The 52147-nt window shown below is 70.4% G+C and carries 54 protein-coding genes and 1 pseudogene; 14 read left to right on the top strand and 41 right to left on the bottom strand.

All coding sequences use genetic code 11. The features are described 5' to 3' along the window. A pseudogene (locus ACZ6QO_RS11010) lies at window positions 1-503 on the top strand (hypothetical protein); the annotation flags it as partial. Beyond that, a complete protein-coding gene (locus ACZ6QO_RS11005; RefSeq protein WP_465849682.1) occupies window positions 443-655 on the top strand; it encodes a hypothetical protein in 213 nt (70 codons plus the stop codon). The pseudogene ACZ6QO_RS11010 and the gene ACZ6QO_RS11005, both read left to right, overlap by 61 nt. Before the next feature lie 91 nt (window positions 656-746). Here ACZ6QO_RS11005 and ACZ6QO_RS11000 read toward each other — a convergent pair whose 3' ends face one another. Further along, the gene (locus ACZ6QO_RS11000; RefSeq protein WP_465849680.1) at window positions 747-1238 is read right to left on the bottom strand and encodes a winged helix-turn-helix transcriptional regulator; all 492 of its coding nucleotides are present in this window, start codon (window positions 1236-1238) and stop codon (window positions 747-749) included. A gap of 114 nt (window positions 1239-1352) precedes the next feature. Here ACZ6QO_RS11000 and ACZ6QO_RS10995 point away from each other — a divergent pair, with 114 nt between their 5' ends. Further along, window positions 1353-2051 carry an SDR family oxidoreductase gene (locus ACZ6QO_RS10995; RefSeq protein ID WP_465849679.1) on the top strand — a complete coding sequence of 233 codons (699 nt, stop codon included), beginning with the start codon at window positions 1353-1355 and terminating at the stop codon, window positions 2049-2051. Between the two features lie 96 nt (window positions 2052-2147). Here ACZ6QO_RS10995 and ACZ6QO_RS10990 read toward each other — a convergent pair whose 3' ends face one another. Together ACZ6QO_RS10990 and ACZ6QO_RS10985 are read right to left on the bottom strand one after the other, a co-directional pair. After that, window positions 2148-2405 (bottom strand): helix-turn-helix domain-containing protein, encoded by a 258-nt coding sequence (locus ACZ6QO_RS10990; RefSeq protein ID WP_465849678.1) that lies wholly within the window; start codon window positions 2403-2405, stop codon window positions 2148-2150. A gap of 182 nt (window positions 2406-2587) precedes the next feature. Beyond that, complete coding sequence (locus ACZ6QO_RS10985) at window positions 2588-2731, bottom strand: hypothetical protein (RefSeq protein ID WP_465849677.1); 144 nt, start codon at window positions 2729-2731, stop codon at window positions 2588-2590. Between the two features lie 646 nt (window positions 2732-3377). Between ACZ6QO_RS10985 and ACZ6QO_RS10980 the strand changes: the two genes are divergently transcribed. Beyond that, complete coding sequence (locus tag ACZ6QO_RS10980) at window positions 3378-3794, top strand: reverse transcriptase N-terminal domain-containing protein (protein WP_465849675.1); 417 nt, start codon at window positions 3378-3380, stop codon at window positions 3792-3794. A 378-nt stretch (window positions 3795-4172) separates the two neighbouring features. Here ACZ6QO_RS10980 and msrA read toward each other — a convergent pair whose 3' ends face one another. Beyond that, a complete protein-coding gene (msrA, locus tag ACZ6QO_RS10975) occupies window positions 4173-4859 on the bottom strand; it encodes a peptide-methionine (S)-S-oxide reductase MsrA (RefSeq protein WP_465849673.1) in 687 nt (228 codons plus the stop codon). Window positions 4860-4998: 139 nt separating this feature from the next. Between msrA and rarD the strand changes: the two genes are divergently transcribed. Together rarD and ACZ6QO_RS10965 are read left to right on the top strand one after the other, a co-directional pair. Continuing rightward, window positions 4999-5916, top strand: a complete 918-nt coding sequence (gene rarD / locus ACZ6QO_RS10970; protein WP_465849672.1) for an EamA family transporter RarD — start codon at window positions 4999-5001, stop codon at window positions 5914-5916. A 159-nt stretch (window positions 5917-6075) separates the two neighbouring features. Continuing rightward, window positions 6076-6924: an LLM class flavin-dependent oxidoreductase gene (locus tag ACZ6QO_RS10965; protein ID WP_465849670.1), complete on the top strand. Its 849-nt coding sequence runs from the start codon at window positions 6076-6078 to the stop codon at window positions 6922-6924. A gap of 98 nt (window positions 6925-7022) precedes the next feature. Here ACZ6QO_RS10965 and ACZ6QO_RS10960 read toward each other — a convergent pair whose 3' ends face one another. The 17 genes from ACZ6QO_RS10960 to ACZ6QO_RS10880 form a co-directional block, all read right to left on the bottom strand. Next, on the bottom strand, window positions 7023-8018 hold the full coding sequence (locus tag ACZ6QO_RS10960; protein ID WP_465849669.1) for a polyprenyl synthetase family protein: 996 nt from the start codon (window positions 8016-8018) through the stop codon (window positions 7023-7025). Window positions 8019-8030: 12 nt separating this feature from the next. Continuing rightward, the gene (nuoN, locus tag ACZ6QO_RS10955) at window positions 8031-9596 is read right to left on the bottom strand and encodes an NADH-quinone oxidoreductase subunit NuoN (RefSeq protein ID WP_465849667.1); all 1566 of its coding nucleotides are present in this window, start codon (window positions 9594-9596) and stop codon (window positions 8031-8033) included. Next, complete coding sequence (locus ACZ6QO_RS10950) at window positions 9593-11122, bottom strand: NADH-quinone oxidoreductase subunit M (protein WP_465849666.1); 1530 nt, start codon at window positions 11120-11122, stop codon at window positions 9593-9595. The genes nuoN and ACZ6QO_RS10950 overlap by 4 nt, the downstream gene beginning before the upstream one ends. Further along, the gene (nuoL, locus tag ACZ6QO_RS10945; RefSeq protein WP_465849664.1) at window positions 11122-13032 is read right to left on the bottom strand and encodes an NADH-quinone oxidoreductase subunit L; all 1911 of its coding nucleotides are present in this window, start codon (window positions 13030-13032) and stop codon (window positions 11122-11124) included. The genes ACZ6QO_RS10950 and nuoL overlap by 1 nt, the downstream gene beginning before the upstream one ends. 9 nt (window positions 13033-13041) lie before the next feature. After that, window positions 13042-13338: an NADH-quinone oxidoreductase subunit NuoK gene (nuoK, locus tag ACZ6QO_RS10940; protein WP_354837848.1), complete on the bottom strand. Its 297-nt coding sequence runs from the start codon at window positions 13336-13338 to the stop codon at window positions 13042-13044. After that, complete coding sequence (locus tag ACZ6QO_RS10935) at window positions 13335-14225, bottom strand: NADH-quinone oxidoreductase subunit J (protein WP_465849662.1); 891 nt, start codon at window positions 14223-14225, stop codon at window positions 13335-13337. The genes nuoK and ACZ6QO_RS10935 overlap by 4 nt, the downstream gene beginning before the upstream one ends. Continuing rightward, window positions 14218-14733, bottom strand: a complete 516-nt coding sequence (gene nuoI / locus ACZ6QO_RS10930) for an NADH-quinone oxidoreductase subunit NuoI (protein ID WP_465849661.1) — start codon at window positions 14731-14733, stop codon at window positions 14218-14220. Before nuoI ends, ACZ6QO_RS10935 begins: the two co-directional genes overlap by 8 nt. After that, the gene (gene nuoH, locus ACZ6QO_RS10925; protein ID WP_465849660.1) at window positions 14720-16078 is read right to left on the bottom strand and encodes an NADH-quinone oxidoreductase subunit NuoH; all 1359 of its coding nucleotides are present in this window, start codon (window positions 16076-16078) and stop codon (window positions 14720-14722) included. The genes nuoI and nuoH overlap by 14 nt, the downstream gene beginning before the upstream one ends. 82 nt (window positions 16079-16160) lie before the next feature. Further along, entirely contained in the window at window positions 16161-18590 is a 2430-nt protein-coding gene (locus tag ACZ6QO_RS10920; RefSeq protein ID WP_465849658.1) for an NADH-quinone oxidoreductase subunit G, read from the bottom strand. Beyond that, the gene (gene nuoF, locus ACZ6QO_RS10915; RefSeq protein ID WP_465849657.1) at window positions 18587-19876 is read right to left on the bottom strand and encodes an NADH-quinone oxidoreductase subunit NuoF; all 1290 of its coding nucleotides are present in this window, start codon (window positions 19874-19876) and stop codon (window positions 18587-18589) included. Before nuoF ends, ACZ6QO_RS10920 begins: the two co-directional genes overlap by 4 nt. Then, window positions 19873-20541: an NADH-quinone oxidoreductase subunit NuoE gene (nuoE, locus tag ACZ6QO_RS10910; protein ID WP_465849656.1), complete on the bottom strand. Its 669-nt coding sequence runs from the start codon at window positions 20539-20541 to the stop codon at window positions 19873-19875. The genes nuoF and nuoE overlap by 4 nt, the downstream gene beginning before the upstream one ends. Continuing rightward, entirely contained in the window at window positions 20538-21890 is a 1353-nt protein-coding gene (locus ACZ6QO_RS10905; protein ID WP_465849655.1) for an NADH-quinone oxidoreductase subunit D, read from the bottom strand. Before ACZ6QO_RS10905 ends, nuoE begins: the two co-directional genes overlap by 4 nt. After that, window positions 21887-22564 (bottom strand): NADH-quinone oxidoreductase subunit C, encoded by a 678-nt coding sequence (locus tag ACZ6QO_RS10900; RefSeq protein ID WP_465849653.1) that lies wholly within the window; start codon window positions 22562-22564, stop codon window positions 21887-21889. The genes ACZ6QO_RS10905 and ACZ6QO_RS10900 overlap by 4 nt, the downstream gene beginning before the upstream one ends. Next, window positions 22561-23112: a NuoB/complex I 20 kDa subunit family protein gene (locus tag ACZ6QO_RS10895; RefSeq protein ID WP_248962236.1), complete on the bottom strand. Its 552-nt coding sequence runs from the start codon at window positions 23110-23112 to the stop codon at window positions 22561-22563. Before ACZ6QO_RS10895 ends, ACZ6QO_RS10900 begins: the two co-directional genes overlap by 4 nt. Window positions 23113-23151: 39 nt before the next feature. Beyond that, on the bottom strand, window positions 23152-23511 hold the full coding sequence (locus ACZ6QO_RS10890; protein WP_036325316.1) for an NADH-quinone oxidoreductase subunit A: 360 nt from the start codon (window positions 23509-23511) through the stop codon (window positions 23152-23154). Window positions 23512-23603: 92 nt separating this feature from the next. Then, on the bottom strand, window positions 23604-24878 hold the full coding sequence (locus tag ACZ6QO_RS10885; RefSeq protein WP_465849651.1) for a geranylgeranyl reductase family protein: 1275 nt from the start codon (window positions 24876-24878) through the stop codon (window positions 23604-23606). Between the two features lie 128 nt (window positions 24879-25006). Further along, window positions 25007-25741 carry a demethylmenaquinone methyltransferase gene (locus tag ACZ6QO_RS10880; protein ID WP_465849650.1) on the bottom strand — a complete coding sequence of 245 codons (735 nt, stop codon included), beginning with the start codon at window positions 25739-25741 and terminating at the stop codon, window positions 25007-25009. Between the two features lie 78 nt (window positions 25742-25819). Here ACZ6QO_RS10880 and ACZ6QO_RS10875 point away from each other — a divergent pair, with 78 nt between their 5' ends. Next, the gene (locus tag ACZ6QO_RS10875) at window positions 25820-27100 is read left to right on the top strand and encodes a delta-60 repeat domain-containing protein (protein WP_465849649.1); all 1281 of its coding nucleotides are present in this window, start codon (window positions 25820-25822) and stop codon (window positions 27098-27100) included. Here ACZ6QO_RS10875 and ACZ6QO_RS10870 read toward each other — a convergent pair. After that, complete coding sequence (locus ACZ6QO_RS10870; RefSeq protein WP_465849648.1) at window positions 27097-27297, bottom strand: DUF4229 domain-containing protein; 201 nt, start codon at window positions 27295-27297, stop codon at window positions 27097-27099. The two genes, ACZ6QO_RS10875 and ACZ6QO_RS10870, sit on opposite strands and share 4 nt — an antisense overlap. 296 nt (window positions 27298-27593) lie before the next feature. Here ACZ6QO_RS10870 and ACZ6QO_RS10865 point away from each other — a divergent pair, with 296 nt between their 5' ends. Further along, the gene (locus ACZ6QO_RS10865) at window positions 27594-27833 is read left to right on the top strand and encodes a BldC family transcriptional regulator (RefSeq protein WP_189165217.1); all 240 of its coding nucleotides are present in this window, start codon (window positions 27594-27596) and stop codon (window positions 27831-27833) included. 246 nt (window positions 27834-28079) lie between these two features. Here the strand turns inward: ACZ6QO_RS10865 and ACZ6QO_RS10860 are convergent, their stop codons facing one another. Together ACZ6QO_RS10860 and ACZ6QO_RS10855 are read right to left on the bottom strand one after the other, a co-directional pair. Further along, window positions 28080-28328 carry a hypothetical protein gene (locus tag ACZ6QO_RS10860; protein ID WP_465849645.1) on the bottom strand — a complete coding sequence of 83 codons (249 nt, stop codon included), beginning with the start codon at window positions 28326-28328 and terminating at the stop codon, window positions 28080-28082. Window positions 28329-28338: 10 nt separating this feature from the next. Then, window positions 28339-29346 carry a hypothetical protein gene (locus ACZ6QO_RS10855; protein ID WP_465849644.1) on the bottom strand — a complete coding sequence of 336 codons (1008 nt, stop codon included), beginning with the start codon at window positions 29344-29346 and terminating at the stop codon, window positions 28339-28341. A gap of 187 nt (window positions 29347-29533) precedes the next feature. Between ACZ6QO_RS10855 and ACZ6QO_RS10850 the strand changes: the two genes are divergently transcribed. Continuing rightward, entirely contained in the window at window positions 29534-29839 is a 306-nt protein-coding gene (locus ACZ6QO_RS10850; RefSeq protein ID WP_465849642.1) for a PLDc N-terminal domain-containing protein, read from the top strand. Window positions 29840-29952: 113 nt separating this feature from the next. Here the strand turns inward: ACZ6QO_RS10850 and ccsB are convergent, their stop codons facing one another. The 13 genes from ccsB to ACZ6QO_RS10785 form a co-directional block, all read right to left on the bottom strand. After that, a complete protein-coding gene (gene ccsB, locus ACZ6QO_RS10845; protein ID WP_465849641.1) occupies window positions 29953-30987 on the bottom strand; it encodes a c-type cytochrome biogenesis protein CcsB in 1035 nt (344 codons plus the stop codon). Then, complete coding sequence (gene resB, locus ACZ6QO_RS10840; RefSeq protein ID WP_465849639.1) at window positions 30977-32695, bottom strand: cytochrome c biogenesis protein ResB; 1719 nt, start codon at window positions 32693-32695, stop codon at window positions 30977-30979. Before resB ends, ccsB begins: the two co-directional genes overlap by 11 nt. After that, entirely contained in the window at window positions 32695-33405 is a 711-nt protein-coding gene (locus tag ACZ6QO_RS10835) for a cytochrome c biogenesis CcdA family protein (protein ID WP_465849702.1), read from the bottom strand. The genes resB and ACZ6QO_RS10835 overlap by 1 nt, the downstream gene beginning before the upstream one ends. 63 nt (window positions 33406-33468) lie before the next feature. Beyond that, window positions 33469-34059 (bottom strand): TlpA family protein disulfide reductase, encoded by a 591-nt coding sequence (locus ACZ6QO_RS10830; protein ID WP_465849638.1) that lies wholly within the window; start codon window positions 34057-34059, stop codon window positions 33469-33471. A gap of 157 nt (window positions 34060-34216) precedes the next feature. Further along, window positions 34217-34858, bottom strand: a complete 642-nt coding sequence (locus tag ACZ6QO_RS10825; RefSeq protein ID WP_465849636.1) for a histidine phosphatase family protein — start codon at window positions 34856-34858, stop codon at window positions 34217-34219. Window positions 34859-34866: 8 nt separating this feature from the next. Next, on the bottom strand, window positions 34867-35880 hold the full coding sequence (locus tag ACZ6QO_RS10820) for a LysR family transcriptional regulator (RefSeq protein WP_465849634.1): 1014 nt from the start codon (window positions 35878-35880) through the stop codon (window positions 34867-34869). Between the two features lie 102 nt (window positions 35881-35982). Then, window positions 35983-37278, bottom strand: a complete 1296-nt coding sequence (gene hemL, locus ACZ6QO_RS10815) for a glutamate-1-semialdehyde 2,1-aminomutase (RefSeq protein WP_465849632.1) — start codon at window positions 37276-37278, stop codon at window positions 35983-35985. Window positions 37279-37345: 67 nt separating this feature from the next. Then, complete coding sequence (locus ACZ6QO_RS10810; protein ID WP_465849631.1) at window positions 37346-37999, bottom strand: bifunctional DNA primase/polymerase; 654 nt, start codon at window positions 37997-37999, stop codon at window positions 37346-37348. Between the two features lie 84 nt (window positions 38000-38083). After that, the gene (gene hemB, locus ACZ6QO_RS10805) at window positions 38084-39073 is read right to left on the bottom strand and encodes a porphobilinogen synthase (protein WP_465849629.1); all 990 of its coding nucleotides are present in this window, start codon (window positions 39071-39073) and stop codon (window positions 38084-38086) included. 101 nt (window positions 39074-39174) lie between these two features. Next, the gene (locus ACZ6QO_RS10800; RefSeq protein WP_465849701.1) at window positions 39175-40707 is read right to left on the bottom strand and encodes a bifunctional uroporphyrinogen-III C-methyltransferase/uroporphyrinogen-III synthase; all 1533 of its coding nucleotides are present in this window, start codon (window positions 40705-40707) and stop codon (window positions 39175-39177) included. A gap of 122 nt (window positions 40708-40829) precedes the next feature. Next, window positions 40830-41771, bottom strand: coding sequence for a hydroxymethylbilane synthase (hemC, locus tag ACZ6QO_RS10795; RefSeq protein ID WP_465849628.1), 942 nt, complete (start codon window positions 41769-41771; stop codon window positions 40830-40832). Further along, the gene (locus tag ACZ6QO_RS10790; RefSeq protein ID WP_465849627.1) at window positions 41768-43117 is read right to left on the bottom strand and encodes a glutamyl-tRNA reductase; all 1350 of its coding nucleotides are present in this window, start codon (window positions 43115-43117) and stop codon (window positions 41768-41770) included. The genes hemC and ACZ6QO_RS10790 overlap by 4 nt, the downstream gene beginning before the upstream one ends. Further along, window positions 43114-43821 carry a redox-sensing transcriptional repressor Rex gene (locus tag ACZ6QO_RS10785; RefSeq protein WP_465849625.1) on the bottom strand — a complete coding sequence of 236 codons (708 nt, stop codon included), beginning with the start codon at window positions 43819-43821 and terminating at the stop codon, window positions 43114-43116. The genes ACZ6QO_RS10790 and ACZ6QO_RS10785 overlap by 4 nt, the downstream gene beginning before the upstream one ends. Before the next feature lie 232 nt (window positions 43822-44053). Here ACZ6QO_RS10785 and ACZ6QO_RS10780 point away from each other — a divergent pair, with 232 nt between their 5' ends. Continuing rightward, window positions 44054-44302: a glutaredoxin family protein gene (locus ACZ6QO_RS10780; protein WP_465849623.1), complete on the top strand. Its 249-nt coding sequence runs from the start codon at window positions 44054-44056 to the stop codon at window positions 44300-44302. A 13-nt stretch (window positions 44303-44315) separates the two neighbouring features. Here ACZ6QO_RS10780 and ACZ6QO_RS10775 read toward each other — a convergent pair whose 3' ends face one another. After that, the gene (locus ACZ6QO_RS10775) at window positions 44316-46028 is read right to left on the bottom strand and encodes an antibiotic biosynthesis monooxygenase (RefSeq protein ID WP_465849622.1); all 1713 of its coding nucleotides are present in this window, start codon (window positions 46026-46028) and stop codon (window positions 44316-44318) included. Window positions 46029-46258: 230 nt separating this feature from the next. On the opposite strand from ACZ6QO_RS10775, the gene ACZ6QO_RS10770 reads away from it, so the two are divergent. The 4 genes from ACZ6QO_RS10770 (at window position 46259) to thyX (ending at window position 49636) form a co-directional block, all read left to right on the top strand. Continuing rightward, a complete protein-coding gene (locus ACZ6QO_RS10770; RefSeq protein WP_465849620.1) occupies window positions 46259-46858 on the top strand; it encodes a sigma-70 family RNA polymerase sigma factor in 600 nt (199 codons plus the stop codon). A 120-nt stretch (window positions 46859-46978) separates the two neighbouring features. Next, window positions 46979-47668 carry a DUF5667 domain-containing protein gene (locus ACZ6QO_RS10765; protein ID WP_465849618.1) on the top strand — a complete coding sequence of 230 codons (690 nt, stop codon included), beginning with the start codon at window positions 46979-46981 and terminating at the stop codon, window positions 47666-47668. Between the two features lie 219 nt (window positions 47669-47887). Continuing rightward, complete coding sequence (locus tag ACZ6QO_RS10760; RefSeq protein WP_465849617.1) at window positions 47888-48754, top strand: HAD family hydrolase; 867 nt, start codon at window positions 47888-47890, stop codon at window positions 48752-48754. 96 nt (window positions 48755-48850) lie between these two features. Continuing rightward, window positions 48851-49636 carry an FAD-dependent thymidylate synthase gene (thyX, locus tag ACZ6QO_RS10755; RefSeq protein WP_465849615.1) on the top strand — a complete coding sequence of 262 codons (786 nt, stop codon included), beginning with the start codon at window positions 48851-48853 and terminating at the stop codon, window positions 49634-49636. An 18-nt stretch (window positions 49637-49654) separates the two neighbouring features. On the opposite strand, the gene ACZ6QO_RS10750 is transcribed toward thyX, so the two are convergent. The 3 genes from ACZ6QO_RS10750 to ACZ6QO_RS10740 all read right to left on the bottom strand — a co-directional run bounded on the left by ACZ6QO_RS10750 (window position 49655) and on the right by ACZ6QO_RS10740 (window position 51855). Further along, window positions 49655-50605, bottom strand: a complete 951-nt coding sequence (locus ACZ6QO_RS10750) for a lysophospholipid acyltransferase family protein (RefSeq protein WP_465849613.1) — start codon at window positions 50603-50605, stop codon at window positions 49655-49657. Then, a complete protein-coding gene (locus ACZ6QO_RS10745) occupies window positions 50602-51642 on the bottom strand; it encodes an NAD-dependent epimerase/dehydratase family protein (RefSeq protein WP_465849611.1) in 1041 nt (346 codons plus the stop codon). Before ACZ6QO_RS10745 ends, ACZ6QO_RS10750 begins: the two co-directional genes overlap by 4 nt. 114 nt (window positions 51643-51756) lie before the next feature. Then, window positions 51757-51855, bottom strand: coding sequence for a 30S ribosomal protein bS22 (locus ACZ6QO_RS10740; protein ID WP_018654693.1), 99 nt, complete (start codon window positions 51853-51855; stop codon window positions 51757-51759). Window positions 51856-52147: the final 292 nt, after the last annotated feature.

Raw genomic sequence — 52147 nt, 5'->3', positions numbered from 1 at the left:
TCAGCGACACCGACAAGGACAAGCAGATGCTGAAGATGGTCGAGTCCGAGACCTACGCCAACGGCATCACCAAGCTCATCTACGACGTCGTCCGCAAGGAGGCCATCATGAACCGCGAGTCGATTACGGAAGCCCTGCCCGCAGCGTACGAACGACTGCACGCGTACGGGCCGGAGTTCGGCGGCGACGAGGAGGGCAACCACGGGTTGACCAACCACGGTCCGATGGCCGTGGAGGTCATGGTCCGGCGGGAGCTCGACATCGACGTCGAGAGCTGGCTCGACCGCTACGTACGCCGCCTGGCAGAGCTGCCCGGCACGAGCGCCGCCATCCGGCCCGGCGAGTGGGGCACGGCGCTGGGCCAGGCGCGACGGCTGCCCGACTGGGCCGCGTACTTCCGGCACGAGCTGGCCGAGCGCCCGTGGCAGGAAGTGCTCGCCGAGTGGTGGCCACGGCCCGGCCGGCGCCACGCGCGGAGATCGTCCGGCGCTATCCCGAGCTGACCCGCGAGGACGCACTCCAGCGGGCAGCCGAGCACGGCGACGAGCACGTCCTGAAGTTCGCCGACACGGCCGTCGAGTCCTACGACTGCACCGGCGACCCCGAACTGCTCGCCGCGACCCTGCACGCCGGCGAACTGATCGACCGTCCCTGACGCGAGCAAGGGCAGGTCCCAACGACGACCTTGGTGCGGACGTGCGCCACCTCGAGGTGGCGCAGGGTCGTCCCGCCAGCCACCGTCGGAGTCAGGGACTGTCCGGGCCGATGCGGACAAGGCCCGGGCCGGCGTCGACGAACGAGTCCTCGAAGTGCACGTCGTGCCCGTCGCCGCAACGAAGCACGGCATGCACCTCGGCACCGCATTCCTCGTGGCGCACGACGACCGGGGGCCCCTGCTCGTCGGCGGCCCAGGCGTCGCCCCACTGCCGCATCGCCACGAGCACGGGCAGGAAGTCCCGGCCCTTCTCGGTCAATTGGTAGGCGTGCCGGGTCCGCTGGCCGGGCTCCTGATAGGGCACGCGCTCCAGAAGTCCGGCGGCGGTCAGTTCCTTCAGACGTGCCGAGGCGGCGGGTTCGCCGATGCCCACCCGCTTCGCGAAGTCGTCGAACCGGCGGGTGCCGAAGAGCGCCTCGCGCATGATCAGCAACGCCGCCCTGGTGCCGACGATCTCCAGGGTCCGGGCGACAGAGCAGTTGGCCATGGACCAGGCATCCCGTTCCGACAGCAGATCGCTCATCGCTCTCCCTCTCCCCTCCGGGCTGACTTGCCTCAGCCATAGCCAGGCTATACCGTCGAAGCTGACTTCAATAAACGTAAGTCAGCTCTGACTGTGGAACCCGAGGGACAAGTCATGGACATCAGCACAGCAACCGCCCTGGTCACCGGCGCCAACCGTGGGCTCGGCAGGGCACTCGCCCAGGAACTGGCCGCGCGGGGCGCCACCGTGTACGCGGCGGCCCGCCGGCCCGAGCAGGTCGATCTGCCCGGAGTGAAGGCGATCCAGCTTGACGTCACCGATCCGGCGTCGGTCGCCGCGGCCGCCGAGGCGGCCCGTGACGTCACCGTGCTGATCAACAACGCGGGCAGCTCCACCGGGGCCGATCCGCTGACGGGCAGCTGGGACGCGCTCCACCTGGAGTTGGACACCCACTACCTGGGCACCCTGCGCGTGATCCGGACCTTCGCCCCGGTGATCGAGGCCCGGGGCGGCGGGGCGATCCTGAACATCCTGTCAGTGTTGTCGTGGGTCGGCTTCCCGGCCGTCGGCGCCTATTCCGCCGCCAAGTCAGCGGCATGGAGCATGACCAACACCGTGCGTCAGCAACTCGCGCCCCGCGGCATCACCGTGTCCGGACTGCACGTCGGCTATATGGACACCGACATGGCCCGCCATGTCACCGAGCCGAAGACCGACCCGGCGGACGTCGCCCGTGCCGCCGTGGACGGCATCGCCTCCAGTGCACCCGAGATCGTCGTCGACGACATCAGCCGCCGGGTCCTGGCGAACCTCTCCGGCGGCGTCGCCGCCCTCTACCCGCAGCTCGGCTGAAACGAGGGCCACAAGCGCGCCTCCCTCACCGGCACCGCGATCATGATCATCGGGCCGCTCATCGTGCGGCCAGTGTCGCCTTGATCCGCTAAACAATCACTGACAAGAGGCAGTTTCGTGTCCGAAAACAGCGCACTGGTCGAGCCTCAGCGCTTGATCGGCCAGCTCGGCGAAGCGCTCTGACGGCGTGCGCTTCATGGTCTCGACCAGGGCGACGAGAGCGTCTGAGTACCCCATGCGTTCTGCCAGCTGACGCTGGGTCATCCCGGCCGCTTGACGGTATCGGCGCAGCTCGAAGGCGAAGAGGTGACGCGGGGAGTCATGGGGGTTGATCTCCTCTTTGCTTGCGGACAAATCCCACCTTCCGGTTCATATTGGGGTCTTTGCTAAATAACTAACCTGCTTACGTGAACTGTAGTTTGGTAAACCGGCTCCAATGCTAGCGCTCCAGAGCCATCCCGGTAAGGCGATGTCCCGGCGTCGCTAACCTTCTGCCGACTGAAGAGGTTAGGCGCAGAATGAGAACAGGAACACTGCTAGGTGTAATAGACCTGGTCGGCCGACCGGAATCCGTCCAGCTCGCTCGACAGTTCGCGAGCATCAGGCTCGGCGAGGGTCACCCCGCTCTGGAAGACGTCATTCTTCTCACGTCCGAAGTCGTCACCAACGCCATAACGCACGTGCGACATGAGGTCGCTCGCAATGAGTGGCTATGTCGGTTGGAGGTTCTGATGACGGCATAGCCCGGGTCAGTGTTCGAGACCCGTCTCCGCCCTTGACGTGCGTGGCTGGTAACGGTTGGGTGCGAAGCTCGAGGGAGATGCCCAAGAGTCCCCGTATCCGTCTGGGGACAACAGGTGTGGAGAAGACTGGGTGGGCAAACGTGAGTGAACCCTTGATGAGGCCTCGTTACGGCTGACTTCCCGGGACGGAATGCTGGGCCGGGATGCAGAGGGACTGGCCGCAGAAAAGCGGCAGACGGCGGCGGAAGCGTGTACCAAGCCGTGTGAACACCGTTGTCCCCGGGGTAAAGAGGGTGCCCTGCCCCAGTCGTGTCTCATGCGTGCGGAACATGGAAACCCCGTCCGGGTCCGCTCTGTTATCCCGCAGAGCGGTAAGCCGACCGTGAGGAAAGCTCAAATCCCGAGCGGGAAAGGATGCCCAAGAAGCGAATGCCGGCACCTCGAAAGGGGACAGGAAATCGGAGCGAATTCGCACCTTCACGACTGCTTCGTATAACTGGCCGGATACCGGGCCGGGCCGACGGCCTGTCGCCTGGACGCGAAAGCGCGCTGACGTGGGCAGGTGAGTCATTGAAGAGGACATGTGGTGAATGCCGGTACCGACGGGCAAGTTAGGCACCGCGAGGTGAACGGACCAGAGGACTTCCGTGCATGGGACGCAGTGGATTGGCGCGCCTGTGAGGCAGAAGTACGGCGGCTGCGACAGAGAATCTTCAAGGCGACACGGGAGCAGGACTGGCCAAGGGTCAGAAACCTGCAAAAACTGATGCTGCGAAGCCGGGCCAACACGCTGGTGAGCGTGCGCCGGGTGACCCAGCACAACGCTGGCCGCAAGACCGCAGGAGTCGACGGGCAGATCGCGCTGAGCGCCGAGACCAGGAATGAGGTCGCGGCGCGAGTACACCACGGCCGTACTGCCTGGCAGCCCCTGCCGGTCAAGCGGGTGCACATACCCAAAGCCGGTGACAGCACCAAGCTACGCCCGTTGGAGTTCCGGTGATCGTGGACCGGTGCCATCAGGCACGGGTCCGCAACGCGCTGGAACCCGAATGGGAAGCCCGGTTCGAAGCCCGATCATATAGGGGAGCACCTGCTACCGGGTCTTACACGGTGAGGAAGAACTGGCGATCAGACCCCGCCGTGACACCAGTCCCGTCACCCGCCTCTACGTCCGAGGCAAAGGCACCCAGCCCAGCTGAGGTCAAGCATCTCCTGATGACAAACGGTCAAGCATCTCCTGAGACCACACATTGAGAGGAGGGCACCCTCACCACCGATCCGGTAGCGCCATCGGTTCGAGATGGGCTTTTGCCCCAGAAGAAGAACAAGACCTCCGGCCGGGCCTGACCACCACCGCCCGGAGGTCTGGGCAATTCGGCTACTCCTCCGAAGAGGTCGTCAGCCCGGTCGGGCACCAGGCCGAAGGGTCACCTAGCTTGACGCCGGTGCCGCCGATGCCGCAGTAGCCGTCCTTATTGCGCCAGAGGTACTGCTGGTGATAGTCCTCGGCGAAGTGGAACTCTGGGGCCGGGGCGATCTCGGTGGTGATGGCGCCGTGGCCGGCGGCGGTGAGGACCTGCTGGTAGGCGTCGCGGGAGGCCTCGGCGGACTTCTCCTGGGCGGGGCCGTGGGTGTAGATCGCGGAGCGGTACTGCGTGCCCACGTCGTTGCCCTGGCGCATGCCCTGGGTGGGGTCGTGACCCTCCCAGAAGACCTTGAGCACCTCCTCGTAGGAGATCTTCGTCGGGTCGAACACGACCCGGACGACCTCGGTGTGGCCGGTGAGGCCGGTGCAGACCTCCTCGTAGGTCGGGTTGGGCGTGTAGCCGCCCTGGTACCCGACCGCGGTAGAGACGACGCCGGGGGTCTGCCAGAACTTGCGCTCGGCCCCCCAGAAGCAGCCCATGCCGAACTCGGCGATCTCAGTGCCGTCGGGGTACGGCGGGGCGAGGGGCGCGTCGAGGACCTCGTGCCGCGCGGGCACCGGGATCTTCTCCGCGCGGCCGGGAAGCGCCTCCTGCGGGGTCACCATCGAAGTCTTGTTCTTGCCGAAGAGCCAACCCATCGTGCACCTCCGTCGGACACTCTTTGCGGACTGGGCAACCATCGGTGGTCACCGGTTGTTCCTGGCGTAAGCATCTCTTAATAGATCGCCTAGACTTACTTATTTGTTATAAATGCTGTCAGCAGCGAAGATAGGCTACATGCCTGATTCGCGCCGCGGTGTCCTGTATGGCGTAGCCGCCTACAGCATCTGGGGTCTGTTCCCCCTCTACTGGCCCCTGCTCAAGCCGTCGGGGGCCGTGGAGATCCTCGCGCACCGCATGGTGTGGTCGCTGGTCGCCGTGATCGGGGTCCTCGCCGTACGGCGGCACTGGTCGTGGTTCCGCGAACTGGCGCGACAGCCGAGGAAACTGCTGCTGCTGACCCTGGCCGCCGTGCTCGTCTCGGTGAACTGGGGCGTGTACATCTACGCCGTCAACGCGGGACACATCGTCGAGAGCGCACTCGGGTACTTCATCAACCCGCTGGTGAGCGTGCTGTTCGGCGTGCTGATCCTCCGGGAGCGCCTGCGGCCGTGGCAGTGGGCGGCGGTCGGGCTCGGCGCGCTGGCCGTCATCGTCCTGACCGTGGACTACGGCCGGCCGCCGTGGATCGCCCTGGTGCTCGCGGTCACCTTCGGCACGTACGGCCTGGTCAAGAAGTCGGCGAACGTGGGCGCGGCCGAGAGCCTGGCCGTGGAGACGCTGGTGCTGCTGGCCCCGGCGCTGGGGTACCTGGTGTTCCTCCAGGTGCGAGGGACGGCCACGTTCGGGACGGCGGGGCTCGGACACGCGGCGCTCCTGGCCGGCGCCGGCCTGGTCACCGCGGTCCCGCTGATGTGCTTCACCGCCGCCGCGATCCGCGTGCCGCTCACGGTCCTCGGACTTCTGCAGTACATCGCTCCCATCCTGCAGTTCCTGTGCGGCATCCTGGTGGCGCACGAGACCATGGCCCCCAGCCGATGGGCCGGTTTCACCATCATCTGGCTGGCGCTGGCGGTGTTCAGCTGGGAAGGGCTTCGTCACGCCCATGCGACGCGTCGCGCGGTCCGCTCCGCCCCGGCGCTGGAGACCGTCTGATCCCACCTCCGCCGTCACGGCGCGGGCGCTACCGCGCTACCGCCGGGGACGTACCCGCCGCTCCGCGGCTACCTCCCCGGCGGTACGGCGCGTTCCCCCGCGGGCGGACGACGTCCCCTCGTCCCGCGCGAGAGCATCGACGAGAGCCGAGGGGAGCACATGATGGCAGATCGCCTCTTCCGTTTCGGGATCGTCGCGGCGACGGCGCCCGACGCCGAGCAGTGGTCGGCGCTCGCGCGCCGCGCCGAGGACCTGGGATACGCGACGTTCCTCACGCCCGACACGCTCGGCACCCTGCCGCCTCTGCCGGCCCTGAGCGCGGCCGCCGCGGTGACCACGACCATCGGGCTGGGCAGTTTCGTGCTGTCGGTCGCCAACCGGCGTCCCGAGCAGCTGGCGTGGGAGGTGCACGGCCTCGGCATGCTGTCCGGCGGCCGGTTCGAGCTCGGGCTGGGCGTCGGCCGACCGGGCGCCGAGAAGGACGCGGCCAGGCTCGGCATGCCGTTCGGCACCGTCGACCAGCGCATCAGGAGGCTCGAAGAGGTCATCCGCCAGGTGCGCAGGTGGCCGGGCGGCGACGAACCGGCCCCGGACGGGTGGGCCGCCGACGTCCCGGGCCCGCGGGTGCTGATCGCCGCGGGCGGGGCGCGGATGCTGGGCTTCGCCGCCAGAAACGCCGACACCGTCGCCCTGGGGTTGCCCCCCTCCACCGCCGAGGACGACCTGGCCGACCCCGTACGGCTGGTCCGGCAGGCCAGTGACCACTTCGACCGGCTGGAGCTCAGCGTCGGGGTGCACGTGGTCGGCGACGAGGTGCCGCCGTGGCTGGCCGACCGCCTGGGCCCCGACCTGCCGGCGGACTCGATCGCCGTGCTGGACGGCTCACCGCGGCAGATCGCCGACCGGCTGCTGCGCCGCAGGGACGCCTACCAGATCTCCTACATCACCGTGAACGCGATGTACGCCGACCGGTTGGCCCCCGTCGTCGAGATGTTGAGCGGCACCTGAGGCGGGCAGCGACCCCGGGCTCGGCCTGAGGCCCACAGGCTCGGCCTGAGCGGCGAAGAGCGCCCACAGGCTCGGCCTGAGCGCGGGGTTCCCCGGGCTCAGCCCGAGCGCTCGGCCACGAAGTCGCAGAGGGCGAGCAGGGCGGCGCGGGCCGGAATGTCGGGCAGCGCCATCAGGTCGTCGCGGGCCCGGCCCACCCAGGACATCAGCTCGGCACGGGCGCGGACCATCGCCTCGTTGGCGCGCAGCAGTTCGACGGCCTCCGCGACGTCCTCGTCGGCGACCGGCCCGGACAGCAGCTCGCGCAGCCGGGCGTCCTCAGGGGCGGTCGAGGCGAGCACGTACAGGACGGGCAGCGTGCGGATGCCCTCGCGCAGGTCGGTGCCGGGCGTCTTGCCGCTCTCGCCCGCCGTGGAGGCGACGTCGAGCAGGTCGTCCCGGAGCTGGAAGGCGACGCCGATGGCCTCGCACGCGCTGGTGAGCCGGTCGACGATCTCGGGGGACGCCCCGGCGAGCATGGCGCCGAACCGCCCCGAGGTGGCGATCAGCGAGCCGGTCTTGTCGGCCAGCACCTCGATGTAGTGGCTGACGGCGTCCACGCCCGGGCGCGGCCCGATGGTCTCGCGGATCTGACCGCGGACCAGGCGGGAGAACGTGCGGGCCTGGATGCGGACCAGCTCGGGGCCGAGATCGGCGAGAATCTCGGACGCCTGGGCGAAGAGGTAGTCGCCGGTGAGGATGGCGACCTTGTTGTCCCACAGGGCGTTGGCGGACGCCGAGCCGCGCCGCACCCGGGCCTCGTCCATGACGTCGTCGTGGTAGAGGGTGGCCAGGTGGGTCAGCTCGATGACCACCGCCCCCGGGATCACACCGGGGGCGCTGAAGTCACCGAAGTGCGACGCGAGCAGCACGAGCATCGCCCGGAAGCGCTTGCCGCCCGCCTCGATGAGGTGCTTGGACGCCTCCGCGACGAAGGCGTCCTCACTGTCGGCGGACGTGCGGAGCAGCTTCTCCACGGCGTCGAGGCCGCTGGCGATGTCCGCTGCCAGCCCCTCGTCGATGAACGGCAGGTCGACTACGGGCGGCGCGGCCATCAAGCATTACTCCTAACGAACGAACAGCGACTGCGCGGCCGTGTGCGCGAGGTCGAGCACCGGCTGCGGGAAGACCCCGAGCACTACGGTAGCCGCCGCGGAGAGCGTGACCACAGCCGCGGTCCCCATGCTGGGGATGGCGATGGTCGGGCCCTCGGGCGCCGGGTCGCTGAAGAACATCAAGACGATCACGCGGACGTAGAAGAACGCGGCCATGGCCGACGTCACAACACCCACGATGACCAGCTGAACTGCCCCGCCCGAGACCGCTGCGGCGAACACGGCGTACTTCCCGAAGAACCCGGAGGTGAGCGGGATGCCGGCGAAGGCCAGCAGGAACAGCGCGAAGATGCCGGCGAGCAGCGGGGAGCGCTTGCCGAGGCCGGCCCAGCGGGACAGGTGCCCCGCCTCGCCGCCGGGGTCGCGCACCATGGTGACGACCGCGAACGCGCCCACCGTGGCGAAGCCGTAGGCGACGAGGTAGAACAGGATGCCCGACAGGGCGTCGGCGTTCTGCTCCTGCTTGCCGGTGGCGACGACCGCGGTGAGCAGGAAGCCGGTGTGCGCGATCGACGAGTAGGCCAGCATGCGCTTGATGTCGGTCTGGGTGATCGCGAGCACGGCGCCGACGACCATCGTGAGGATGGCGACGCCCCACAGCACCGGGGTCCACTCGGTGTCGAGGTTGCCGAGCGCGACCCAGAACACCCGCAGCAGGGCGCCGAACGCCGCGATCAGGGTGCCGGAGGCCATCAGCGCGGTGATCGGCGTGGGCGAGCCCTGGTACACGTCCGGCTTCCACGCCTGGAACGGCGCCGCACCGATCTTGAAGAGCAGGCCGACGCCCAGCGTCGCCGCGCCCATGAACAGCAGGCTGTCCTTGCCGCCGACGTTGGCGAGCGCGTCGGAGATGACCCGAAGGTCCACCGACCCGGCGAACCCGTAGAGCAGCGCGGTGCCGTACAGGAAGAACGCCGAGGAGAACGCGCCGAGCAGGAAGTACTTCATCGCCGCCTCCTGCGAGAGCAGGCGGCGCCGGCGGGCCAGGCCGCACAGCAGGTACAGCGGCAGCGACATGACCTCAAGGGCCACGAACATGATCAGCAGGTCGTTCGAGGCGGGAAAGAGCATCATGCCGCCGACGGCGAACAGCACCAGCGGGTAGATCTCGGTGTGCGCGCCGCCCTCGGAGAGCGCCTGGTCCTCCTCGGCGCTGCCGGGGACGGCCGCCGCCTGCGCGACGAACTGGTCGTCGTCGTTGATCAGCAGCACGCACACGATGGCGAGCAGGAGGATGGCGCCCCAGATGAACAGCGACGGCCCGTCCACGGCGACGGCGCCCATGGCGGCGGCGTTGTGCGCACCCTGGACGCCCTGCCAGACGGTCAGCGCGAACGCGCCGACCATCGACAGGACGGTGATGGGCATCTGGATGGACTTGCGCAGGTAACGGGGCGTGAACGCCTCGACCAGGACACCGATCATCGCCGCGCCGAAGACGATGAGCATCGGCGCGAGCTCACCGTATTCGATCTTCGGCGCCTCGATCGCGGCGGCGGCGAGCGTGAGCGTGCTCACTGGCCTGACCCCTTCTTCTCAGCGGTCGCGGGTATGGCGGGGGTGAACTGCGGCGCCTGCACGCTGGTGAGGGTCTGCTTGACCGCCGGATTGATCACGTCGAGCAGCGGCCCGGGGAAGAACCCGAAGCCGATGAGCAGCGCGATGAGCGGGGCCACGACGACCTTCTCGCGGAGGTTCAGGTCGGGCAGCGCCTTGACCGACTCGGCCGTCGGCCCGGTCATCATGCGCTGGTACATCCACAGGATGTAGATGGCCGCGAGGACCATGCCGGACAGCGCGATGATGCTCGGCACGACGTAGCGCTCGTAGGTGCCGATCAGGACGAGAAACTCGCTGACGAAGGTCGACAGACCCGGCAGCGACAGCGACGAGAGACCGGCGACCAGGAAGGTGCCCGCCAGCACGGGGGCGACCTTCTGCACGCCCCCGTAGTCGGCGATGAACTGCGACCCTCTGCGGTTGATCAGGAACCCGGCGAGCAGGAACAGCGCGCCGGTGGAGAACCCGTGGTTGACCATGTACAGCGTGGCGCCCGAGCCGGCGTCGGCCGTCATCGCGAAGACGCCCATGGTGATGAAGCCGAAGTGCGAGATCGACGTGTAGGCGATGAGCCGCTTCATGTCGGTCTGCCCGATGGCCACGATGGCGCCGTACACGATGCCGATGACGCTGAGCGCGATCACCAGCGGCGTGAAGAACTTCGCGGCGTCGGGGAACAGTTCGAGGCAGAAGCGCAGCATGCCGTAGGTGCCGACCTTGTCGAGCACGCCGACGAGCAGGACGGCCGCGCCCGCGGGCGCCTGGGCGGCGGCGTCGGGCAGCCAGGTGTGGAACGGCCACAGCGGCGCCTTGACGGCGAAGGCGATGAAGAAGCCGAGGAACAGCCACTTCTGCGTGGCCGGGTCCTTGATGACGCCGATGAGCTCGGGCTGCAGGAAGGTGCCCTTGCCCGCGATCGAGTACAGCGCGATCACGGCCACCAGCATGAGCAGGCCGCCGAACAGCGAGTACAGCAGGAACTTCACGGCCGCGTAGGACCGCTGCGCCCCGCCGTAGGACCCGATCATGAAGTACATCGGGATCAGCATGGCCTCGAAGAACACGTAGAACAGGAAGACGTCGGTCGCCGCGAAGACGCCGATCATCATCGCTTCGAGCACCAGGATGAGCGCGAAGTAGGTCTTGACCGACCGCTTGGCGTCGGGCCGCTCGGCGTCGTGCCAGGAGGCCAGCACCACGATCGGCACCAGCACCACCGCGAGCGCGATGAGCACCAGCGCGATGCCGTCGACCGCGACCGCGTAGTGCACGCCGAACGACGGGATCCAGGAGTAGACCTCGCTGAACTGGTCGCGGGCGCCGGACGGCTCGAACTGGGCCGCCATGGCGAGCGTGAGCACCAGCACGACGAGCGAGACCGCGAGCGTGAGCTGCTTGGCGAGCTTGTCGTTGCCCTTGGGCACCGCCGCCACCGCCAGCGCGCCCACCACGGGCACGCCCATCAGGATTGAGAGCCAGGGCATCACAGGTTCCCTACGACGAACCATGCGCCGACCAGGAGGGCGGCACCGAAGAATATCGACAAGGCGTACGACCGGACGAACCCGGTCTGGACGCGGCGCAGGCGCCCGGAGGTGCCGCCGATGAGCGCCGCCAGGCCGTTGACCAGCCCGTCGACGCCGCGGTTGTCGAAGAACACCGCGAGCCGGGTCAGCCACTGGCCGGGGCGCATGAACAGCGCCTCGTTGATCGCGTCGCCGTACAGGTCACGACGGGCGAAGACGGTGAGGAACGACCCTCGCGGGGCGACGGCCGGGACGTCGGCCCTGCCGTACCGCATCCAGGCGAAGGCCACGCCGACCGCGACCAGCGCCAGCGTCGCCAGGCCGGTGACGCTGAACGGGTGGAAGGCCGGCAGCTCCTCGGGACGGCCGACGGCCGGGGCCAGGAACTCCATGAACCGGTTGCCCGCGATGAGGAACCCGCCGCCGAAGACCGAGCCGATCGACAGCAGGATCAGCGGCCAGGTCATCACGGCCGGGGACTCGTGCGGGTGGGCGTCCTTCTCCCAGCGCGGCTTGCCGTGGAAGGTCATGAAGAACAGGCGCGACATGTAGAAGCCGGTGATGCCCGCGCCGATCACGGCCAGCCAGCCGAGGATCGGGTTGTGCTCCATCGCGGTCTCGATGATGCCGTCCTTGGTCCAGTAGCCGGACAGCAGCGGGAAGCCGATGATCGCCAGGTAGCCGAGCCCGAACGTGGCCCAGGTGATGCGCATCTTGCCGGCCAGGCCGCCGTACTTGCGCATGTCGACCTCGTCGTTCATCGCGTGCATGACCGAGCCCGCGCCGAGGAACATCGAGGCCTTGAAGAAGCCGTGGGCGATCAGGTGGGCGATGGCGAAGGCGTAGCCGACCGGGCCGAGGCCGGCGGCGAGCATCATGTAGCCGATCTGCGACATCGTCGACCCGGCGAGGGCCTTCTTGATGTCGTCCTTGGCGGTACCGATGATCGCACCGGCGAGCAGCGTGGCGACGCCGACGATGGTGACGACCAGGGCCGCGGTCGGCGCTCCGACGTAGATCGGACCAGAACGCACCACGAGGTAGACGCCGGCGGTGACCATCGTGGCCGCGTGGATGAGGGCCGAGACCGGGGTCGGGCCCTCCATCGCGTCCAGCAGCCAGGACTGCAGCGGGAGCTGCGCCGACTTCCCGCACGCGCCGAGCAGCAGCGCGAGGCCGATCAGGGTCAGGGTGCCCTGCGACGCCTGCGGCACGTTGGACAGGACCGGGCCGAAGGCCACGGTGCCGAACGTCGTGAAGATGACGAAGATGCCGAGCGCGAGGCCCATGTCGCCGACGCGGTTGACGATGAAGGCCTTCTTGGCCGCGGCGGCCGCCGTGGGCTTGTGCTGCCAGAAGCCGATGAGCAGGTAGGACGCGAGGCCCACACCCTCCCAGCCGACGTACAGGCCGAGGTAGTTGTCGGCCAGCACCAGCAGCAGCATCGCGGCGACGAAGAGGTTCAGGTAGGCGAAGAACCGCCGCCGGTTCGGGTCGTGCGCCATGTAGCCGATCGAGTAGATGTGGATCAGCGACCCGACACCGGTGATCAGCAGGGCGAACGAGATCGACAGCGGGTCCAGCAGCAGGCCCATCTTGACGTCGATGGAGCCGCCCGGCACGAAGTCGTACAGCTCCACCACGCGGCGGCGCTGTTCGGCCCCGAAGCCGAGCAGTTCGAAGAAGACGAGCACGGCCACCACGAACGACGCCAGCGACATGGCGACGCCGAGGAGGTGGCCCCAGCGGTCGGTGCGGCGGCCGCCCAGCAGGAGGATCGCCGCGCCCAGCAGGGGCAGGGCGATCGCCAGCCAGGACAGGCCGATCACTCCACCGGAGTGCTGGACGATCTCAGCAGCGGTTTCCACGGCGTCCTCTTAGTACTTCAGCAGGTTGGCGTCGTCCACCGACGCGGACCTGCGGGTTCGGAAGATCGTCACGATGATCGCGAGACCGACGACGACCTCGGCGGCGGCCACGATCATCACGAAGAACGCGATGATCTGCCCCTCCAGGTTGCCGTGCTGCCGGGCGAAGGTGACGAAAGCCAGGTTGCACGCGTTGAGCATCAGCTCCACGCACATGAACACGACGATGGCGTTGCGGCGTACCAGAACGCCGACGGCGCCGATGGCGAACAGCAGCGCGGAGAGCACCAGGTAGTGGGTGGTCACTTGCCTTCCTCCTCGAGGGGGCGGTCCGCGGCCGGGCCGGCCGTCTGGGCGGCCTTGGGCTTCTCCTGCGCCGCGACCGGGACCTCGGGGGCCTCGGCGACCGCCTGGACGACCTTCGGCTGCTCGGTGCGGACGCCGCTCTCGGCGACCTTCCTGATGGCCTCGGCCAGCCGGGGGTTGTCGGGCAGGTGGCCGTCCTCGACGTCGTGGCGGGCGATCACCCGGTTGACCGACAGCTCGGAGACCGTGCCGTCCGGCAGCAGGGCCGGCATGTCGATCGCGTTGTGCCGCGCGTAGGTGCCCGGCCCCGGCAGCGGGGTCGGGTGCTCGCCGAGGAACCGGGCGCGCGCCAGGTCCTTCTGCGTCGGCTTGGGCGTGCTGCGCTCGCGGTGCGCCAGCACCATCGCGCCGAGCGCGGCGGTGATGAGCAGCGCGGAGGTGACCTCGAACGCGAACACGTAGCGGGTGAAGATGAGGCCGGCGAGCGTCGGGACGTTGCCGCCCTCGGCGCTGACCGCCCCGCTCAGCCCGACGGTGTCGCCGACCACGGCGTTGCCGATGCCGACCGCCAGCAGCACGGCGAAGCCGAGCCCGGCGACGAAGGCCCAGAAGCGCTGACCCCTGATCGTCTCGACCAGGGAGTCGGAGGAGTCGACGCCGACCAGCATCAGCACGAACAGGAAGAGCATCATGACCGCGCCGGTGTAGACGATGATCTGCACCACGGCGAGGAACGGGGCGTCCTGCACGGCGTAGAGCACCGCCAGCGACAGCATCACGACGCCCAGCATGAGCGCGGAGTACACCGCCTTGCGGCTGAAGACGAGCCCGAACGCGGCGGCCACCGAGACGACGGCCAGCACCCAGAACGTGATCGTTTCACCCATTGCTACGGCCCAACCGGTAGTAGTCCTCTTCGGTCTCGCCGAGGCGCATGGGGTGCGGTGGCGTCTCCATGCCGGGACCCAGCGGCGCGAGCAGCATCTCCTTGGTGTAGATGAGGCTCTCACGGCTCGAGTCCGCGAGCTCGTACTCGTTGGTCATCGTGAGCGCGCGTGTCGGGCACGCCTCGATGCACAGGCCGCAGAGGATGCACCGCAGGTAGTTGATCTGGTAGGTACGGCCGTACCGCTCGCCCGGCGAGTAACGCTCGTCGTCGGTGTTGTCGGCGCCTTCCACGAAGATGGCGTCAGCGGGGCAGGCCCAGGCGCACAGCTCGCACCCGACGCACTTCTCCAGCCCGTCCGGCCAGCGGTTCAGCTGGTGGCGGCCGTGAAACCGAGGAGCGGTGGGCTTCTTCTCCTCGGGGTAGTTCACCGTCACCGGCTTTTTGAACATGTGGTGGAAGGTGACGCCGAACCCCTTCACGGGGTTCAGGAAATCAGTTAGTCCCACTGGGGACCTCCTTGCGTCCGTTGACGCCGTGGTAGTGCGGCAGGTCGAGGGCCGGCACCGGGAACCCGCCGGCGGTGGGTTCGTCGCGCAGCCGCTCGAAGTCGGCCTGCACCTCCGCCGCCTGGGCTTCCCTGCGCCGCTGGTTGACCGTGTCGAACCGGAAGTAGATCGCCAGGCATCCGACGACGACGATCGCGGCGATGATGAGCACCAGGTTGCGCTGGTCGGCGGCGACGCGGGTGGCGCGCACGGTGGCCACCAGCAGGATCCACGCCAGGTTCAGCGGGATCAGGACCTTCCAGCCGAAGTGCATGAGCTGGTCGTAGCGGATGCGCGGCAGCGAGGCGCGCACCCAGATGAAGAACGCGAACACCAGCACGAGCTTGACGAAGAACCACAGCATGGGCCACCAGCCCACGTTGGCGCCGTCCCACAGCGAGATCGGCCACGGGGCGCGCCAGCCGCCGAGGAACAGCGTGATGCACAGGCCGGACACCGTGAACACGTTGGCGTACTCCGCCAGCATGAACATCGCGAACTTCAGCGAGGAGGAGTACTCGGTGTGGAAGCCGCCGACCAGCTCGCCCTCGCCCTCGGGCAGGTCGAAGGGCACGCGGTTGGTCTCGCCGAGCATCGTGATCACGTAGATCAGGAACGACGGGATCAGCAGGATCGCGTACCACGACGGCAGCGGGATCTCCAGCCCGCCGAGCGCCCAGGTGCCGCCGGAGGCCTGCTTGGCCACGATCTCGGAGGTGGACAGCGTGCCCGCGAACAGGAACACCGCCACGAACGACAGGCCCATCGCGATCTCGTAGGAGATGACCTGCGCGGTGGAGCGGAGGCCGCCCAGCACGGCGTACGGCGAGCGCGAGCCCCAGCCCGCGAGCACGATGCCGTACACGCCGATGGAGGCCATGGCCAGCACCAGCAGCACCGCGACCGGCAGGTCGGTGAGCTGCAGCGGGGTGCGCACGCCGAACATCGACACCATCGGCCCGAAGGGGATGATCGAGTACGACAGGAAGGCGGGCACCGCGATGATGATCGGGGCCAGGATGTAGACGAGCTTGTCCACGGTCCTCGGGAGGATGTCCTCCTTCAGCCCCATCTTGATGCCGTCGGCCACCGACTGCAGCAGGCCGAACTTGCCCGCGCGGTTGGGGCCGTAGCGGTGCTGCATGCGCGAGATGAGCTTGCGCTCGGTCCACACGCCGAAGAGCACGCCCAGCATCAGGAACACGAAGATGAACACGGCCTTGATGATGGAGATCCACAAGGGATCCTTGCCGAAGTCGGCCAGGGTGGGCCCGGCCGGATCGGCGACGAGCAGAGGCCCTGTCATTGGTCGCTCACCAACTCCTCATTCGCTGCGCGGGCGGCGCGCGCCCCGCAGGCCACTGCGCCCACCGCGCGGGGTGTCCCGCTCACGAGGCACTCCCGATCTTGACGACGTCACCGGCCACGGCGCGCAGGTCCCGGGTGACCGAGCAGCCGGCGGAGTTGGCCGGCACCCACACGACGCGATCGGGCAGGTCGGCCACCCGCGCGGGCAGCGTGACGGCGCCGCCTTCCGTGGTGATCGTGACCTTACCGCTGTCGAGCGCTCCGATCTCGGCGGCGGTGGCCTCCGACAGCAGCGCCTCCACGGCCCGGCCCGTCCCTGCGAGGTAGGGCTCGCCGTCCTGCAGCCGGCCGGAGTCCAGCAGCAGGTGCCAGGTGGCCAGGACGGCCTCGCCCGCGGCGGGGTCGGTGTGGGTGCCGCCGGTGACGCTCGGGGCGCCCGCGCGCGGGCCGCGCCAGGCGCCGATGGCCGCGAGCTCGCGGCGGGCGGCGGCGGCGTCGGGCAGGCCCAGGTGGACGTCCATGTGGTCGCCGAGCGCGGCGACGGCGCGCAGGTCGCTCATCAGACCGGGCACCTCGATCGCCCGCTCGAACGAGCGGCCCCGTCCCTCCCAGTCTACGAACGTGCCGCTCTTCTCGGTGACGGCCGCGATGGGCAGCACCACGTCGGCCCGGTCGGTGACGGCGCTGGCGCGCATCTCCAGCGAGACGATGAACGGGGTGTTCTCCAGGGCGGCGAGCGCCGCCTCGGGGTCGGCCAGGTCGTAGGGGTCCACGCCGGCGACGACCAGGGCGTCGAGGTCGCCGGTGAGCGCCGCGGCGAGGATGGCGCCGGTGTCGCGTCCGGGGGTCTCGGGCAGGGAGGCGACGTTCCAGGCGCGGGCGACCTCGGCGCGGGCGGTCTCGTCGGAGACCGGACGGCCGATCGGCAGCAGGTTCGGCAGCGCGCCGGCCTCGATGGCGCCGCGCTCGCCGGCCCGGCGGGGCACCCAGGCGAGCCGCGCGCCGGAGGTGGCGCCGAGCCGCACGACGGCGGACAGGGCGCCCCGGGAGGTCGCGAGCCGCTCGCCGACCAGGATGATCGTGCCGGGCTGCTTGAGCGCGTCGGCCGCGGGCGAGGAGCCGGAGATCAGCTCGCCCAGGGCCTCGGCCTCGGCGCCGGGCAGCGTGCGCACGAGCGTGCCGCCCATCTTGGCCAGGCCGGGGGCGGCGAACGGCGCCATCGAGAAGACCTTCAGGCCGCGCTTGCGCCACGCCTTGCGCAGGCGCAGGAAGACCATCGGCGACTCTTCCTCGGGCTCGAACCCGACGAGCAGGACGGCCGGGGCCTTCTCAAGATCGGCGTAGGAGACCTCGATGCCCTTGCCCGCGACCGCGTGCGCGAGGAAGGCCGACTCCTCCTCCGACAGAGGACGGGAGCGGAAGTCGACGTCGTTGGTGCCGAGCGCGACCCGGGCGAACTTGGCGTACGCGTAGGCGTCCTCGACGGTCACCCGGCCGCCGACCAGCACCCCGGCCCTGCCGCGCGCCCGGGCCAGGCCCTCGGCGGCGGCGGTCAGGGCCTCAGGCCAGGAGGCGGGGCGCAGGTAGCCCTCGGCGTCGCGGACCAGCGGCGTCGACAGGCGGTCGGGAGCGGTGGTGTAGGAGAAGGCCCAGCGGCCCTTGTCGCAGTTCCACTCTTCGTTGACCTGCGGGTCGTCGATCGCCAGGCGGCGGGTGACCCGGCCGCGGCGGTGGTCGGTGCGCAGCTCGCAGCCGCTCGCGCAGTGCTCGCAGGCGCTCGGCGTGGACACCAGGTCGAACGGCCGGGCGCGGAAGCGGTACGCCGCGCCGGTGAGCGCGCCCACCGGGCAGATCTGAATGGTGTTGCCGGAGAAGTACGACTGGAACGGCTCGCCGTCGGCGACGCCGACCTGCTCGGCGGCGCCGCGCTCGAAGAAGTCGATCAGCGGGTCGCCGGCGATCTCATCGGAGAAGCGGATGCAGCGGGCGCACTGGACGCAGCGCTCGCGGTCGAGCAGCACCTCGGTGGACAGCGGGATGGGCTTCTCGAAGGTGCGCTTGCTCTCGTGGAACCGGGTCTCGCCCTGCCCGTTGGACATGGCCTGGTTCTGCAGCGGGCACTCGCCACCCTTGTCGCAGACCGGGCAGTCGAGCGGGTGGTTCATGAGCAGCAGTTCCATGACGCCGCGCTGGGCCTTCTCGGCGACCGGCGAGGTGAGCTGGGTCTGCACGACCATGCCCTCGGCGACCTCGATGGCGCAGGACGGCTGCGGCTTGGGGAAGCCGCGGCCGTTGCCCGCGTCGGTGATGTCCACCAGGCACTGGCGGCAGTTGGCCGCCGGTTCGAGCAGCGGGTGGTCGCAGAACCTCGGGATCTGGATGCCCAGCAGCTCGGCCGCCCGGATGATCAGGGTGCCCTTCGGAACGCTGACCTGGAAGCCGTCGATGGTGAGGGTCAGCATGTCCACCGGCTGCTCGACCGGCCCTGCCGAGGATGTCTGAACGGTCATGCGGAGGCCCCCCACACGGTGGACGCCGCCCGGTCGAAGGGGCATCCGCCGATCTCGAAGTGCTTGAGGTATTCGTCGCGGAAGTGCTTCACCGACGAGTGGATCGGGCTGGTCGCGCCGTCGCCGAGGGCGCAGAACGAGCGGCCGAGGATGTTGTCGGCGATGTCGGTGATGGTGGTCAGGTCCTCTTCGGTGCCCTGGCCCTTCTCCAGACGCTTGAGCACCTGCTTGAGCCAGTAGGTGCCCTCGCGGCAGGGGGTGCACTTGCCGCACGACTCGTGCGCGTAGAACTCGGTCCAGCGCAGGACGGCGCGCACCACGCAGGTGGTCTCGTCGAAGATCTGCAGCGCGCGGGTGCCGAGCATCGAGCCCTTGGCGCCGACCGACTCGAAGTCGAGCGGCACGTCCAGGTGCTCGTCGGTGAAGATCGGCGTGGAGGACCCGCCCGGCGTCCAGAACTTCAGCCGGTGGCCCGCCCGGATGCCGCCCGCCATGTCGAGCAGCTCGCGCAGGGTGATGCCCAGCGGCGCCTCGTACTGCCCGGGACGGGTGACGTGGCCGCTCAGCGAGAAGATGCCGAAGCCCTTGGACTTCTCGGTGCCCATCGAGGCGAACCAGTCGGCGCCGTTTCCGATGATGCTGGGAACGCTGGCGACCGACTCGACGTTGTTGATGACGGTGGGACACGCGTAAAGACCCGCGACCGCGGGGAAGGGGGGCTTGAGCCGAGGTTGGCCTCTGTAACCCTCCAGCGAGTCGAGCAGCGCGGTCTCCTCGCCGCAGATGTAGGCGCCGGCGCCGCTGTGCACGATGAGCTCCAGGTCGTAGCCGGAGCCGAAGATGTTCGTGCCGAGGTAGCCCTTCTCGTACGCCTCGCGCACGGCGGCCTGCACCCGGCGGATGACGTGGAGCACCTCGCCGCGCACGTAGATGAAGGCCTGGTTGGCGCGGATGGCGTAGGCCGTGATGATGACGCCCTCGACCAGCGAGTGCGGGTTGGCCATCATCAGCGGGATGTCCTTGCAGGTGCCCGGCTCGGACTCGTCGGCGTTGACGACCAGATAGTGCGCCTTGCCGTCGCCCTGCGGGATGAAGCCCCACTTCATGCCGGTCGGGAAGCCGGCGCCGCCCCGGCCGCGCAGGCCGGAGTCCTTGACCGCCTTGATGATGGCGTCGGGGTCCATGCCCAGCGCCTTCTTGGCGGCGGAGTACTCGCCGTATCCCTGGAGGGTGAAGGAGTCCGCCCGATCCCAGTTCGCGGTGAGGACCGGAGTCAGAGTCGTCATTCCGAGGCCCCCTTCGGTGCCGTCCAGCCGTTCGCCTTGGCGATCTTGAGGCCCTCCAGCGAGGGGCCGGCGGCCGAGGGGCCGTCGCCGGCCTGGCCGTCGGGCAGGCCGGCGAGCACGCGCGAGGCCTCCTTGAACGAGCACAGGCGGCCGGGGCCGCGGCTGGGCGCGACCTCCTTGCCGGCGCGCAGGTCGTCGACCAGCTGCTTGGCGGACTCGGGGTTCTGGTTGTCGAAGAACTCCCAGTTGACCATCATGACCGGCGCGAAGTCGCAGGCCGCGTTGCATTCGAGCCGTTCGAGCGAGACCTTGCCGTCGGAGGTGGTCTCGCCGTTGCCGACGCCGACGTGCTCGGTGAGCTCGTCCCAGATCTGGTCGCCGCCCATGATCGCGCACAGCGCGTTGATGCAGACGCCGACGTGGAACTCCCCGGCGGGCTTGCGCTTGTACATCGTGTAGAACGTCGACACGCCCACGACCTCGGCCTTGGTGAGGCCGAGCATCTCGGCGCAGAACTCCTGGCCGGCGTCCGAGACGTAGCCGTCCTCGGCCTGCACCAGGTGCAGCAGCGGCAGCAGCGCCGAGCGGCTCTTCGGGTAACGTCCGATGATCTCTTTCGCGTCGCGTTCGAGACGCTCGCGGACTTCCGGCGAATAGGTCGTCACCGGTCCACACCTCCCATGACCGGGTCGATGGAAGCGACCGCGGCGATGACGTCGGCGACCATGCCGCCTTCGCAGGTCGCGGGCACGGCCTGCAGGTTCGTGAACGAGGGGTCGCGGAAGTGTACGCGGTAGGGGCGGGTGCCCCCGTCGCTCACGACGTGCGCGCCGAGCTCGCCGCGCGGCGACTCGACCGGCACGTACGCCTGGCCCGCCGGCACCCGGAAGCCCTCGGTCACCAGCTTGAAGTGGTGGATGAGCGCCTCCATGGAGCTGCTCATGATGTGCGCGATGTGGTCGGGCGAGTTGCCGAGTCCGTCGGGGCCGAGCGCGAGCTGCGACGGCCAGCCGATCTTCTTGTCCTCGATCATGACGGGCTTGCCCTTGAGCTCGGAGCCCGACAGCCGGTCCAGGCACTGGCCGATGATCTTGAGGGACTCCTCCATCTCGGCCACGCGCACCAGGTAGCGGCCGTAGACGTCGCAGGACGTCTCGGTCGGCACCTCGAAGTCGTAGGTCTCGTAGCCGCAGTAGGGCTGCGACTTGCGCAGGTCCCACGGCAGGCCCGCCGCCCGCAGCATGGGCCCGGTGATGCCCAGGGCCATGCAGCCGGTCAGGTCGAGGTAGGCGACGTCCTTGGTGCGCCGGGTGTAGGCCGGGTTGGCGTCCAGCAGCTTGCGCATCTCCTTGATGCGGCCCGGCATGACCTTGAGGAACTCGCCGATCTTGTCGACGGCGCCGGCCGGCAGGTCGAGCGACACACCGCCGGGGCGGACGTAGGCCATGTTCATGCGCAGGCCGGTGATGTACTCGAACAGGTCGAGCACCATCTCACGCTCGCGGAACCCGAACAGCATCGGCGTCGTGGCGCCGAGTTCGAGGCCGAAGGTCGCGATGGCCACCAGGTGGGAGGAGATGCGGTTGAGCTCCATCATCATGACCCGGATGGTCTGCGCGCGCAGCGGCACCCGGTCGGTGATGCCGAGGAGCTTCTCGACCGCCAGGCAGTACGCCGTCTCGTTGAAGATCGGCGAGAGGTAGTCCATGCGGGTGACGAACGTGACCCCCTGGGTCCACGTCCGGAACTCCATGTTCTTCTCGATGCCCGTGTGCAGGTAGCCGATCACCGTGCGGGCCTCGGTGACGGTCTCGCCGTCGAGGGTCAGCACCAGCCGGAGCACGCCGTGGGTGGACGGGTGCTGGGGGCCCATGTTGATGACCAGGCGTTCCTCGGACGACTCGGCGACGGCCTGGACGACCTGGTCCCAGTCTTGCCCGTTGACGTTGTAGACCGTGCCCTCGGTGACGTCCTGCTCGCCCTGGGCGGTCTCACCGTCGTGGATGGCGGTCATGCGTACGACCTCCTGTTGTCCGGCGAGGGGATGGTGGCGCCGCGGTACTGGACCGGGATGCCGCCGAGCGGGTAGTCCTTGCGCTGCGGGTGGCCGTCCCAGTCGTCGGGCATCTCGATGCGGGTGAGGGCGGGGTGGCCGTCGAAGACGATGCCGAAGAAGTCGTAGGTCTCGCGTTCGTGCCAGTCGTGCGTCGGGTACACCGAAACCGTGGACGGAATGTGCGGATCTGCGGCGGGGCACGAGGCCTCGACACGGATGCGCCGGTTATGGGTGATCGAGCACAGGTGATACACCGCGCGCAGCTCGGCGCCGGTCTCCTCGGGGTAGTGCACGCCCGAGACGCCGAGCGACAGCTCGAACCGCAGTTCAGGGTCGTCGCGCAGGTGGCTCATGACCTCCGCGAGCCGCTCGCGCGCCACGTGGATCGTCAGCTCGCCGCGGTCGACGACCACGCGCTCGACCATGCCGGCGTAGGCGTCCCCGGCGGCGCGCTCAAGGGCGTCGGCCACGTCGTCGAAGTAGCCGCCGTAGGGCCTGGCGCTCGACAGCGGCGGAGGCCGGCGGACGACCAGGCGGCCGTATCCGGAGGTGTCGCCGGAGTCGGCGGCGCCGAACATGCCGCGGCGGGCGATCGGCTCCTCGGGCACTCCGGGCAGGTTGTCAGTGCTCATTTCGAGGTCCCCTGATCGATGAGCGGCAGCGACCGCAGAGCCCGCAGTTCCAGCTCGTCGATCTGCTTGGCGCGGTGCGCGCCGAACTTCATGTTCTGGATCTTGTCGTGCAGCTTGACGATCGCGTCGATGAGCATCTCGGGACGCGGCGGGCAGCCGGGCAGGTAGATGTCCACCGGCACGACGTGGTCGACGCCCTGCACGATCGCGTAGTTGTTGAACATGCCGCCGCTGGACGCGCAGACGCCCATGGCGATGACCCACTTGGGCTCGGCCATCTGGTCGTAGATCTGGCGCAGCACCGGCGCCATCTTCTGCGACAGGCGCCCGGCCACGATCATCAGGTCGGCCTGGCGGGGGGACGCCGAGGCGCGCTCCATGCCGAACCTGGCCAGGTCGTGGTTGGGGCCGCCGGTGGCCATCAGCTCGATGGCGCAGCATGCCAGGCCGAACGTGGCCGGCCAGACGGAGTTCTTCCGCGCCCACCCGGCCGCCTGCTCCACGGTGGACAGGACGAACCCGCTGGGCAGTTTCTCTTCGAGACCCATCTCAGTGCTTCCTCTCGCGCGCCTCCGGCACGCTGCCTCTCAGTCCCAGTCCAGGCCGCGGCGACGCCACACGTAGGCGTACGCGACCAGCACGGTGACGATGAACAGCACCATCTCGACCAGCCCGAAGACCCCGAGCTTGTCGAATGCGACCGCCCACGGATAAAGGAAGATGATCTCGATGTCGAACACGATGAAGAGCATCGCCGTGATCATGTACTTCAGGGGGAACCGGCCGCCGCCGACGGGCTGCGGCGTGGGCTCGATGCCACACTCGTAGGCGTCGAGCTTCGCGCGGTTCCAGCGCTTGGGGCCGGTGAAGGGCGCGATTCCCACGGAGAAGACGGCGAAGCCCGCCGCGAGAACCGCGAGCACCAGGATCGGCACGTACAGTTCCATCGCTTATGCGTCCCCTCTGAGCGCTATGGCATTCTTCGATCGGTTGACGAGTCTAGGCAGGGCGATCATCGATCTTCGTTCCGGGTGCTGTGTCATGCCGGTGGCGTGACCTTGGACAGGGCGTTGATGATCCGGTCTGTCGCATCGCCCCGCCGGTCCGTGAGATTAGCAAGGAGTTTCAGAGCGAACCGCATCAGAGTGGGATGTGGCAGACCGTGCCGCGTGAGAAAGCCCATGACGCCCGGCTTGCCGATGGCCTCGACGAACAGCCTTCCCAACGTGTAGTAACCGCCGTAGACGTCTTTGAGCGTCTGGGGGTAGGCACGCAGCACCCGCTCGCGCTGCGCGGGGGTGAGGCCGGACAGCGCCGTGACGATCGTCTCGGCGGCGATGCGGCCGGTCTCCATGGCGTAGGCGATGCCCTCGCCGTTGAACGGGTTGATCATGCCGCCGGCGTCGCCGACCAGCACCAGGCCGCGGGTGTAGTGCGGCTGGCGGTTGAAGGCCATCGGCAGCGCGGCGCCGCGGATCGGCCCGGTCATGCTCTCTTCGGAGAAGCCCCACTCGGAGGGCATGTTCTTGACCCAGCGGCGCAGCAGGTCGCGGTAGTCCAGGTGCTGGAACGCGTCGCTGGTGTTGAGCAGGCCGAGCCCGACGTTGCTGGTGCCGTCGCCGACGCCGAACACCCAGCCGTACCCGGGCAGCAGGCGGGCCTGGCCGTCGTCGTCGGTGTCCCACAGCTCCAGCCACGACTCCAGCCAGTCGTCGTCGTGCCGGGGGCTGGTGAAGTAGGTGCGCACGGCGACGCCCATGGGGCGGTCGTCGCGCCGGTGCAGGCCCATCGCCAGGGACATCCGCGTGGAGTTGCCGTCTGCCGCGACGACCAGGCGCGAACGGTAGGTGACCGGCTCGCCGTCCTTCTTGGCGGTGACGCCGATGATGTGGCCGCCGCGCGGGTCGAGGACGGGCCCGGTGACGTTGACGCCCTGCAGCACGGTGGCGCCGCCGCGCTCGGCGTGCTCGGCGAGGATCTGGTCGAAGTCCATGCGCGTGCGCACCAGGCCGAAGCCGGGGTAGCTCGACAGCTCGGGCCAGGGCAGTTCGAGGCGCAGGCCGCCGCCGATGACGCGCAGCCCCTTGTTCCTGATCCAGCCGGGGGCGTCGATGTCGACGCCCATGTCGATCAGTTCTTTGACCGCGCGGGGAGTGAGGCCGTCCCCGCAGACCTTCTCTCGCGGGAAACGCGTCTTCTCCAGCAGCAGCACGTCCAAGCCGGCCTGCGCGAGGTAGAAGGCCGTGGTCGAACCTGCGGGCCCGGCGCCGACGACGATGACGTCGGCGTCCACCGCGGGGGCTGACTCGCTCACGGGACCTGTCCTGTCGTGGATGTCGAGGGCCTCGGGATCGGGGGCCTTCGTTCCTTTGTGAACAACTTCACAAACTTGTCGGCGGAAGTCTAACCCTTTTTCCCTGCCTGCTGTCAGATGGAGCTTACCTACTCACCCGCGGTCGGCTTAACCGCACGGTGCAAGGCCACGATGCCCAGAGAGAGATTGCGCCACTGGACGCCCCGCCACCCGGACTCGGCGACCAGGCCGGCCAGAGCCCGCTGGTCGGGCCAGGCGCGGATCGACTCGGCCAGATATTCGTAGGAGTCGGGATTGGAGCTCACGGCACGCGCGACCGGCGGCAACAGCTTCATCAGGTACTGCGTGTACACCAGCTCGAACGGCTTGATCGTCGGCCGGGAGAACTCGCACACCACCAGCCGCCCGCCCGGGCGCGTCACCCGGAGCATCTCGCGCAGCGCGCCCACCGTGTCGTTGACGTTGCGCAGGCCGAAGGAGATCGTCACCGCGTCGAAGACGTCGTCGGCGAATGGAAGTTTCAGCGCGTCGCCCCCGACGAACGTGACTCCGCGCACCCCGCCGCCGGACAGGCCCGAGCCGCCGCGCCTGGCCGCGCCCGTGCGGAGCATGCCGAGGGAGAAGTCGCACGCGATGGCCCGCGCGCCGAGGCCGGTGAAGGCGTCGGTCGAGGTGCCGGTGCCGGCCGCGAGGTCGAGCACGAGCTCTCCGGGACCGGCGTCCACCGCGGCGGCCGTGGCCTTGCGCCAGATGCGGTCTTGGCCGAGGGACAGCACGTCGTTGACCAAGTCGTAGCGCCGGGCCGTGCGGTCGAACATCGCCGCCACCTCGTGCGGCTGTTTGTCCAGGGAGGCACGCGTCATGGCGACAAGCTTAGTGGTCTCCCACCCATCCACCCAAAGTAGCCGCCCGATCACCCTACGTCTGCTAGACCTTGGTGGATGTTCGCCCGAATGTCGACCCGCGGGTCGACCGCAATCACGGCCTCACTGCTCGCCGGGGCCCTCGTCCTGCTCCCGGGCTCCCCCGCCTCCGCCGGCGGCGTGGCCCATCCGCGCGTGGTCTCGGCCGACCCCGTGGCCTTCACCCCGCATGTGCTCGACGGCATCGTCAACGCCTTCGCCCTCGTCGGGCGCACCGTGATCGTCGGCGGGTCCTTCGGCCAGGTGCGCGAGCCCGGCGGCTCGTCCCGCCTGCCGAGGAGCAACCTTTTCGCCTTCGACCTGGCCACCGGCCGGGTCGACCGCCGCTTCGCGCCGCGCGTCGACGGCCCGGTGAACGCGCTGGCCGCCGGCCCCGGCGGCACGGTGTACGCGGGCGGCGCGTTCGTCTCGGCCGGCGGCGCGCCGGCACGGGGGCTGGCGCGGCTCAGGGTCGCCGACGGCTCGCCGGTCCCCGGGTTCTCGGCTCCGGTCAGCGGCGGCGACGTCACGAGCCTCGTGCTGCACGGCGGCCGGCTGTACGTCGGCGGCGACTTCACCGGCGTGGGCCGGGTGCTGCGCACCGCTCTGGCCAGGGTCGACCCTGCCACGGGCACGGTCGACCCCTCGTTCACCGTCACCCCAGGAGTTGGCCTCGGTGGCGAGGTGCGGATCTCCGCGATGGCCGCCGCCCGCGACCGGCTCGCGGTGGACGGCTCGTTCACCACCCTGGACGGCCGCCGCCGGCCTCAGGTGGGGCTCATCGACATCGCCGCCGCGCGGCCTTCGGTAACCGACTGGCACACCGAGTCGTACGCCGCCGCGTGTAAAGAGGTGTTCCCTTCTTACGTGCGAGGGCTGGATTTCTCACCTGATGGGCAGTATTTCGTCGTGGTGACGACAGGCGGCGCCAAGGGCCCGCGCAAGCTGTGCGATTCAGCGGCCCGCTTCGAGACCTATTCTCACGGGGACGCCGTCCGGCCCACGTGGGTCAACCACACCGGCGGTGACTCGCTGTACTCGGTGGCGGTCACCGGGGCGGCGGTGTACGTCGGCGGTCATCAGCGCTGGCTGAACAACCCGAAGGGCTCGGACTCGGCGGGGCCGGGGGCCGTGGCGCGGCCCGGCATCGGGGCCGTTCACCCCTCGACCGGCAGGGCGCTCGGCTGGAACCCGACCCGTGACCGGGGCATCGGCGTCAAAGCGTTCCTCGCGCACAAAGGCGGCCTTCTCGTCGGAAGCGACACCACGCACCTCGGACACGAGTACCATGCCCGGGTCGGCATGTTCCCGCTCCCCTAGCCCCTGTGGCCCTTGCTGATCTGCTCACTCACCGCGTCTCGCTGCTTGGACAGCAGCACGTAGCTGGCAATGCCGCTGATCACGAAGCTGATCACGATGAGCCACAGGACGTCGTGGAGGCCGATCAGGTAGAGCACACCCAGGGTGACGGCGAACAGACCCAGCCGTGACGCGGTGTAAACGAGAAACGGACGCACAACGTCGAGGTTACGTCACGTGCCGGTGGGGGCGTCCAACGAGGGCCGCCCCGGCAGGGGGAGCCGATTTCGGGCGCGAGCTATACAGCGCTCACTTCGCATCGGGAGCGAGCACTGCTAGTGTTCCCATCACGGCGCTTATGTAAAGAAACACCCACGAGCGCCCCAAAGAGGCTCTATCATATAACAAACGGGCAGTCAGCTGATAACAACCCGTGATCATTGGATGTAAATCACGGATATATCAGTTTTCGCTCGGCAAACTGGATACCTGTCCGCCCGCTTCAGGACGCGGGATGCGAGGGGGAGAGATTGTGGAGAGTAGCAGCGAGCGCCTGCTGACCCCCGGAGAGGTTGCCGCCCTCTTCCGGGTCGATCCAAAAACGGTGACGCGCTGGGCGGCCGCAGGCCGCATCAGTAGCATCCGTACCCCCGGAGGGCACCGGCGTTTCCGCGAGTCGGAGGTGCACGCTCTCCTGCGTGGCGAGGAAGTCCTCACGGCCGAACGGCCGAGCGGCGACTCACCGCGTGTTTGATGTTCGGGTGAGAGCCTGCCGGCCCTGGCGTCCATCGCAGGGCACGGCGAACTCGGCGCTCACCATGCACCATCGGTGATCCTGCGTGCCCCCCGGAAGCCGCAGGGTCACTGTTCTTTTTTGGGTCGCGCCTTTACCTCTATTTCGGGCCCGATCTCTCCGGCGTTCTCCGTGCGGACGCGCGGAACTCTCGCACGCGGCTCGGCGCGACGCGCCGCCGCCCCTTTTCAACGTTGTAGCCCGCGCTCACCGGTCGGAGCCCGCCTGCGACTGTTTGAAGGCCAGGAACTCCCGCTCCAGATCGTCGTTGTCGTCGCGCCAGCGCCTGCGCCGCTCGGCCTCCTGCTCCTCGGTGATCGACTCGGGCAGCCATCGCGCGTACTCGGGGTCGCTCGGGGCGAGCTCCACATAGGCGTTGCCGATCAGGCGGCCGTCGTCGCTCGTCAGAGTGCGCGGTATCCGCAACGTCCCGTCGGCGAGCCGGATGACGTACATGACGGACCACCTAGATTCCGTAGCGCCGGTTGAAGAACAGCATGACATTGAGCGCCGCGCGCGTGTCCCCGTCCAGCATGTCCACCAGCGCCGGCCGCTGCCGGGAGGCGATGGCGGCGAAGGCGTCGGCGAAGAACTCCTTGCGGCCGAGCCCGCCCGGCTGCTTGTGGAACGCCGACGCGAACAGCGGCGCGCACTCGTCGTACAGGGCGGCGAACTCCGGCGAGTCGGACACCCATTCGCCCGGCGCGGAGTCGATGTCGTCCAGGGCGTGACCGGTCTCGTGCATCATCACGTCGGGCGTCGGCGAGGGACGGTCGCCCACCACGATCTTGCGGTCGCCGTAGGCCCCCGCGCAGACATCCCACGTCGCCTTGCCGGAAGGCAGCGGCGCGCCCCTCAGATAACCCATGTCGTCCAGATCGGGCACCCCGCCCGGCCCGACGTAGATGCCGTCGAGCCCGACCGCCAGGAGCGCCTTCAACCGCTCGGGAAGCCGGGCCAGGCTGTCGACGGCGCGCACGACGTCCGCGGACGGCGGGCCCTCGGCGGCGTCCCACTGGCGGTACAGGATCTGCTCCAGCGGGCCGCAGTGCTTGAGGCCGTCGCCGAGGTCGGGCGTGTCAGGGGAGTTCGGCTGCGCCAGCGGCGGCTCGTCGTCCAGCTCGAAGTCGCGCCAGATGTACTGCGGCCGGTCGACGACCGGGGCGGTGACGGCCCGCCCCGCGTCGGCGTGCGGCCGCTCGCCGCCGAAGAACGAGTCGGCCCTGCTCTCGCGGCGGCCGGCCCTGCGGCCGCCGTCGCGGAGGTCGGCGCGGGTCTCGCGGAACGACTCGGGGCGGCCGCCGTCGCGGTGCTCGGCGCGGCCCTCGCGCGGGGCATCGGCGCGCTCGGCGTCGGGGGTGTCGGCGGCGCCCTCGCGGGGCGTGTCACCGCGGTAGGGGAAGGCGTACGACCCCCGCTGCCGCCAGCGCGGCCCTCTGCGATGGCGCCCCTTGTCGCCGGGGAACGCCGTCAAGGCCGCGCCCAGCGGGCCCGGGCGAACGCGCGCATCGGCACACCTCTCCATCCGCGAAGCGTGGTCACGGTCCACCGTACGACGAGCCCGCCCGCGAGTCATCCGTAATGTCCGACGGAGATGGTTCGGAGGGCCCCGTGATGCCGGGCTGGACACGATCTACCGTCGGATGGCATACCCTGCGGACATGCCTAGCGTGCTTCTCGGCCTGGCGTTGTTAGCCTTCTGGCTCTACTGCCTCTTCGACGTGATCACCACGCCGGAAGGCGACGTGCGGAACCTGCCCAAGCTCCTGTGGGTCCTCATCGTCGTCCTCCTGCCCGACCTCGGCGGCGTGTTGTGGCTGCTCCTCGGCCGCCCGCTCAGCCACCAGGCCGTCCAACGGCAGCGCACGGGCCGCCCAGGCCCCCGCCCTTCCGTGCCCCGAGGCCCCGACGACGACCCCGACTTCCTCCGTGACCTCGACCGTCGCCTCCGCCAAGAGGACGACTGAGCTCCACCTGGACACCCTGAAACGGTGCCGTGGCGCTTCCCGTGCCGGATGTCACAAGCGGCACGGGAGGCCCGCCTAGGGGGCGGACGGCACCGTCAGGGGAGGTTCAGGGGTCAGGGCACCTGCGCGTAGGAATGCAGGCCCGACAGGAAGATGTTCACCCCGACCAGATTGAACAGCAGGCAGCCGAAGGCGACCAGCTGCACGATCACCGCGGCCCTTCCCCGCCAGCCGGCGGTGGCCCTGGCGTGCAGGTAGGCCGCGTAGGCGATCCAGGCGATGAACGACCAGACCTCCTTGGGGTCCCAGCCCCAGTAGCGTCCCCACGCCTTGTCGGCCCACAGGGCGCCCGCGATCACCGCGAACGTCCAGATCGGGAAGGCGATCACGATGGCGCGGTGGGCGACCTGGTCGAGCTCCGCCCGGCCGGGCAGCCGCGAGGGCCCCTCCCCGCGCATGAGATAGAGCACGCCCGCGACGCCGGCGAGGATGAACAGCCCGCTCGCGCAGATCGCCGCGGTGACGTGGATGGCGATCCAGTAGGAGTTCAGCGCGGGCACGACCGGCCCGGCCTGGACGTGCAGGTAGCGGACGGCGAAGCCGAGCCCGAGCGCCGCGGCGAGCGAGACGAAGGCGCCGAGGAAGCGCACCGGCTGGCGCGCCTGCATGACGAGGAACGCCGTCACGGCCGCGAAGCAGATCGCCACCACGAACTCGTACATGTTGCCCCAGGGCCAGCGGCCCACGGCCACGCCCAGGGTGATGATCGCGCCGAGGTGGGCGGCCCAGCCGAGGCCGCTGAGCGCGACCGCGAAGGCGCCCGCGCGCGCCGCCCAGGCCGGCGGCGACCCGCCCGCCGGACGGTCCGCCGCGCCGCCGGGCGCGGCGGCGTCCTCGGAGGCGTCACCCTCGCCCGTGCCGCCGTCCCGCGGGCGGTCGAGCGTCTGGACGGCGCCCCCCGTCCCCGCCCGCACCGTGACGCCGGCCTTCGCGCCCGTCGCGGCGGCGACCGGACGGCCGGCGCCGCGGGCCCGGCCGAAGCCGAGGTCGAGCGCGTACCCGATCATGGCGAACACGTACAGCAGGACGGTCGCCAGGATCAGCTGGTCGCTGAGCGTGGCGAGCCCCGCGTTGACGTCAGTGGGCATCCTTGACTCCTTGCGGCGAGGCGGCCTGAGCGGCCTCGGCTCCTTGCGACGGCGCGGCGCGGCCGCCCTCCGCTTCCTGCGGCGAGGCTTGCTGCGATGAGGCTTCCTGCGGTGAGGCGGCCTGCCCCGTTCCAGGGCCCTGTGACGGCTCGGACCGGTCGGCCGGCGCTCCCTGCAGGGCCGTGACGATCTGCGCGAACTCCTCGGCGAACCCGGCGTCGCCGCCCTCGGTGCGGGTCAGCCCGCCGACGTCCACCGTGCGGGCCCCCTCGCCGGTCTCGGCCACCCGCACCCACACGCGGCGGCGGCGGACGGTCAGCGACAGGACCAGCCCCAGCACGGCCAGGGCCGCCGCGAGCAGCGCCGGCAGCCGGCCGGGGTCGTAGGCCATCTGCAGGCTGATCCATTCGCGCACGCCGCTGAGCTGGATCGAACCGGCGCCCTCGGGCAGCGTGAGGGTCTCTCCGACGGCGAGCGGCTTGGTCTTCAGCCCCATGACCAGGGGCTTGAGATTCTTGGTGTCGAGCTGGTACACCGACTGCGGCCGCCCGGAGTCCATGCCGAGGTCGCCGGAGAACGCGAACACCTGCGCCGTTGGGTTCGCCGCGCCCGGGAAGATCGACACGTACGTGCCGTCCTGGGCCGGCACGGTCGTCGGCAGGAAGCGCACCAGGAAGCCGAGCTGCCGCGGCTGGGCGTCCGGCACCTTGATCACGCACTCGGAGGTGTAGGTCGCCTGGTCGGCGGTCAGGCACGGCACCGGGCCCTCGAAGGCGACCTGCCCCTTGCCGTCGAGCACCTTGAACACCGGGGCGTACCCGTGGCCGAGCAGGTAGGTCTGGGTGCCGTTGACCTCCAGCGGCTCGTTGACCCGCAGGTCGTAGGGCCGCTCGGGCGCTCCTGGGCGGTCCGACACCGAGAGCCGCGCCGAGTAGTCCAGCGGCTGGCCGCGGCGCTCGCCCGCGGCGACGTAGGTTGCCTGGAAGTCGCGCAGCGTGAAGGAGAACGGCTCCAGGGAGTCGGCCGTGACCCGCTGGCCGGGGATGTACCTGTCGTAGGCCGAGACGGTGTTGGCGAAGCCGTTGCCCTCGACCAGCAGCACGTTGCCGCGGTAGCCGTACAGGCCGCCGGCGCCGACCGCGAGCAGCAGGGCGAGCAGCGCGATGTGGAACAGCAGGTTGCCGGTCTCGCGCAGGTAGCCCTTCTCGGCGGCCACCCAGCCCGGCCCTGAGACGGTGCGGAAGCGCCTGGCCCGCAGCGCCTTCGCCGCGGACTCCACGGTGACCCCTGCGGCCTCGAAACTGGCGTGCTGCGGCAGCCGGGAGAGGTTGCGCGGCGCCGCCGGAGGCTTGCGCCGCAGTTCGCGCAGGTGGCTCGCCGCCCTGGGGATCACGCAGCCGGCGAGGGAGACGAACAGCAGCAGGTATGTCGCCGCGAACCACGGCGAGGTGAACACGTCGAACAGCCACAGCCGGTCGAGCCACGCCGCCGCGCCGGGACTGTCCTTGAAGTACCGCGCGACCTGGTCGGGGCTGATCGAGCGCTGCGGGTAGATCGACCCGGGCACCGAGGCGAGCGCGAACAGGAACAGCAGGATCAGCGCCGTGCGCATCGAGGTGAGCAGGCGCCAGGCCCAGCGCAGCCATCCCACCGGCCCGAGCCCGGCCGGGCGCGCCCGCCCGGCCTCGGTCTGTTCGGTCGTCGTCATCAGATCACCGGCTCGAACGCGCCCACCCAGCCCTGCAGGCCGGCGATGAACTGGCCCCATAGGCCGGAGACCAGCAGCACGCCGACGACCACCAGCATGGCGCCGCCGACGCGGGTGATGAGCCGCGAATGGCGGCGTATCGACTTGAACGTCTGGATGGCCTTGCGGTAGGCGAGGGCCGCCACGACGAAGGGGACGCCCAGGCCGAGGGCGTAGGCGAAGGCGAGCAGGGCGCCGCGCGCCGCGCTGGCCTGGTCGAGGGAGAGGGTGAGCACGGCCGACAGCGTGGGGCCGATGCACGGCGTCCAGCCGAGGCCGAAGACGACGCCGAGCAGCGGCGCGCCCGCGACGCCCGCGGCGGGGAAGCGGTGGATGCGCACGTCCCGCTGCAGCCCCGGCACCAGGCCGAGGAAGGCCAGGCCGAGCACGATCGTCAGCGCGCCCAGCACACGGGTGATCACCTCGGCGTTGCCGAGCAGAAGCGCGCCGAGGCCGCCGAACAGCGCGCCGCCGGCCACGAAGACCAGGGAGAAGCCGAGGACGAACAGGGCGCTGCCGGCGACCATGCGCCCGCGCCCGGGGTCGCTGCCGCTCATGCCGGTGACGTAGGACAGGTAGCCGGGCACCAGGGGCAGCACGCACGGGGACAGGAACGACACCAGGCCGGCGGCCAGCGCCACCGGCACGGCGAGCAGCAGCGAGCCGGCCATGACCGTGTTCGCGAAGCCGCTCACGGCGCACCCCGACGGCCGGGGCGCGCGCCGGTGCGGCGGCTACTTCTCATCGCTGACCTTGGTGACCACGCTCAGCAGGTCGGAGTGGCGCACCTCTCCGAGCGCCCTGGCCGCGACCCGGCCCTGCCGGTCGAGCACGAGCGTGGAGGGGATCGCCGCGGGGTTGACCATGCCGCGGAAGGCCAGCGCCACCTTGCCCGGCTGGTCGTACAGGCTGGGGTACCCCGGCTGCTGGGTGCGCTGGAAGGCCAGCGCCTGGGCCTTGTCGTCTTTTGCGTCCACACCGAGGAACCGCACGCCGAGGCCCTTGGTCCTGGCCGCGATGTCCTTGAGGATGGGGGCCTCTCCGCGGCAGGGTCCGCACCAGGAGGCCCAGAAGTTGAGCACCACGACCTCGCCCCGGTGCGCGGCCAGAGAGACGTCTTCGCCTTCCAGCGTCCGCCCCTCGATCGGCGGGGCCGCCTGCCGCTCGGCGGCGGGCACCACGCGCATGCTGCCGTCGCCGGCGACGAACCGGGTGTCGCCGGACTGCGGCTGGGATGATCCCTGGCTGCCGGCGCATCCCGCCAGAGCCGCCATGACCAGCAGCGCGGCGACGACGGCACGTGACCTCAGGGACACGGTGGACACGGAGCAGGGTCTCCTTGTACTACAACTGGTAGAGCTTCAAACCCTACCCAGCACCCCGCCCACCCTCGAAATCGGGTCACGGGACCCGCCACACCGACCGGCGCCCCAGCGCGACGCAGTGCGGCGCTGGGGCCGGCGGATGTTCGTGGGCGGCGCGCTAACGCCGCTTGGCCGGGCCGGGCGACCCGTCCGACCTGACGAGCGAACCCGCCGGCTCGCTGTAGCCCACGCTCGCCAGCCGGTCGCCCTCGAAGGTGAAGCTGGTCAGGCTCGCCAGCGCGCACTGGCGGCGGCGCGGGTCGTGCCACAGCCTGCGGCCCTCGGCGGCCAGCCGGATCACCCAGATCGGCAGCTGGTGGCTGACCAGCACCACCTCGTGGCCCCTGGCCCCGGCGCGGGCGGCGTCGATCGCCGCCCGCATGCGCCGGACGATCTCGATGTAGGGCTCGCCCCAGGACGGCCGCGCCGGGTTCCACATGTGGCGCAGGTTGCGGGGAGCGCGGAACATGCCGCCGATGACATGGCCCTGGAAGATGTTGTCGGCCTCGATCAGCCGCTCGTCGGTCTCGATGGGGAGATCGAGCGTCTGCGCGATGGGGGCGGCCGTCTCTTGCGCGCGCTCGAGCGGTGAGCTGTGGAGCGCGACTATGTCGCGGCCCGCGAGCGCCTTGGCCACCAGCTCCGCCATGGAGCGGCCGTTGTCGGAAAGGTGGTATCCGGGCAGCCTGCCGTAGAGCAGGCCCTGTGGATTGTGCACCTCTCCGTGCCGGAGCAGGTGAACAACGGTGCTTTCAGTCATGACGGACATCAGCTTACTGGCCCTGCTCCCCGCGCGCCGTGTCCCGACGGCCCGGCGAGCCCCCGCGCGCCGTCCTGCGTCCCGGTGCCGGCCTCGTCGAGGTCGCCGTGGACCTGGGACAGGCCCGGGGGCGGGGACATCTGCCGCAGCACCTCCACGGCGGCGCGGATCGCCGGGCGGCGCGCCGCGTCGGTGCGCCACACGGCGTAGATGCGCCGGGTCGGGCGGGGCTTGATCGGCACGACGGTGACGCCCGCCGCGACGTGGTCGCGGCCGAGGCGCGGCACGATGGCGCAGCCGTGACCCGCCGCGACCAGCGCCATCTGCGTCGGGTATTCGTCGGCCATGCAGGAGAACTCCGGCTCCAGCGAGGCCGTACGCAGCGTGAAGACCAGCCAGTCGTGGCAGACGGTGCCGGGCGAGGTGCTGATCCACCGCTCGCCGTGCAGCTCGGCCAGGTCGACCTCGCGCCGGCCGGCCAGGGGATGGGATGCCGGGAGCACCACATCGGCCACGTCGTCGACCAGCGAGGCCCGCGACAGGCCCTCGGGGATGGCCATCGGGCGGTTGATCCAGTCTTGGACCACCCCGAGATCCAGCTCGCCGCGTGCCACCTCGCGGACCTGCCGCTCAGGTTCGCGCTCGTACACCACCAGGTCGAGATCAGGATGGCGCAGCTTCAGCTCGCTGAGCGCCCCGGGGAGCAGCCCGCGGGCCGCGGTCGGGAACGCGGCCATCGTCAGCCGTCCGACCACCGCGCCGCGCAGCGCCTCGAAGTCGGCCTCGGCCGTCTCGACGAGCGCGAGGATGCGCTCGGCGTGCTCGGCGAGCAGCCCGGCGGCGTCGGTGAGCTTCACCCCGCGGCCGCTGCGCTCCATGAGCCGCGCCCCGGTCTCGCGCTCAAGCTTGGCGATCTGCTGGGAGATGGCCGACGGAGTCACCATGAGCGCCTCCGCCGCGGCCCCGACCGACCCGTACACCGACACCGCGTGCAGCGCCTTCAACCGATGGAGATCGAGCATACAGAGATGCTAAATCATCCCCACTCGAATCCCACCGAACACTGAAGAATAATCATCCAGAAACTCCGGCGGGCCCGGCGGATGTCCGGCGTGGGCGGCTTGTCAGGAGGTGGACGCGGCGGCCTTGGCGGCGGCGGGGAGGGCGTCGGCGACGCGGGAAAGGGCCTCCTCGTCGTGGGCGGCCGACAGGAACCACGCCTCGTACGCCGAAGGCGGCAGGTAGACGCCCTGGTCGAGCATGGAGTGGAAGAACGCGCGGTGCGCGGCGGTGTCCTGGCCCTGCGCCCCGGCGAAGTCGGTGACCGGGTCGGCGGTGAAGAAGATCGAGAACAGGTTGCCCGCGCGCTGGAGCCGGTGGGGCACCCCCGCCGCGGCCAGCGCGTCCGACGCGGCTCGGCCGATGATCAGAGCCGCGGCGTCCACCCGGTCGTACACGTCGTCGTCACAGGCGCGCAGCGTCGCAAGCCCGGCCGCGCAGGCCAGCGGATTGCCGGAGAGGGTGCCCGCCTGGTAGACCGGCCCCTCGGGCGCGAGCCGGCTCATGACCTCGGCGCGCCCGCCGAACGCCGCGGCGGGCAGGCCGCCGCCCATGACCTTGCCGAACGTCATCAGGTCGGCCTCCACAGGGTCCAGGCCGTACCACCCGGCGCCGGTGACGCGGAAGCCGGTGAGCACCTCGTCCACGATGAGCAGCGCGCCGTTCGCCGTGCACAGCTCGCGCAGCAAGGCGTTGAACCCCGGGCTCGGCGGCACCACGCCCATGTTGGCCGGGCACGCCTCGGTGATCACGCACGCGATGTCGTCGCCGTACGCGGCGAACGCCTCGCGGACGGCCTCGGGCGAGTTGTACGGCAGGACGATGGTGTCCGCAGCGGAGGAGCCGGTGACGCCCGGGGTGTCCGGCAGGCCGAAGGTCACCACGCCGGACCCCGCGGCGGCGAGCAGCGCGTCCACGTGACCGTGGTAGCAGCCGGCGAACTTGACCACGCGCGTGCGCCCGGTGAACCCGCGCGCGAGCCGCACCGCCGACATCGTGGCCTCAGTGCCCGAGCTGACCAGGCGGACCTTCTCGACCGGCGCGACCCGGGCGACGATCTCTTCGGCCAGCTCGACCTCGCCGCGCGTCGCGGTGCCGAAGGAGGTGCCGCTGGTGAGGGCCCGCGTCAGCGCCTCGACCACGGCCGGGTGGCGGTGACCGAGGATCATCGGACCCCAGGAGCACACCAGGTCGACGTAGCGGTTGCCGTCGGCGTCCACGATGTACGGCCCCTCGCCGGACTCCATGAACCGGGGAGTGCCCCCCACGGCGCCGAAGGCGCGCACCGGGGAGTTGACGCCTCCCGGCACGACGGCACGGGCGCGCTCGAACAGGTCCTCTGAGATCTTCGTACGGCTCACGCGTCCAGGTTAGTCCCCGGGAACTCCGCCCCCGGGCGAGCCCCGGACCGGCGGACGGCCGTGAGGGTCACTCGCAGGCGTCGGCCAGCCAGTCGAGGACGTGGAGCGGGTCGGGGAGGTGCCGCCCGTCCGGAGGGCGCAGCCAGCGGGCCTGGGAGCCGTCGGCCAGCGAGGACGGCGGGGCCAGGACGTAGCTGTCGCGGCAGTGCCAGCGCAGGCCCGGAGTCTCCTCGATCGTCTCGGGGGTGTGGTCGAGGTGGCAGGACCACCACTCGTCCTCGTCCTCGGGGGCGCCGCGCGTGGCCACGAAGAAAAGGGCCCGGTCGCCGTTGGCGGCGACCGGGCCCGTGGTGAAGTTCGCGGCGTCCATGGCGGCGAGGGCCGTCTGGCCCGCCGTGCCCGGTACGTCGAAGACGTCGAACACCCTGCCGGTGGGAAGGATCACGTTCGCGTCCGGGTTCTGCTCCCACCAGCGGGTGAGCAGCGCGGTGTCGGTGGTGGCCATCATCTTCCAGGCCGGCGACAGCGGGTGGGCTCCCGGGTCGGGACAGCCGACGCGGTCACACGAGCAGGCCCGCCCGCCCTCGCGCAGCGGATGGGCGCCCATACAGCTCGCCCAGCCCATCTCGGCGTACTCGATCACCGAGGTGATCGCGTGCGTCTTCGCATGAGATCGTGCTCGCCTTTTCGCCCGGCGAGTCGTCAGCGGTACCCCCACCATCGTGTTCCTCCCCCACCCCTGCCTTTCACCGATGATGCACGATGGCGGTCGCCCAAGGTGAGCCGACCCCCGGAAAATGGCCCGTCAGGATAGTCTCCTGGCCACTTCGGTAGCCCAATAGGTGAGGATCATGTCAGCCCCGGCGCGCCGGATGGCGATCAGGGACTCCATGATGATGCGGTCGCGGTCGATCCACCCGTTGGCCGCCGCGGCCTCCACCATGGCGTACTCGCCGCTCACCTGGTAGGCCGCGACGGGCACGTCCACGCTGTCGCGCACCTGCCGCAGGATGTCCAGGTAGGCCAGGGCGGGCTTGACCATGACGGCGTCCGCGCCCTCCGCCAGGTCCAGGCGCACCTCGCGCAGCGCCTCGCCCACCGGCCCCGCGGGGTCCTGCTGGTAGGCGTTGCGGTCGCCGAACCGGGGGGCGCACTCGGCGGCCTCCCTGAACGGCCCGTAGAAGCCCGAGGCGTACTTCGCCGAGTACGCGAGGATCGGGATGTGGGAGAAGCCGCCGGCGTCCAGCGCGGCGCGGATGGCGCCCACCTGGCCGTCCATCATGCCGCTCGGCGCGATGACCTGCGAGCCCGCGGTGGCCTGGGCGAGGGCCACCGAGGCGTAGCGCTCCAGCGTCGCGTCGTTGTCGACCTCGCCGCCGGGGGTGAGGATGCCGCAGTGCCCGTGGTCGGTGAACTCGTCCAGGCAGGTGTCGGTCATCACCACGATGGCGTCGCCGAGGTCGGCCTGAAGGTCGGCCACGGCCTTCTGCACGATGCCGTCCGGGTCGTCGCCGGCCGAGCCGATGGCGTCCTTGACCTCGGGGATGCCGAACAGGATGAGGCCGCCCACGCCGGCCTCCGCGGCCTCGTGGGCCGCCTTGCGCAGCGAGTCGCGGGTGTGCTGGACCACCCCGGGCATCGACGTGACCGGCTGCGGCTCGGTCACGCCCTCTTTGACGAACATCGGCAGCACCAGCTCGGCCGGGTGCAGCCGGGTGCCGGCCACCATGCGCCGCATGGCCCCGGTGCGGCGCAGCCGGCGCGGCCGCGCGACGGGGAACTCCGCCTCGGTCATCTCATCTCCCCTCCCAGGCCCGGTCGCGGGGGAACCGCGCGTACGCGCGACCTGGGGATCTCAACTGCGTCGGTGGCCCTGGTCAGGCCAGGTGCGTCGGATCACTTCGCCCTGCGGCGGGCGCCCCTGCGGGTCTGCGAGGGCCGCCGGGGGACGTCGCCGGCGGCGAGGGCCGCCTGGCGCTGCTTGGCACCGTACTCCGCCAGTGCGGCCGCCAGTGCGGAAGCCGAAGGATTGTCGGCCATGATGTCCACCCGCAGGCCGAACTCCTCGGCGGTCTTGGCGGTCTGCGGCCCGATGACCGCGATGACCGTCACGTTGTGCGGCTTGCCGGCGATGCCGACCAGGTTGCGCACGGTGCTGGATGAGGTGAACAGCACGGCGTCGAAGCCGCCGCCCTTGATCGCCTCGCGGATGGGCGCGGGCGGCGGGGCCGCGCGCACGGTGCGGTAGGCCGTGACGTCGTCGCACTCCCAGCCCAGCTCGGTGAGCCCGGCGATGAGCGTCTCGGTCGCGATGTCGGCGCGCGGCAGCAGGACGCGGTTGATCGGGTCGAGCATCGAGTCGTACGGCGGCCACTCGGCCAGCAGCCCCTCGGAGGAGTGCTCGCCGACCGGCACCAGGTCGGGCTTGACGCCGAACTCCACCAGCGCCCTGGACGTGGCCTCGCCGACCGCCGCCACCTTGAGCCCGGCGAACGCCCGCGCGTCCAGGCCGTACTCCTCGAACTTCTCCCTGATCGCCTTGACGGCGTTGGCCGAGGTGAAGGCGACCCACTCGTAGCGGCCGGTGACCAGGCCCTTGATCGCGCGGTCCATCTGCTGCGGGGTGCGCGGCGGCTCCACGGAGATCGTCGGCACCTCCTCGGGCACCGCGCCGTACGAGCGGAGCTGCTCTGACAGGCCCGCCGACTGCTCCTTGGTGCGCGGCACCAGGACCCGCCAGCCGAACAGCGGCTTGTTCTCGAACCACGACAGCCGGTCGCGGGTGGCGACGGCGTCGCCGACCACGATGAGCGCGGGCTCGGCGATGCCGGCGTGCTTGAGGTCGGCGGCGAGCCTGCCGAGCGAGGAGACCACGGTGTACTGCTCGGTCGTGGTGCCGCTCTGGGTGACCGCGACCGGCGTGGTGTCGGGCTTGCCCGCGGCCACCAGCGCCTTGGCGATCGGGACGGCCTCGGCGATGCCGTTGTAGATCACCACGGTGCCGGAGGACCCGGCGTGCGGCGACCAGTCGTCGACCTGCGTGGCGTCCACGATGCGGAACTCGGGCACCGCGACGGCGGGGGCGATGCCCGCGTAGGTCAGCACCGCCGTCGCGGGCGGCACGCCTGGCACGATCTCGAACTCGACGTCGGCCTTGGCGCAGGCCGCGACCTCCTCGGTGACCGAGGAGAACAGGCCGGGGTCGCCGGCGCACAGGCGCACGACGCCCGCCCCCGCCTTGGCCTCCTGCACGGCCTTGAGCGACACCGCGCCCATGCCGTCGGAGACCTCGACGACCTTGACGTCGTCGCGGCAGTGGCGCAGCAGGCCGCCATAGGCCTCCTTGTCGAGCACGACGACGTCGGCCCGCGACAGCAGGTCGGCGCCCCGCAGCGTCAGAAGGTTCTCGTCACCCGGCCCGGCGCCCACGAACGCCACGAATCCGGCGTGACCACGCGCGCCGCCGCCCTCCTGGCCGCCCGTGGCCGAAGGCTCGCCGGTGGTCCGCGCCGTACCGGGCTCGGTGGTCTTGCTGGTCTGGCTTCCGGAGCTCAATGGGTCCGCTCCCCCATCAACGTGCCGGCCCCCTCCGCGATCATGGCGGTCGCGAGATCACGACCGAGCTCCATGGCCGCCGAGGGTTCACCGGCGGTGGACTTGCGCACCGACCGCGCGCCATCGATGGCGACCACGGTGGCGGTCAGGTTGAGAATGTGCCCGTCATCGGCCGCGTACGCACCTACGGGCGCGCTGCACCCCGCCTCCAGGGTGGCCAGCACGGCCCGCTCGGCGGCGACCGCCGCGCGGGTGCGCGGCTCGTCCAGGACGGCGAGCAGCTCGATGAGGGCGGCGTCGTCGGCGCGGCACTCCACCGCGAGGGCCCCCTGGCCCGGCGCGGGAAGCATCTCGGCGACGTCGAAAAGCTGGGCGATCTCGGCGTCCCTGCCGAGGCGGCCGAGCCCGGCGGCGGCCAGCACCACGGCGCTCAGCTCGCCGGAGGTCACCTTACCTATGCGGGTGTCGGCGTTGCCGCGGATCGGGACGTATTCCAGGTCGGCACGGAGCATGCGCAGCTGTGCCACGCGGCGCGGGGAGCCGGTGCCCACCCGCGAGCCGGACGGCAGATCGGCGAGCTTGGCCGGGCCGACGAGCGCGTCCCGCGGGTCGTCCCTGCGCGGGATGGCCGCGATGACGACGTGCGGGTCGGGCTTGGTCGGCAGGTCCTTCAGCGAGTGGACCGCGAAGTCGATCTCACCTCGCAGCAGCTTGTCGCGCAGGGCGCTGACGAAGACGCCGGTGCCGCCGAGCTGCGCGAGCTGGGCCTTGGTGACGTCGCCGAAGGTCGTCACGCCCACCAGCTCGACCTCCCGGCCGGTCAGCGCGGTCAGCCGGTCGGCCACCAGGCCCGACTGGGTCGTCGCCATCAGGCTCCTGCGCGTGCCGAGGCGAAGGACGCGCCGGCCCGTGTCGAGTCCCACGGCCTCGCCGCTCATGCGTCCTCCTCGCCCGCGCCGCCGGTGAGGCCGGTCTCGGCCTCGGCCACGTCGGCTCTCGTCACTGCCTCCGGCACCCTCGGGTTCAGGTCGAACAGCTCGCGCAGCGCCTCGGCATAATGATCACCCGCCGGGGACGCGGCCAACCGCTTGACACGCACCGTCGGCTCGTGGAGCAGCTTGTCCACGACCCGGCGCACGGTCTGGGCGATCTCGCCGCGCACCCGCTCGTCCATGTCGGGCACCCGGGTGACCAGGCGCCCGAGCTCGGCCTCCACGACGTCGGCGGCCTTCGCGCGCAGGGCCACCACCGTCGGGGTGACCTTGGCCGCGCGCTCGGCGCGGAGGTACTCGCAGACCTCGGCCGCCACGATGGACCGGACCGCGGCGACGCCCTCGGAGACGCCGTCGCCGCCGTTCGCCTGCTCGCCCAGCCCGGCCTGCTGCATGGACTCAAGGTCGACCAGCGTGACGCCGGGAACGGTGCGGACGCCGGGGTCCACGTCGTGTGGAAGCGCGAGGTCGAGCAGGAACAGCGGCTCGCCGCGCACGGCCTGCGCCACCATTTCGGTGTCGATGACCACGCTACCCGCTCCGGTGCATGAAATGACCAGGTCAGCGGCGGCGAGCTCGCGCTCGACGTCCGCCAGCTCGACCGCCCGTCCGCCGACGCTCTGCGCCAGCCGCGCGGCCCGCTCGAAGGTGCGGTTGGCGACCACGATGTCGGTGACGCCGGCGCGGCCGAGCGTCGCCGTGGACAGCGCGCTCATCGACCCCGCGCCGACCACCAGCGCCCGCTTGCCCGGGAGCGGGCCGAGGACCCGCTCGGCCAGGGTGAGCCCCACGCCGACCAGCGACGCGCCCGCGCGGTCGATGCTGGTCTCGGTGTGGGCGCGCTTGCCGACGCGCAGCGCCTGCTGGGCCAGCTCGTTGAGTATCGTCCCCGCGGTGCCCTGCTCCTGGGCCAGCCGCAGCGACTGGCGCACCTGCCCGAGGATCTGCCCCTCGCCGACGACCATGGAGTCGAGGCCGCTGGCCACCGTGAACAGGTGCTCGACCACCCTGTCCTCGTAGTGGACGTAAAGGTGGCGGGTGAGCTGCTCCTGGGGGACGTCGGAGTGCGCGCTCAGCAGGTCGGTGACCGCGGTGACGCCGGCGTGGAAGCGGTCGACCTCGGCGTACACCTCGACGCGGTTGCAGGTGGAGACGAGCATCACCTCGGACACGTGCTCGTCGCCGCTGATGTCGTGCAGAAGCTTGACCAGGGCGTCACCGGACGCCGAGACGCGTTCGAGCAGTGCTACCGGGGCCGTCCGGTGGCTGAGACCTACCGCGAGAAGGCTCATGCGTCCATCGCCTCGGCCCAGTCCTCGGCCATAATGGAACTCCCTGTTTCACGATCCGCTTTGCGCTGCTCATGGAACGCAAGGATTTGCAGTTCGGTCGAAAGGTCGACCTTGCGGACATCGACTCCGTCAGGCACGGTGAGCACGACGGGGGCGAAGTTCAAGATACTCGTGATCCCGGCCGCGATAACGCGGTCGGCCACCTGCTGGGCGGCCGCCGCGGGCGTCGCGATCACCACGATGGAGACCCCCCGCTTGTCGATCACGCTTTCGAGCACGTCGATGTGGTCCACGGCCATCCCCACGAGCTGCTCGCCGACCACGGCGGTGTCGGCGTCGAACAGCGCCGCCACCCGGAAACCGCGCGACACGAACCCGCCGTAGTTCGCGAGCGCCCGGCCGAGGTTGCCGACCCCGACGATGGCCACGGCCCAGTCTTGCGTCAGGCCCAGCTCGCGGGAGATCTGGTAGATCAGATACTGGACGTCGTAGCCGACGCCGCGTGTTCCGTACGACCCCAGGTGAGACAGGTCTTTGCGAAGCTTGGCCGAGTTCACCCCCGCTGCGACGGCCAGGTCTTCTGAGCTTACGGTGGCGGTGCCCCGCTCGGCGAGTCCGTTCAGCGCGCGCAGGTAGAGCGGCAGACGCGCGACGGTCGCATCGGGGATGCCCCGTTCACGCGCTTGGGACGGGCGGCGGGTCACTTGGCCGTAACTCCAGGGGATGGGCGGCCGGTGCGCCCCGGCCGCGCTCGCAGTTGCGACGGATGTCGAGGAGAGGGCGCAGGCTTCCAGGTTAGTACCTTTGTGAAGCCATGCACAAAGTGCGGGCGCCCGCTCTCGGGTCCCAACCTTCCCAGGTAGGGGTGGCGGTCCCTGATCCACCCCCTGCCGATGTGATCCTTCGCACACCGTGCGGTGCCGTTAGGCTGGGCGCATGGCTCCGCGAGACCACACGATCACCCTGCTCGGCAAGCCTGGCTGCCACCTGTGCGACGACGCCAGGGCCGTCGTCCAGCGGGTGGCCGCCGAGCTGGGGGTCGCCTGGGAGGAGCGCGACATCACCGCCTCCGAGGAAGACCAGGCGGCCTACTGGGAGATGATCCCCGTCACCCTCATCGACGGCGTCCAGCACGACTTCTGGCGCGTGGACGAATCCCGCCTCCGCGAAGCCCTCTCCGCCTGACCCGCGCCGGCGCTCAGACGCGGAAGGCGGTCGGGAGGGGCACCACCTTGGCGGCGTTGACGTTGAGCTCTATGACGTTCGCGGCCAGCACGTGGGCGACGCGTTCGCGGGCGAAGCGCTCCATGTGCGCCTGGCGCTGGTGCTCGCTGAAGGCCACCTCGTCCCGATAGAGCTCGTAGACGATGCGCTGGAGCGGCGCCGACTTCACCGCGTGGCAGACGAAGATCAGCGTGTCGGGCTCGCTGCGCTGCACGGCCTCCACGGTCTCCTCCGCCAGGCGGTCGAACGCGTCGCCCGAGCCGTCTATCAGGGTGAAGACGGTGAGCAGGCCGTAGATGCTGGGCGAGGGCCTGACGGAGGGCCCTGAGGCCGGCGACGTCTCACCGCGGCGGCCTCCGGCCACCTGCACGTCCGGGCGGCCGAACGACTGGTTGATCTCGTTGCTGTTGAACAGCATGCCGGTGGCCGGCATGGACGGGTCGCGCGGCCCTGGGGCGCGGTGCGCGCCGTTCTGGCCCGAGGGACCGCCGTGGTCGGCGTCGAAGGGTCCCCGCCCGTACTGCGCGGCCTGGTCTCCGGCGGACGGCCCCTGGCCGTGCTGGCCGTGCTGCCCGTGCTGGCCGTGCTGGCCGTGCTGCCCGTGGGCCGGCCGGCCCGCGGCGCCGGGCATGTTGGAGCCGAACGGGGCCGCGAGCCCCGCGGCGCCCTGCCCTGGCCGGCCGCCGCCGGGCGCGTCCGGCCCGAAGAACTCCCCGGTCATCGGCCCGCCGTAGCCGCCGGGGCCGCCGGGGCCTCCAGCGCCTCCGAACCCGCCGGAGGGCTGCATGCGGGCCGCGTAGTCCACGTCCCCCTGGTCGTTGGCCCGGTACTCGGCCACGAGGTCGCCGAGCCCCGAACGGCGCGGCGACGCCGGCCCGGCGCCCTGGCCCGCGGCCCCCGGAGTCGCCGGCAGCGGACCCGACTCGTAGGCGGCCTCGGGCGCGGGAGCGCGCCGGCGCACGGCCGGGCGCTCGTCGTCCCAGTCGTCGTCGTCCGCGCCGTCGCGTTCCTCGTCGTAGGGCGCGAGCGGCCGGGCGACGGCGTACCAGATCGCCCCGACCATGAGAATCGTCACCAGGGCCGCGAAGACACCGGGGATCGCGAAGCGCACGGCGCCGACCAGGGCGAGCCCCGTCGGGGCCAGCACCACGCCCGCGTGCATGTTGTCGGCGTCCACGTCGTCCCCGCCGCGCCAGCGCAGCACGGCCAGGATCAGGCAGCCGATGATGATCAGATAGGTGAGGCCGTGGGCGGCGTTCAGCAGGGCCGTCGGGATGATCGTCCAGTGGGTGTCCCCGAGCGGCAGGGTGGTGGCGAACTTGTCGGGGTTGCTCACCGGGTCGACGATCAGGATGACCGTGGTGATCAGCGTGAAGGCGATGCCGAGCAGCCAGGCGGCGAACCGCGCCGGAGCTTTCTCGGCGAGCATCTGGATCATGCCGATGGCCAGCCAGAACGGGGCGAGGAACGCCCCGGTGATCTGGTACACCCTGAAGGTCACGGGCCCGAAGCTCATCAGGTGGCCGATGGCGACGGCACCCAGGGCCAGGCACAGGGCCGAGGCGGTTATGGTCCAGGCGATGAGCCAGCCGCTCCGGTCATCTCTGAGACGTCCGGCCAGGATGCCGGTGGTGATGGCGGCGAACAGCGCACCAGCGAAGGCGGTGACGGCAACGACGGCTTCCATGATGCCCCCAACTCTGCCGGACATTACCTCCAAACCGGTAGCCGGTGCCCGAAGTGCCACAGCACTCCTGTTACGCGAGGTAGTTACTGAGGCAAAGTGGATTGTGTAATTTCGCGATGATTTCTAGAGTGTTCGAGCACGCACGCGCCCTTCCCTTTGCTCCCCAGGGATACCGGATGTCGAACATATGGTCGGTCGCCGGGCTTTCCCCTCCAGGATCGGCCGACACAGTGAACCCCACGCGCGCCGCCGCCGAGCAGCGCGAACGTCCCGCGCCGGACGTCGACGAACTGCGCAGAATCGTCCTTCGCGCCAAGACCGGCGACGCGGACGCCTTCGCCACGCTGTACGACCGATACGTCGATCTGGTCTATCGCTATGTCTACTTCCGGGTCGGAAGCCACGCGCTGGCCGAAGACCTCACCAGCGAGACGTTCCTGCGGGCTCTGCGGCGCATCGCCGACTTCACCTGGCAGGGCAGGGATTTCGGCGCGTGGCTGGTGACCATAGCGAGGAACCTGGTGACCGACCACTTCAAGTCCGGTCGCTACCGCATGGAGGTCTCCACCGCCGAGGTGCTGGACACCCCCCTGGACGGGCCGCACATCCCGGAGAACGCGGTGGTCGCCACCATGGTCAACGAGCGCATCCTGCGCGCCGTCCGCGACCTCAGCGCCGAGCAGCAGGAGTGCGTGGTGCTGCGCTTCCTGCACGGGATGTCCCTGGCGGAGACGGCGCTGATCATGGGAAAGAAGAGCGGCGCGATCAAGGCTCTGCAGTTCCGCGCGGTCCGCGCTCTGGCCAGGGCACTTCCCGAGGATCTCAATTGACCTAAGGTGACCCGCGTGAGGGATCTCCGGCGCGCCGGAGGGCCGTAACCTGATGGCTCTCCGCATCGTTGGGCATGTAGCACCTATGGATCATCGTAGTGGGCGCGGCAGGGAGCTTTCATGGGCAAGTGGGGGCCTACGCGGTGGCTGCACAGGCGTTCGTCCGCCGGCACCCGGCAGCGACCCCAGCCGCATTTCGTGGTCCGGCTCCGCGAGATGGGCGCCGAGCCCTCCCATGGGCCGCGTCCCGACTTCCGCGCCCGGCTGCGCGAGGAGCTTCTCGCCGCGCACGCCACGGGCGCCGAGGCCGAGCCTGAGACGCGACGGCACCGGCGGCGCTCCCCTCTGCTCGCCCGGCTGCACCCCGGGGTGCTGGTGGTCGCCATGACCGTCCTGATGGTGCTCACCGGGGTGCAGACCTACGCCGCGGTGCCCGGCGACCGGCTCTACCCCATCAAGCGGGCCGCCGAGGCGACCATGCTCAGCCTCACCGCCGACGACATCGAACGCGCCCAGCGCGAGCTCACGGCCGCCCACTCACGGGCCACCGAGGCGGCGGCGCTCCTCGGCTACCCCGGTACCCAGCGCGACGGGCTCATCGGGCCCACGCTGGACGAGATGGCCTCCACGACCCGGTCGGCGCTGTCGGCGCTCGGGCACGTGAAGCGAGAGGGACGGCACACCCCGGCGCTCAAGCGCTTCACCAAGGAGCAGCGCGACGTCGTGGAGCCGATGATCCCGCAGCTCGGCGGCGACGACCGCATGAAGGCCAGCGCCTACCTCGACATGATCGACGAGATGACCCCCTGACCGGGATTCCCCCCACTGTCCCGCCGCGTTCGGGCACCTGACCGGACACCTCAGCGAGCACCTCACCGCCGTCCCGCCGCCGCGTTCGCCTTCGGCCGGGGCCTCCCACGACCGTCCGCCGCCGGCTCGGGAACCCCGGGGCGCGGCGGGGAATCGTCACGCCACGCTAACGCCGCGTACACCGACTCCACCCCCTGCTCCCGGTTAAGCTGAGGTGCTATGAGGCGGTTACTCCGACGGCACACCGAGGCCGAGATCGCCGGGGAGGTCGCGGCGGCGGCGGCGGTGTCGGCGCCGGTGGCCGACCCCGATCCCACGGCGGCGGCCTTCTTCGACGTCGACAACACGATGATGCGCGGCGCCTCGATCTACCACTTCGCCCGGGGGCTGGCCTCCCGGGGCCTGTTCACCACTCAGGACCTGGTGAAGTTCGCGCTCGGCCAGGCGCTGTTCCGCGTGCGCGGCAACGAGAACCCCGAGCACATCGCCCGGGCCAAAGAGACCGCCCTGGCGTTCGTCGTCGGCCTCAAGGTCGACGACGTCGTGCGTCTCGGCGAAGAGATCTACGACGAGGTCATGGCCGACCGCATCTGGGCCGGCACCCGCGCGCTCGCCCAGAGCCACCTCGACCGCGGCCAGCGCGTCTGGCTGGTCACCGCCACCCCGGTCGAGCTGTCACGCGTGATCGCCCAGCGCCTCGGCCTGACCGGCGCGCTCGGCACGGTCGCCGAGACCGAGAACGGCGTCTACACCGGCCGCCTCGTGGGCGATCTGCTGCACGGTCCCGCCAAGGCCGAGGCCGTCAAGGCGCTGGCCCGGCGCGAGGGGCTCGACCTGTCGCGCTGCACCGCCTACAGCGACTCCGCCAACGACCTGCCCCTTCTGCGTCTCGTCGGCCACCCGGTCGCCGTCAACCCCGACGGCCTGCTGCTGGAACACGCCAGAAAGCACGACTGGTCGGTCAGGGACTTCCGCACCGGCCGCAAGGCCACCATGGTGGGCCTGCCCATCGCGGCCGGCGCGGGCGCCGTGGCCGGGGGCATCGCCGCCGCCATCGCCCTCAGGAAGCACTACCGCTCCGCCTGACGACGAGCGGGCGGCCCGCCCTCCGGCCCCCGCACGGCACACCCCGCATGGCAGACTCGGTGCGGCTCCAATCCCGAGCGCTCCTGGAGGATGACCTTGCGTTCCGTCGAACCCGACGTCCGTCTCATCGCCCGCCCCCGGCTGGACTACGACGAGGTCGCCGGCTACCTGGCCGAGGTGGGCGGCGAGAACTGGCTGGAGCGGGTGGACCGCGGCGAGATGGACGACGCGCAGAACCTCGCCGAGTTCGCCGGGCGCATCTGCTACCGCTCGTGGGAGCCGGGCCTGAACCCGAACGTCACCCGCATCCGCACCGACCAGGAGGAGTACCTGCGCAACATCCTGGCCAGCGCGCACGGGTCGGTGCTCGAACACGTGAGCTTCTCGTTCGTGCTGCACAACGTCAGCCGGGTGACCACGCACGAGCTGGTCCGCCACCGGGCCGGCACGGCGGTCTCCCAGGAGTCGCTGCGCTTCGTCCGCCTGGACGACCTGCCGTTCTGGTTCCCGCAGTGGGCCAAGGAGGACCCCGAGCTGATGGAGCGCGCCACGGCGCTGCTGTCGGAGATGGAGTCCTTCCAGCACTGGATGGCCGGCCATTTCGGGCTGGACGAGCAGGGCGTGCCCTTCGCCGAGAAGAAGGCGAAGACGTCGTTCATGCGGCGGTTCGCCCCCGAGGGGCTGGCCACCGGCCTGGTGTGGACGGCCAACGTCCGCACTCTGCGGCACGTCATCGAGAACCGCACGGCGCCGGGCGCCGAGGAGGAGATCAGACTCGTCTTCGGCAAGGTGGGCGAGCTGATGGCCAAGGAGGCCCCCGCCCTCTTCGGCGACTACACCGTCGAGGACGGCGTCTGGACCCCCGGCTGGCGCAAGGTCTGACCCACCCGCCGCGACGCGTCAGAAGAACGGGGGGAAGGCGTGGCCGCGCTGGAGGCGTAGCTGGTTGAGCTGCTGCTGGACGAGCTCGCGGATCTGGTCGGTGAGGTTGAAGACGAGCATCGGGTCGTCGGCCTCCTCAGGGTCGTACTCGTCGGTGCGCACCGGCTCGCCGAACCTGATCATCCACTTGGACGGCAGCGGCACCAGGCCGAGCGGCCCGAGCCAGGGGAACAGCGGCGTGATGGGGATGTACGGCACGCCGAGCAGCCGCGCGAGCGAACGCCAGTCGCCGATCTTGGGATAGATCTCCTCTGCGCCGACGATCGCGCACGGGATGATCGGCACCTGGGCGCGGATCGCCGAGGCCACGAAGCCGCCGCGGCCGAAGCGCTGGAGCTTGTAGCGCTCGGAGAACGGCTTGCCGACGCCCTTGAAGCCCTCGGGGAACACCCCGACCAGCTCGCCCTTGCGCATCAGCCGGTCGGCGTCCTCCGGGCAGGCCAGCGTGTGGCCGGACTTGCGCGACAGGTGGCCGAGCACGGGCAGCTGGTAGACCAGGTCGGCGCCGAGCAGGCGCAGCGGGCGGCGCGCGGGATGCTCGTCGTGCAGCGCCACCTGGAGCATGAGGGCGTCGACGGGAAGGGTGCCCGAGTGGTTGGCGACCACGAGGGCGCCCGCCTCGCCGGGCACGTTGGCGAGGCCGGTGGTCTCGACGCGGAACCAGTGGCGGTACAGCGGGCGGATCAGCTCAAGGAGCACCTTGTCGTTCAGCTCGGGGTCGAACCCGAACTCGTCGACCTCGTACTCACCTGCGACGCGCCGGCGCAGGAAGTCCAGGAACTCGGCCAGGCGGTCTTCGACGGCGCTCGTCCCGCCCGGGCCGGTGTGGCGCCGCGCGGCCGTGATGGGGATCACCCGGGCGTCGCCGGGCTCCTCGTCGTCACGGTCATGCGTCTCTGTCTTGTTCACGGTCGCGCTCCCCCACCCAGCACTGTCGACAGCCAGTCGATCACAGTGAGTGGCATACCGCCAAACAAGCCACGCGAGTGGAGGAAATCATCGAACGCCGAGGCCGTGGAGTACTTGGGCCGCCAGTCGAGCACGGCGGCGATCCGGTCGGAGTCCACGGCGCGGCCGTAGCTCATGAGGCCGAGCTGCTCGGGCGAGAAGTCGACGCGGCCGGCGCCGCGCGCCAGGTCGCCGAGGGCGCGGAAGGCGGTGGAGGGCACCGGGACGGAGGGGCGGCCGCTTCTGCGCACGCACTGTGACAGGAGCATGACGCCGTCGCCCGCCACGTTGTAGGTGCCGGGGTGGTCTTCCAGGGCCGTGCGCCGCAGGACCTCGACGCCGTCGTCCTCGTGGACGAACTGCAGGCGCGGGTCGAAGCCGAACACCGTCGGCAGGACGGGCAGCGCGAAGTAGCGCGTCAGCGGCGAGTCGACGCCGGGGCCCATGAAGTTCGCGAAGCGCAACGTCGACACGGTGACGTCGGGCCGCCGCCGGGCGAAGCCGCGCACGTAGGACTCCACCTCGGTGGCGTCCTTGGCGTAGCCGCGGTTCGGCGCCTCGATCGGCTCGGCGTCCTCGGTGAACACCGCCGGATCGCGGGGGGATGAGCCGTAGACGGCCGTGGTCGACCGGACCACGACCCTGCGCACGGTGGCCGAGCGCTGGCAGGCGGCCAGCAGCTGCATGGTGCCGATGACGTTGTGCTCTTTCATCGACGACCGGCCCGCGCGGCCCGACGGCGCGGTCACCAGGCTCATGTGCACGACGGTGTCGATGTCGGCGGCCGCGATGACGTGCGCGATGTCCGGGCTGCGCAGATCAACCCGGACGAACTCGGTGCGGCCCAGCGCGACGCCGCCGCCGCCCAGCGCGTTCGAGGACGGCGGCGCGGTGTCCACTCCGATGACCCGGTCGATGTCCGGGTCTGCCGCGAGAACGCTCGCCACCCGTGCACCGATGTGCCGGGAGACTCCCGTGACGAGCACGGTGTGTGCCATCGGCGCCTCGCAGAATCACTTACTCGTGGTCGCGCTCAGCTCGGGGTGCTCACCGGGATGGCGATCGCTGAGATCGTCGCCCGGCCCGCCGCTCTGCGTTGTCGGTCCGCGCTACTACTTCTTGTTACGCCGCTGGATGCGGGTCTTCTTGAGAAGCTTGCGGTGCTTCTTCTTAGCCATGCGCTTACGACGCTTCTTGATCACAGAGCCCACGGGACCCCCAGGTGAAGGTAGGTTTGTCAACAACGGTGCACAGGAGACGGCGAGCCGTGCACCGCCCGTACCTGGGCGCCCCGTTTCCACGGCACGACCGAACCACGAGCCCACGCCTCGCCTAGACGCACACCGAGCCAACAGCCTACCGGCGATTCGCGGTCGATCGCCCCCTGGGGGGAACCCGCGTGGCCGCCGAAGGTCACGACCGGCGACCGGGACGACGCGGGCGGCCGGCCGCCCACCCCGCTTCCGGTCAGGTTCGCGTCTCCGCGAACCATGCGGACATCAT

The sequence above is a fragment of the Sphaerisporangium sp. NPDC049457 genome (assembly GCF_055586705.1).
This window is presented reverse-complemented; position numbering and strand designations above follow the sequence as displayed.

Coding starts and splice junctions, on each gene's coding strand:
- ACZ6QO_RS10950 (WP_465849666.1), bottom strand. CDS start 11,122: ATGCCCTGGCTCTCAATCCTGATGGGCGTGCCCGTGGTGGGCGCGCTG.
- msrA (WP_465849673.1), bottom strand. CDS start 4,859: ATGGGTTGGCTCTTCGGCAAGAACAAGACTTCGATGGTGACCCCGCAG.
- ACZ6QO_RS10825 (WP_465849636.1), bottom strand. CDS start 34,858: ATGACTGAAAGCACCGTTGTTCACCTGCTCCGGCACGGAGAGGTGCAC.
- nuoH (WP_465849660.1), bottom strand. CDS start 16,078: ATGACAGGGCCTCTGCTCGTCGCCGATCCGGCCGGGCCCACCCTGGCC.
- rarD (WP_465849672.1), top strand. CDS start 4,999: ATGCCTGATTCGCGCCGCGGTGTCCTGTATGGCGTAGCCGCCTACAGC.
- nuoF (WP_465849657.1), bottom strand. CDS start 19,876: ATGACGACTCTGACTCCGGTCCTCACCGCGAACTGGGATCGGGCGGAC.
- ACZ6QO_RS10850 (WP_465849642.1), top strand. CDS start 29,534: ATGCCTAGCGTGCTTCTCGGCCTGGCGTTGTTAGCCTTCTGGCTCTAC.
- ACZ6QO_RS10865 (WP_189165217.1), top strand. CDS start 27,594: ATGCGAGGGGGAGAGATTGTGGAGAGTAGCAGCGAGCGCCTGCTGACC.
- resB (WP_465849639.1), bottom strand. CDS start 32,695: ATGACGACGACCGAACAGACCGAGGCCGGGCGGGCGCGCCCGGCCGGG.
- ACZ6QO_RS10745 (WP_465849611.1), bottom strand. CDS start 51,642: ATGGCACACACCGTGCTCGTCACGGGAGTCTCCCGGCACATCGGTGCA.
- ACZ6QO_RS10965 (WP_465849670.1), top strand. CDS start 6,076: ATGATGGCAGATCGCCTCTTCCGTTTCGGGATCGTCGCGGCGACGGCG.
- ACZ6QO_RS10760 (WP_465849617.1), top strand. CDS start 47,888: ATGAGGCGGTTACTCCGACGGCACACCGAGGCCGAGATCGCCGGGGAG.
- hemB (WP_465849629.1), bottom strand. CDS start 39,073: ATGACCGAGGCGGAGTTCCCCGTCGCGCGGCCGCGCCGGCTGCGCCGC.
- ACZ6QO_RS10895 (WP_248962236.1), bottom strand. CDS start 23,112: ATGGGTCTCGAAGAGAAACTGCCCAGCGGGTTCGTCCTGTCCACCGTG.
- ACZ6QO_RS10790 (WP_465849627.1), bottom strand. CDS start 43,117: ATGAGCCTTCTCGCGGTAGGTCTCAGCCACCGGACGGCCCCGGTAGCA.
- ACZ6QO_RS10765 (WP_465849618.1), top strand. CDS start 46,979: ATGGGCAAGTGGGGGCCTACGCGGTGGCTGCACAGGCGTTCGTCCGCC.
- ACZ6QO_RS10880 (WP_465849650.1), bottom strand. CDS start 25,741: ATGACGCGTGCCTCCCTGGACAAACAGCCGCACGAGGTGGCGGCGATG.
- ACZ6QO_RS10820 (WP_465849634.1), bottom strand. CDS start 35,880: ATGCTCGATCTCCATCGGTTGAAGGCGCTGCACGCGGTGTCGGTGTAC.
- ACZ6QO_RS10935 (WP_465849662.1), bottom strand. CDS start 14,225: ATGGGTGAAACGATCACGTTCTGGGTGCTGGCCGTCGTCTCGGTGGCC.
- ACZ6QO_RS10900 (WP_465849653.1), bottom strand. CDS start 22,564: ATGAGCACTGACAACCTGCCCGGAGTGCCCGAGGAGCCGATCGCCCGC.
- ACZ6QO_RS10960 (WP_465849669.1), bottom strand. CDS start 8,018: ATGGCCGCGCCGCCCGTAGTCGACCTGCCGTTCATCGACGAGGGGCTG.
- ACZ6QO_RS10860 (WP_465849645.1), bottom strand. CDS start 28,328: ATGTACGTCATCCGGCTCGCCGACGGGACGTTGCGGATACCGCGCACT.
- ACZ6QO_RS11000 (WP_465849680.1), bottom strand. CDS start 1,238: ATGAGCGATCTGCTGTCGGAACGGGATGCCTGGTCCATGGCCAACTGC.
- ACZ6QO_RS10810 (WP_465849631.1), bottom strand. CDS start 37,999: ATGGTGGGGGTACCGCTGACGACTCGCCGGGCGAAAAGGCGAGCACGA.
- ACZ6QO_RS10780 (WP_465849623.1), top strand. CDS start 44,054: ATGGCTCCGCGAGACCACACGATCACCCTGCTCGGCAAGCCTGGCTGC.
- ACZ6QO_RS10775 (WP_465849622.1), bottom strand. CDS start 46,028: ATGGAAGCCGTCGTTGCCGTCACCGCCTTCGCTGGTGCGCTGTTCGCC.
- hemC (WP_465849628.1), bottom strand. CDS start 41,771: ATGAGCGGCGAGGCCGTGGGACTCGACACGGGCCGGCGCGTCCTTCGC.
- ACZ6QO_RS10875 (WP_465849649.1), top strand. CDS start 25,820: ATGTTCGCCCGAATGTCGACCCGCGGGTCGACCGCAATCACGGCCTCA.
- ACZ6QO_RS10890 (WP_036325316.1), bottom strand. CDS start 23,511: ATGGAACTGTACGTGCCGATCCTGGTGCTCGCGGTTCTCGCGGCGGGC.
- ACZ6QO_RS10995 (WP_465849679.1), top strand. CDS start 1,353: ATGGACATCAGCACAGCAACCGCCCTGGTCACCGGCGCCAACCGTGGG.
- ACZ6QO_RS10920 (WP_465849658.1), bottom strand. CDS start 18,590: ATGACCGTTCAGACATCCTCGGCAGGGCCGGTCGAGCAGCCGGTGGAC.
- ACZ6QO_RS10835 (WP_465849702.1), bottom strand. CDS start 33,405: ATGGCCGGCTCGCTGCTGCTCGCCGTGCCGGTGGCGCTGGCCGCCGGC.
- ccsB (WP_465849641.1), bottom strand. CDS start 30,987: ATGCCCACTGACGTCAACGCGGGGCTCGCCACGCTCAGCGACCAGCTG.
- ACZ6QO_RS10905 (WP_465849655.1), bottom strand. CDS start 21,890: ATGACCGCCATCCACGACGGTGAGACCGCCCAGGGCGAGCAGGACGTC.